We start from the raw sequence: 57,112 nt of genomic DNA on the forward strand, positions 1-57,112 counted from the left end.
TCGCCGGCATGGACAAGCTGCGAACCGAACAGCTCGCTTCCCACACCAGCAACATCTGGTGGTGGAACTAACACAAAAAGATCATCAACGATCAAGCGAAACGGCCTCCCTGGTGGAGGCCGTTTTTTATTGTGCCCGCAGGTTGACCCACTCGATGCGATTAAGATGCGACGCAATCGTGGGGAAGTAACCATCCACGATTCCCAGCTGCGCGCACTCTTCCCAAGAAGCATTCCCCGGTCGATCAACCGACTTGATCAGCGTGAAACAATCGGCGCCCCAATGAGCCGCAAAAATTGCGGCAAGCGAGTCACTTGTAAAACTCCAATCGACCGGCGTTTCGCCAAAACGCTTCTCAAGTTCACGGTTTCTTTCGTACCATGTCGGGATGACGTTCCACACCTGGATGCTAGACGGACGACTTTCTTTTTTCCAAGTCCTCAGCATCTTTTCGTGCCAATCTGACCCAACCATCGCAGTGAGGTTGACGAGCAACATGGCAGTAAGATCCGCCGAAATCTGCATCGACTGAAGTGCCAAATGATTGCTGTGAAGTGGTTTCAGGTCATGCCGTTGATCCATGGTTCGCACAGCATCGGCAAAGACGCCGCCACCAGGAATGATCACCACCGGCAGGGCAGGGGATTGCTCGGCGTGCAACTGATTAATTCGCTCGGCCAAGTCAGGCAAGTCCAACAAGCTTCCGCCCAACTTCCAAACCGCAAAGCCCATCGAATTAGTCCCAGCCCTTTTGCGCGAGGTTGGCCAGCGCATACGCTGGTGCACAACGGGCTGCGTTCGCGCCGATCAAATCGGTCAGATATTCTCGGTGCGTAACCACACCCGCCGAGTCGAGGGCTGCTTCAGCCAGGAAGTCGCCGTGGCCGCTAATGACCGTTAGTTCCACGTTCATCTTCAGTTCTTCCACCACCTGTCGAATACCGGTGGCAATCTTCTTGACCATGATCGAGTTCAGCTCGCGTGCCACCTCATTGATCTCGGTCCACGTAACCTCATCACCGTCGGCACAGATCATCCGGGCCAGGCGCGTCTTGGCGAACTCACGCGTCGCAGGGCGACCGTCGGCGGTGCCGTGGTTCTCTGGCTCTTCATCAAACAAACCTAGCGCCAACAGAATATCAATCGACGTGGCAAACCATTCGTTCGCCACCGGGCAACGTTTCCCGCGGAAGTTAACGTAGTCGGTGATACCGCACACAGGCGTCCGTTCGACACCTAGATAAACCAACTCGCCGGCCAGAAGTCGGTCTAAATCCGACTTCGACTTGCTGGCAACCTGACCGTCGACCAAGGGGATAATGTCGGTTGTCGTGGAACCGACGTCGACTACCAGTCCGCTCTTGCCCTGAAACCACTGACCGCCGAAGCAACCCAGTGCGTGCCAGTTGGCGGCTGCGACTGATATCGGATCCATGATGGCGTCTTCTAGCGAAACCATCTGGCCAGTGACCGTATATACCTTCACCGGGTAGTTGGCGAACACCTCGCGAATAGCGCCCAGAACAAAACGCACCCCTTCCGCTTTCGAGCCAAAGCAGTCGGCCAGCTCGGCAGTCATCGTCACGGCCACACGATCAAAAACGGGGGTCATCCCCAGCACGTGCTTCAGGTTGACGACCAGTTCGTGCTTCTTCTTCCAGATAGCGAACGGAAAGGAATGAGCGAAACCGTCGCCCGTCGCAATTTTGATGTTGGCTCCTCCAACGTCAACGCCCAGGACCGTCATACGCTATCTCTTTCCCTACTTAAAGGATCTCAAAATCGACCTTGCCGCAGCCTACCCGAGGCTCGAAATCGTGTCCGGCGACCACGTCCAACATGGCTTGAGCCAGGTTATTCTTCAGTAGTAGCCGTAAGCCCACATAAGAACTTGTCAGCCGCGGGTTCAGATCGACCGCGACATCATTCTTCCCGTCGGGACAGGGCCCCAAGATCATATCAAGGCCTACATAACCCAGGAAAGGGGGCAACGCCCTAATTGCTTGCGCCGCAAGACGATGCGCCCGCACGTTCAGTTCCACTGGGATAGGTAAGCACCCTCCATGATATTTTAAATCTTTGTCGAGTGCTTGGAACGCGGCAGGTAAAAGAAAGAAATCCGCTCCTCTGCCCAGTGCGGCGCAGCTTACAGCATCGCCATATACCTCTGGCTGTATGAGTTCTGTTTCGTTCCTGAGCAATTCACCATTAATCTCAAATCCTGCATTCCAGGTAAGAACTCCTTCCGAGCCAGCTCCGTCAGAGGGCTTGGTCACCACCGGAAGATCTAACAAGTGCTCCCACGTCGATCGCTGGTGGATTCGAAACGTGTCGATCGTGCGAACCGACGCCTCGCGCCAAAGTTGAAAGCACTTCCACTTGCACGAGGCTAACTCGACGAACGCAGAGTTAGGGCTCACCAGAAAAGCACCATCTTCTTCAGCCCAGCGGGTGCGTGAGAGATGCAGCCCGTCGAATTCAGGGGCAATCACCAGCGTGGCCTGAGTTGACTGCGTGGCATCTCGAAAAGCCGTTCGCTCACCCTCAGGGCCTTCGACAGTTATCTGCTGAGCGGCCGCCACCGACAACGGGGCCAGGCGACAATCACGCAGCACCGTTACCGACATACCATCGATCGCCGCGAAGTCGTCAACCACCGCGGCCAACATGGCCGTGCCTTCTTTCAGCAGCGACCCACTCGGAGCAGGCGAACCGGGAACTGAGTAGAGTCCGCCCCCGGTGATCAGTTCATACACAAAAATACTGCGAGGCGAGGAAGGTTGCGACTTTATCACCAGCAAACCCTTTCCGCATCATCGCACAACTTCAGGGTGTGCCGCTGGCACACGGAAGTCTTTTCTCAGGACAGCAGCCCATTGGGCTTCTGACGTCGCTTCGCTTAGAAAATCCCCAATTGATCACGGGCATCTTCGGTCATGCGATCAGGCGACCATGGCGGGTCCATGACGATCTTAACGTCAACGTCGCCGACCCCATCCATCTGCGAAACAAACTGCTTCGCACCACCGATCAGCTGCGGACCGGCTGGGCACGCAGGGCTGGTCATCGTCATGTCAATCAGGACCTTCTTGTCCTCCGACTCTTCGATATCCTCGAAGTTGACTTCGTAGATCAGACCGAGATCGACGATGTTCACAAAGAGTTCCGGGTCAATCACGTTCTTGAGTTGTTCGCGGACTGAGTCTTCCGATAGTGCCATCGTTGGGTTCCTTCTTAATCAACAATGCGAACGAAGATATCGTCGCCTTCAATTTTCGCTTCGTGGACCTGGGTTGGTTGGGTGGCTGGCATCAACGTGGGCGCCCCGGTTCGAATATCGAATTTGGCTCCGTGACGAGGGCACTCGATTTCGTAACCTTCCAGATCCCCTTCGCCCAAAGGGCCGTCGTCGTGGGTACAAACGTCATCCAAACAGTATACCTGACCACCGGCATGAATCACGATCACAAAACGATCGTCGACTTCAAACACTTCTTTTCCAGGATCGGGAATATCACTGAGGGCCGCAACACGGACAAAGTCGGACATTCGGTTTCTTACTTACAGGGCAGGGTGTGGTTGGTTGTTTGCTGGCAATCCGCTGGCATACTGCCGTGTTTCAATGGGGGGTGAAACCTACGAATTTGGGCACTACAGCTGGGCTCGTCCAGCAGTGGCACCCGATGGAATGTTCCCTACTTTATTGGCAGGCCACCAATCTCTTACGCTAATCGTATTCACGAACACGTCGGGCGATCGCGTGCCCGAGAGCTTCGCGAACCGATACCAGCGTGATGCGATCGAATACCTGCTGAAAGAAGCCAGTGACAATCATCCGCATTGCCTCTTTCCGGGTATAACCGCGAGCCATGGCGTAGAAAATTTGCTCTTCGTCTACCTTGCCGGTGGTGGCCCCGTGGGTGCAGCGTACGTCGTCCGCTTCGATCTCCAGACCAGGGATCGAGTCGGCACGGCTGTGTTCAGTCAGCAGCAGATTATCAATCCGCTGATACCCGTCGGTCTTCTGAGCCCCCGGTGCAACCTTGATCATCCCACGCCAAACGGTGCGAGAGTGATCTTGCAGCGCGGCTTTGTAAAGGAAGTTGCTCGTGCAGCTATGGGCACGATGGTACTGCTGCGTGTGGTAGGAAAGATGCTGCTTCCCTTCGGTGAAGAGCACTCCATTTACTTCGCAGTGGGCACCCGGCTTATCGAGGGCAACATGCTGATTGACTTTCGACAAGCGACTGCCCAACGCGCCAAGCGTCCAGAACAAGTTGGCATCTTGCCCGACGCAACCCTTTTGTTGTGCGAAGTGCCAGACCTTTTCGCCCCAGTTTTGTAGGTTCACAAAGCGCAGGTTGGCTCGATCGCCGACGATTACTTCAATCGCCCCGCAGTGGAAACCAGGTTGGTCATCGTCCAGGCTGGCCGACTCGGTCAGGACCGTTGCCTGGGCACCTTCTTCCAACACAATCAATGTGTGAGCCAGGTCAACGCCGTTGTCGCCGATCAAGTTCAAGACGTGTAGCGGCTGCTCGACTTGGACGTTTCGCGGAACGTACAGGAACGCACCACCACTGAAGTAAGCCGCATGCAGGGCGCTGAATTTGTCGAAGTTCGGGTCGAACTCGCCTTGGAAGAGGTACTTCTTCACCAGGTCGCCATGCTCGGCCAGCACGGTGCGGAAGTCGCCGAAGATAACACCTTTCGACTTCAATTCGTCGTTGATCGTGCTGACGGCCGTCTTGCCGTTTAAGGAAATCACCTGCCCGCCAATATCGACCCCTTCGGCCAACAGGCCGCTGGGCAGCGACGCCGGATCGACCGGGGTGGTGAAGCTCGGCGGGTCGAACTTCTTCAGGCTGAAGCCGCGGATGTCGGTTCGCATCCACTCTTCTTCCTTACGGGTCGGCCAGTCTTTGCCCTCGAAACTTTCGAAGGCTTCCTGGCGAAGATCGACAAGCCACTGCGGTTCGTTCAGCTGCTTGACATAGTCGTTGAATGCTTCGGCATTCCAATTTTCGACGGAGGGTACGGTTCCCACGCTCATAATATCGCTAATGTTCGGGTCAATCTGTCAAAGAAAAATGGCCAAGCACGCCAGCTCGATCGACGCTGCTTGGCCCAAATTTGGATACGCAAGGCAAGGTCGATTAACCGACCGAACCTTCCATTTGCAGCTCGATCAAGCGGTTCAGTTCGACCGCGTATTCCATCGGCAGCTCTTTCACCAGCGGCTCGATGAAACCGTTGACGATCATCGTGCTCGCTTCCGCTTCGCTTAGGCCGCGGCTCATCAGGTAGAAGAGTTGCTCTTCACCAATCCGCGAGACGCTCGCTTCGTGACCGATGGCGACATCCGGCTCCATGATTTCGATGTACGGATAGGTATCGGTCTGGCTTTCCGGATCGAGGATCAAAGCATCGCACACAACGCTGCACTTGGTGTTGGTGGCACCTTCCTCAACACGAACCAGCCCGCGATAGCTACCGCGACCGCCATCCTTCGAGATCGATTTGGAAATGATCTGACCGGAAGTATTCGGAGCACAGTGAACCAGCTTCGCGCCGGTATCTTGATGCTGATGCTTACCAGCGAACGCGATCGAAAGGATCTCGCCGCGGGCACCCGGTTCCATCAGGTAAACGGCTGGGTACTTCATCGTCAGATGACTACCCAGGTTGCCGTCGACCCATTCCATGGTGGCGTCGGCGTAGGCCATTGCCCGCTTGGTCACCAGGTTATAGATGTTGTTTGCCCAGTTCTGGATCGTGCTATAACGGCAACGCGACCCCTTCTTGGCGATCACTTCCACCACGGCCGAGTGCAGGCTTTCCGACGAATACATCGGAGCGGTGCAACCTTCGACGTAGTGAATCTTCGCCCCTTCGTCGACGATGATCAGCGTTCGCTCGAACTGCCCCATGCTCTCTTCGTTGATACGAAAGTAGGTTTGCAGGGGGAACTCGATTTCGACGCCCGGAGGAACGTAGATAAACGAACCACCAGACCAAACGGCCGAGTTGAGCGCGGCGAACTTGTTGTCGTGCGGCGGAATCACCTTGCCGAAGTATTCCTTCAGCAGTTCGGGGTGCTCACGAAGAGCCGTATCCGTATCGGTGAAGATCACCCCTTTCTGAGCGAGGTCTTCCTGCAGCGAGCCGTACACCACTTCGCTCTCGAACTGAGCTTTCACGCCGGCCAGATACTGGCGTTCGGCTTGGGGAATGCCCAGCTTCTCGAACGTTTCCTTAATCTCGGCCGGCACATCGTCCCACGTCTTGCCTTGCTTCTCGGTCGGCTTGAGGTAGTAGTAGATGTCCTGGAAGTCGAGATTGATGTCGCCGCCCCATTTAGGCATCGGCTTGGAATTGAAGATATCAAGCGAGTCCAGACGGAACTTACGCATCCAGTCTGGCTCGTCTTTGATGTCCGAGATCTGGTGAACGATCTCGGCGTTCAAACCCTTCTTGGCCTTGAAGACACCCTTGCTGGTCGTGCGGAAATCGTACTTGTTGATTTCACCGATCGGGCTTTGTACGCCGGTGTCAGTAATATCGGTGGCCATAGTCTCTCCAAACTATTGAATATCGTCGTTGGCGATTGACTTAATTGCTTCGCGTGGGTGCCTGGTCGCAGTTCAGGCCGCGAAAACGAATCGCAGTGTATCTAAACGCTTTGTAACTAAACCGTTTGTTCTTCGTCTTGCATTTCACGTTCCATAGCGGCCGCTTCCGGATACGCCTTACGAACGCGATCGTAACCACTGGAATGCAGTTCGTGCGCCAGTTCGACACCGCCACTTTCGACGATGCGTCCACCGAGCATCACATGGGCATGCGAGGGTGGATTATGTTCCAGCAACTTGTCGTGGTGCGTGATGATGAGCAGGCCCATCTCTTCGCCACCGATCTGAGCGATACTCTGGCTGGCCAGGCGAACCGCATCGGCGTCTAAACCACTGTCGGTTTCGTCCAAGATGGCAAACTTCGGCTGTAGCATGGCCAGCTGAAGGATCTCAGCCCGCTTCATTTCGCCACCAGAGAAGCCGTCGTTGACGTAACGACGAGCGAACTCGGTGTCCATTTGAAGCTGGTTCATCTTCTCTTTGATTTCGCGGCGGAATTCCCGCATGGGGATCAGGTCTTCCCCTTCTTTACGTTCTGGATTACGCACGTTGGTCGTCGCGTGACGCAGGAAGTCGGCCAGGCGAACGCCAGGGATGGCGATCGGACGCTGAAAGGCCATAAACAGCCCGAGCCGGGCTCGTTCGTCCGCTTCCAATTCGGTGACGTTGACATCATTCAGCAGAATACGACCCTCGGTCACTTCGTACTTGGGGTGTCCCATGATGGCGAAGCCAAGCGTGCTTTTGCCAGAACCGTTAGGCCCCATCAGGGCGTGCGTTTCACCGCGTTTCAGTTCCAGGTTCACGCCATTGAGGATCGGTTTCTCTTCTACCGAAACGTGCAAATTCTCAATCTTCAATACGTCGGTCATTCGTGACTTTTCGCTCTTTTCGAGTCTCAACGGAGGCGACGCCGCGTACGGCGTGCAGGGAAGTTATTTACCAGTATGTTTCTGATGTTGGGTCAGCGGGTTTTCCGATCCGGTCGCCTCGACATAACCGGAATGGTGCGGCACCGGCAACTCGTCGTCGACGCGAACGCCGTCCTTCCGATTGATGCGATGTCCGCGGATCTTATCCTGAATCCGCATTAACCCTTCCAACAATGCCTCCGGCCGTGGAGGACACCCAGGGACGTAAACGTCCACCGGAACAACCAGGTCAACTCCTTTGACCACGTGATACCCATACTTGAAGTAAGGACCACCACCCACGGTGCAAGCACCCATGGCAATGACATACTTCGGGTCAGGCATCATGTTGTAAAGCCGCCGAACTCGGCTGGCCATTTTGTACGTGACGGTGCCAGCGACAATCATTAAGTCTGCCTGGCGGGGGGAAGCCCGAAACGCTCCGGCTCCGAAGCGATCGATGTCAAAGCGACTCGCCCCGACGGCCATCATTTCGATCGCACAACAAGCCAAGCCGAACGTCATCGGCCAAATGCTCGATTGCTGTCCCCAGTTGATGGCCTGTTCGATGGTCGTCGTAATGACGTTTTCTTCGAAGCGACCTTCAATCCATGGCTTGGTCATGTCACACGCTCTCCGTATCCGAGTTGATAGGCGTAAACTCGTAGGTGCAACAACTCTCGCCATCGAGCCGACAATGGCTCAGTGTCATATCTTGTCCCAATAGTTCGGCGAACATCGCTTTCTCAAGCGCACACACGGCTCGATCTTGCTCCGCCAAATCCGGGTAAGGACAAGCCAGCACGTTCAGCACCGGCTTACCCTCGTTGTCTTCTTCATATTCCAGCGGAATCTGGCGACCAATGAACAAGGCCATCAGGTCATGAATCCGCTCGTGAGCGTCTTCACCGTGAATCTGGCTGGCGTACATCTCGACCAGTCGCTTGGCGATCCGGGAAATGAGCCCTAGCTTCACGTCGGGGTCTTCAATGGAACGAATCTCGTCCCACAGCGCCAAGGCCAAGTCGGCATAGTTGGCCCCCGTTTTTCGCTCGCCTTTGGTGGTCAAACGATACTTGTGCGTGGGTCGACCGCGTCCTGCCTTGGAGGCAATGCGTTCAACGTAACCTTGTCCCATCAAACGATTTAAGCGTTGACGCACGGCGGTTGCCGTGACTTCCATGGCTTCGGCCAGATCGGCCGTCGTCAGGGAAGGAGTCCTCCGCAACAAATCGAGCACGACCAAGTCGGTCGGGAAGACCTCGTTAGCCCAGCGCGTGTCATTTTGCGCGGAATTGTTGCTCATTCGCTTAAATCGCTTTCGGACGACTGGCAATCTGCTAGCCGTATCGCTAAGTTGTGTCAGTACCCTAATGTTAGGGATTATCGCATTTTTGACAAGTATATATTCGTTAAATCGCGATTCCCAGACAACCGTTTCCGTAAACCCTTATGAGTATAGCAGTTAAGAATTACGGTAACTACTGCCCCCTAATCGCCCCAGCCTCTCCATTTCGGAACGACTTTTAGAACAACCCTCCCTAACCCGGCAAGCCCCAGGCCGAAGCAGGAAGGTTGGCAGTTTGGGAAATTTGCATGATCGCAAGTCAACTCTCCATGTCTTGGCGCATTGCGCTACTCTCGCTCTTCGCTCTTTCGCTCTTCCCCGTAGCAACTTTTGGCCAGGAAAACCCGCCAGAAGAGCCAGCCACGGAAGCATCGACCTCGCCGGATCAAGATTCACCGGCAGAAGCGTCTCCTGTCGCATCAGACAAAACCTACCCGGCTCCGGTCAGTTTGACCGACAGCGAACCTTGGACGGCATTTCAATACTTCGATAAGCCGTTCGAGTGGATGGTCGGTAAGATGGACCAAACGTTGTTCTATCGCGTCTTCTCGACCGAGCGGCAGTACGCTCAGATGGACGACGTGATCTACTACGTTCGCGACCGCGGGACCGACGGTCCCTTCGTCATCGCCGAGAACAGCAAGGTCCGCAAGCCGGCCGATTTGCCCGATCAAATTGACGACGAAAAGCTTCAGCAGTGGGCAGAGCTTGGCAAGATCACGACCTCTCCCGAACCAGACCGCATCTATCGTCTTGGCGTTCTGAATCGCACCGACGCTGCCGGCCAAGAGAAACAGCAGCCGGTCGACTACGTTCTGTACGTCATTAACGACTCAACCAAATACGTTCGGATCAAGGAAGGGGACAAGTTCACCTTCCAGCCAGTCACCAAGCTGCGAAATTCGCTCAACGAAGATGAATCGACTTGGCTCACGCCCGAGCAAATCCAACAGCGTGCCCAGGCAGGCAAGCTGGCCCTCAGCAACAGCAACCCCAAAGAAACGCCTTACCTGTTTACCGAATATGTCGGCGGTGCGCCGATCGTGGTGCTTTGGCTCTCCGGCGGGGCCGTCTTCTTCACCATCTTCTTCGCATTCGTCAACTTCTGGGGGTTCAGCCACGCAATCAGTATCGTCCGTGGAACGTACGACAACCCCAACGAGCCCGGAGAAGTGACGCACTTTCAAGCGCTCGCGTCGGCTCTTTCTGCGACGGTGGGCCTGGGGAATATTGCCGGCGTGACCATCGCCATGTCGGCCGGCGGTCCCGGGGCGTTTTTCTGGATGCTGCTGTGCGGCTTCTTTGGCATGACGAGCAAATTTGTCGAGTGCACCCTGGGGCAAATGTACCGCGAGGTCAAACCTGACGGCACGATCCTCGGCGGTCCGATGCAGTACCTGACCTATGCGTTCAGTCAGTTTGGCCTCAAACCAATCGGACAGGTCTTGGCCATCATTTTTGCTGTGATGTGCATCATGGCCAGTTTCGGCGGTGGAAATATGTTCCAAGCCAATCAGGCCACCTCGATGGTGCTAACCGTCGTTCAAGACAAAGAACTCAACCAACTGAACCAAGTCAAACGAGACCTCAGCGCCGCAGCCGCCGAAGGGGATCTCACCCAAGTCCGCGAACTCGAAAAGCAGAAGACCGAGTTGCAAGGCAAGATCGACGCGTTCAAAGGAACGTTCAATCCAATTTTCGGTATCGTGATGGCCTTTTGTGTAGGTCTGGTGATTATCGGGGGGATCAAGCGAATCGGTGCCACGGCCAGTAAAGTTGTGCCTGCGATGTGCCTGATGTATATCTTGGCCTGCCTGTGGATCATCGGAGCCCATATCACGCTACTGCCGGAGCTGGTTGCCCAGATCTTCACCGAGGCGTTCAATCCGGAAGCCGTGCGTGGCGGTATTTTGGGCGTGATCGTCATCGGCGTTCAGCGAGCAGCTTTCAGTAACGAAGCCGGCGTCGGTAGCGCAGCGATTGCCCATAGTGCTGCGAAAACCGATGAGCCAGTCCGCGAAGGCTTTGTTGCCCTGCTGGGTCCCTTCATCGACACGATTGTCGTTTGCTCGATGACCGCCTTAGTAATTTTGATCACCGGTGCCTGGGACAACCGCGAATGGATCTTGAATCAAGGTCTCGAAGGGGTTCAGTTGACGGCAGAAGCTTTTCAGGCGGAAATCTGGTGGTTCCCTTACATCTTAATGGTGGCCGTGGTTCTGTTTGCTTTCTCGACGATCGTTTCCTGGAGCTACTACGGCGAACGCTGTTGGGAACGCCTGTTCGGGGCCCGCAGTATTTACGTCTACAAAGTGATCTTCGTATTCGCGGTGTTCATTGGATCGATCTTCGAGCTAGGTAGCGTCCTCGATTTTTCCGACTTCATGATCCTCTCGATGGCGTTCCCTAACATCTTAGGGACTATACTCTTAGCTCCTAAGGTACGCACCGCACTTGGCGAGTACTGGCAAAAATATAAGGCCGGCGAGTTCAAGAAATACAAGTAACCGGCGAATGACTTCTCAGAGCGCTTCACAGATAGATGGAGCGGCACGAGCGTCGGCGAGACAAGAGCCAAAAGGCAACCGAAGTCGGCGAATCCTCAAGATTCGTCGATGCAGGTCAACGCCGTGGTTCGACGTCGTTGTCGGCACGTGACGCACCCGTCATCGGTGATGTGCTCTAGGTGGGAAATCCGATACCTTTTCCCACGTTCCCCCCCGGAAAAAGGAAGTTATCCGATGTGTTCGCGCCAGTGCCACCAAACCAACCCGCGTCACCATACGAAGTCGCCCTCGTCGAATGTTCTCGGTGCGTGGGGCTTTGGAATTTCGCTGTTCGGTCTGTTGATGACCTTTGGGCTGCTATGCCCATTGGGCTTGCTGCTCAGCTTTCTCGGCCTGTTTGCCAAAAAGCGTGGCATCGCCATCGCCGGGACGATCATCGGCGGGATCGGAACGGCCATCGTCGCAGTGGGTGTCGGTTCGATCGCCATGGCCGCTTCAGCCGTACACCACTACCAAGTTGAAGTCCCCAAGATCGAGCAAACCCGCGCGGTCCTCGACACAGCCTGCGTCGAAGTCGAGACGTACCGCCAAGAGAACAACAAGCTGCCCGAAGGGATCGAAGGGAACAAACTGGTTCTCAAGTACGAAGACGCCTATGGCAACGCAGTTCGCTACGAACCGGAAGAGGGCAACAAGTTCGCCATTCGCAGTGCCGGTCTCGACGGCGAGTTCGACACCAGCGACGACCAACGAATGCTCAACACCGAGCGCGGCCTGAACGAGCCGATCGCCTCGCACGCGACCCACTTCCGCGGCCACCATGGACATCGCCACTGCAGTTGGTAGACAAAGCTAGTTTAGACTTGCCCAATCTCTTAGGCAATCTGAACTCTCAAGCAGCACAACTTCCTGGGCTGCGCGAACACGAAGACAGCACAATCGCTTAGGCCTGGAACCAGAGCGCCAACGCATTATGCGCAAGACCCACATCAGCGGCAGCCTAAGCCGGTGCCGGGGCTTCGATCGGGAAGTGCTGTTCGACCACTTCGTAGAACTCTTGAGGGCTGGCAACATTGGCCACATGCTTTCGGAAATGCCGTGCCCCTGGCTTCGCTTGGGCGTAACAGCAAGCGAACTTCCGCATCAGCAACGTCCCTTTGCTTTCGCCGAATCGCTGCACTACCAGTTCGTAATGCTTGAGCATGCAATCACGCTGCTCAACGAGCGTCGGGTCTGGCGGGATCGGCTTTCCGGCAATCGCCGCAGCTGCCTGGGCAAACAGCCAAGGACGCCCCAGACATGCTCTCGCGATCATCACGCCATCGACGTCGAAGTTGCGAAAAGCCCGGTAAACCTTCTCGGCCGAATCCAGATCGCCGTTGCCAATCAACGGGATCTTCTTCAGGTGCGATTTGATCTCTGAGATGCGCTCCCAGTCGGCTTCCCCTTTGAAGAACTGCGACGCTACCCGGCCGTGTACCGTAAGTGCCGCAGCACCACTCTCTTCGACAACCTGGGCGATGTCGTTCGCGTTGATCGCATCCATCGAGCAGCCCAGCCGAATCTTCGCTGTGACCGGTGTCGGCGCACAGGCCTCGACTAGCTGCGAGATAATCTGCCCCATTCGCTCTGGCACCCGCAACAAGTACGAGCCGCTGTGGGCTTTCTCGGTGACCTGTTTCACGGGGCAGCCGAAGTTGATATCGACGACGCTCACCTGGAACTCTTCGACCAGGCGGCGGCCGACCTTAGCCATCACTTCAGGCTGGTTGTCCCAAATCTGAACGGCCAGCGGACGGGCCTCGTCTTCGACACCCCACAAGCGTTCAGGGAACTCGGCTTCGTTTTCGTCCAGCCATTGAAACCCGCGAGCATTGACCATTTCGGTAGCCAGCAGCCCGGCACCACCAAAACCACGCACAATCTGCCGGAACGCATAGTTCGTAAAGCCCGCCATGGGGGCCTGAAGAATCGGCGGATCGACGACCATCTCGCCGATTTTTAGCGGCGGCAGTTTAAGGTCTTCGGTAGTCGGATCGATGCCGGTCAGATCGAATTGATGCGGAGTATCCATGGGCTTTATCGTTTCCCACACGGCCGAAATCGTCAAGTGGCAAACTGGAAAGCCGCAAAGGAGTTACATCGTTTCCTGGGAAGAATTGCCAGGAAGAGGGTGCCGCGAACAGCTTGTCCAACAGAGTGGCACCTTTCACCTTCTAACCAGTAAAGCAAAAGGCTTTAAGGGATACGACTTGGCTGGACTGTACCGCTTGCCGAAGCACTTGTGGCCTGGGGCGTAGTCGACCAGTTGGCGTTGGGCATAGTGGAAGTGGTGGGGGGGACCAACGTGGTAGCAGGGGCCGACTGAATCGGGACGACCTCGGTCACTTCGTTAACGTGCATGCCGCTGATATAAGGATTCGAGCTGCTGGCAGTGGAACTGTTTGTCGCGCCGGTGGTTGCCGTGCCTGAGACGGCAGGCGAACTGGCCGAGGTCGTTCGATTCACCTCTCCGGTGTAGCTGGCCGGCACGACGCTGCCGCTACTGGTACTGCTGTTATTACTCGGAGAAGACTCGCTCACGCTTTTCCACTGCTGCTGCCCATAGCTCGACGGAGGTTGGGTTGTCGGGGCCGTATTGGGGGGAGGCGTAAACTGGGCTGGCGGATTGGTTTGGTAGCCACCTTGAATAGTAGGCGCTTGGTTGGCGGCCGGCGCCTGATAATACGGAGCCGTCTGGCCAGGCTGCCCGTTAGGTTGCGTGCCAGGTGGGGGAAGACGCTGCGGTCCGTAGACGGCAAAAGGATTCATCTGCGACTGCTGGTTCTGGCAGCCGACGACAACGAGCAAAAGCAAGCTTACGGAAACGAGGCTTCTCATGGGAAATCCTTTTCCGGATACGGCATCTATTTTCCGGCTTTCTGCCGAAGAAACTGCCATCCTCCCGAAATCAAACCATAGCGTCAGCCCACAACATACTGGCCGACAGCGGCGGGAGATTACCAAAGACCGCTAGCCAGCAGCAAGACGAATTGCGGAAACCTGAGAGAAATCTCTCAAGTTTCCGCCGTCTAAATCCGAGCGGTGGTTGCCATTACGGATTGAATGCCGTGCTAGTCCGCACGATTAGAGTTCGTTCTGGACGATCTTAGGGGTTTGCATCGAAACCGATTTGCCCTTCGCGTCGACAATCTTCGTCACTGGTTCGGCTGCGATGGCATCGCTAGCGACGTCTTGATCGACGTAAGGATTCACCACGACCTGTGGCTCAGGAATTGGTCGATCGACCACGTACGAGCTGCTCGGCGTGTACGAGGAAATCGGATAGGGGCTCATTCCGTAGGGGACGGCCACGCTGTGCGAGTAATGCACCGGTGGGTGCAGTGCGAAGTAGGGAGGCGTTGGAATGTAGCCCAGCGAGCGATTCAACGAGTAGGGGCCCCACGACCAATTGTTGCCGTAACCGCCACCGCCGTTGTTTCCGAAACCGACCGATCCGGTACGATGGACGATGATGTTACCATCGGCCCGAGCTTCATTGGTTGAAATAAAACCTGCGGTAATGGCCGTAGCCAACAGCACCAGGAATACCTTGCGCATCTCAGAACACCTTGCGTGAGCAACCCGACGAACCCATCCTTGGTAATTTAATCCTTATCAATTCACCCTAATTACGACCCCTGACAAACGCAAATCCATTTGCCGGTTTTGAACACGTGCCGCATTCTTCCGATGATTTGACTTCATTGATCCGTCAGCAGGCCCAGCAGCTGGGCTTCTCGGCAGTAGGCATCTGTCCGGCCGTTACCCCGACTGGTCTGCATCGTTTTCACGACTGGCTCGACGCCGGCTACGCAGGCCAGATGCAATATTTGGAAGACCGCCGCGACGCTTATGCCCATCCCAAGCACGTGATGGATGGCGTGCAAAGCATTGTCATGTTGGCCCTCAATTACAAAACCGAGCCCATCCCACCGCTTGAACCAGGGCAGGGGAGGGTCTCGCGGTATGCGTTCGGCGAGCTGGACTACCACAACTGGATTCATGCTCGGCTCAAGCAGTTCAAGAAGGCGATCGCCCAGTGGGAGCCGGAAGCTAACGTACGCGGGGTCGTCGATACGGCGCCGCTGCTGGAGCGAGAATTCGCCCAACTGGCCGGCCTCGGCTGGATCGGCAAGAACACGATGCTGCTCAACAAGCAGCTCGGTAGCATGTTCTTCCTCGCCGCGATATTGATTGACCGGGAACTCGTATTCGACGATCCCCACAACGCCAGTCACTGCGGTACCTGCACGGCGTGCTTGACCGCCTGTCCGACGAGTGCTTTCCCTCGGCCTGGTGTGCTAGACGCGACGCGGTGTATCTCGTACTTGACGATCGAACTTCGCGACGAGATCCCAGCCGACCTGCGACCAGGACTGGAAGACTGGGTGTTTGGCTGCGACGTTTGCCAGGATGTTTGCCCGTGGAACAACAAGTCGCCGGTCTCCTCGCACGAGGCCTTCTTTCCGGCCAGTGATCGAGCACCGCTCAAGCTGCGCGAGCTGTTCACCATGAGCGACGACGACTTTCGCGACCACTTTCGTAAGACGCCGCTCTGGCGTACCAAAAGGCGGGGTATCCTACGCAACGCGGCGATCGTCTTGGGTAACCGGCCGCACGCCGACAATATCCCTGCTTTATCGCACGGACTGCAGGATGAAGAGTGGCTCGTGCGAGGCGCGTCGGCGTGGGCGTTGGGACAGCATTTTCCGGAAGCCGCACACTTGCTAGCAGAGCGTCAGACGGCAGAAGACCACGAGCACGTCCAGCGTGAGATCGAGCGTGCGTTCGCTAACCGGCCGAACAGTTGACCTGCTTGTTGTGGATCTCGCCGGAAAGGTAGTGCCCCGGTTGATCGACCGCGTAGAACTCGTCGCGGATCGCTTCCCAGTCGGCCATCTCGCGGATCCGCACGAACTTTGCGCGAAGTTCTTCTACTTGCGGATGGAGGAACGAATACTTCACGCCGAACTTGCGGAAGTTAGTCATCGCCCGATCTTCGCCATATAGTTCGATCACCAGACGCAGGTGCTCTTGGATGATCTCTAGCTGCTCGAAGGTGGTGGGCGGTGGCGGCAACACCTGACCGGCCGCGAGAGCCCTGGCCTGCTGAAAGATCCACGGATTACCAATCGCACCCCGCGCGACCGTCACTCCGTCGACGCCGGTCTCGTTCATCATGTCGAAACAGTCCTGAGCCGAGAACAAGTCCCCGCTGCCCAAGATGGTGCGTTGACCGACGTGCCGCTTCACTTCGGTGAGGAACTCCCAGCGGCTTGGTCCGATGTAACGCTGCTGGACCGTGCGGCCATGCACTGTGATGGCATCGACACCACTTTCAAATGCTCCGTCAAGGATCTCGAAGAACTTGTCGCGGCTCTCCTGGGTGTCGTCGATCCCACGACGCATTTTCACCGTTAACGGCATCTCGCTGGGGACGACATCGCGCGTGCGACGGACGATATCGAGCGCTACCTCCGGCTGGCTCAGATGAAACCCGCCGCGGCATCGCCCCAAAACCTTCTTCACAGGGCAGCCGAAATTGATGTCGATCACATCGAAGCCAGCTTCGACCAAGCGGGCCGCTCCGGCAGCAAACTGCTCAGGCTCGGCGCCCATCAACTGCCCCCCGACCGGGTGCTCCTCTTCCGCAATGCTCAGGAAGTGGCGATTTTTTTTCCTATCGTTCAGCTCGACCAAAAACTTGTCGAGCATCACTTCGCAAATCGTGTACGGGGCCCCCATGCGTCGCGCGATAACGCGCATCGACATATCGCTATACCCCGAAAGGGCTGCCTGTACGAGCGGAAAATCTAGTTCTAAGTTACCAAGTCGAAGGGCCATAGGGCCGATATTACCTCGAAAATCAATACAACCGGTTTTCTTTAACTCAAGAATATCAGGTAAGTGATGCACGAATAGTGCGACTTTCCGTTAGATGCGACTTTTGCATCAAGAGAAACTTTTCGTACACCGAGGAATTTTTGAACTTCAGTGAAGACCGTACTCTGGGTGGTCGATATCTGCTCATATAGAACTGTTTCTCATGTTGAATTACCCCATCCAGAAACATTCGTGAGCACACGTCGCTGGAATCTAAGATCTCCAGCGACGCTTAGGGGTCGAATGGTTACCTGCCCCAACCGTTCGACCCCGTTTTTATTTCTTGACTGATCTTCCTGCAGCAACGTGTTTAGTGCAGCACAGGGCACACATCGAACCACTGCCGGCCATGTTCGGCCATCCAGTCGTTCGACTGGTCCGGCCCCCAGAAACCGGGCTCGTACAGGTGCAGCTTAGGGGCCTGGGCAGAACGCCAGGTCTGAATGATCGGGTCGATGATTCCCCAGGCGAGTTCCACTTCATCGCTGCGAGCAAACAAGCTGGCATCGCCTTGCAGGGCATCCAGCAGCAGACGCTGGTAGGCATCGGGCATTTCGCCTTGGAATTCTTTGCAAAAACGGAAGTCCAGGGGAGTGGTCCGGGTCATCATCCCTTCGTCGGGAACCTTCGTCTGAATCTGCATTTGCAGACCTTCGGCAGGCTGAATCTGCATCACCAAGCGGCAAGAATCCATATGCGCCTTCTGATCGAAGAGCGTATGCGGAGGCTGACTGTATTGAATGACGATCTGGGTGGTGCGGCACGACATGCCTTTACCGCTGCGGAGATAGAACGGCACCCCATTCCAACGCCAGTTATCGACCCACAACCGTAACGCCGCGAACGTTTCGGTCTGGCTGTCCGCCGGCACGCCTTCCTCTTGGCGGTAGCCTTCGTACTGGCCACGAAGTGTTTCTCGGGCGATCTCATCCGACGACATCGGGCGGATGGACTGAAGCACTTTGACCTTTTCGTCCCGCACCATGTCCGCATCAAAGCGAACCGGCGACTCCATGGCGGTCACCATCAGAAGTTGCAGTAGATGGTTTTGGAACATATCTCGCAGCACGCCGGCCTGGTCGTAGTAACCACCGCGACGTCCCACGACCACCTCTTCGGCCACGGTGATCTGCACGTGGTCGATGTAGTTACGGTTCCAGAGCGGCTCGAAGATCGAATTGGCAAATCGCATGACCAACAAGTTCTGAACCGTTTCCTTCCCCAGGTAATGGTCGATGCGATAGACCTGCTTCTCAGGGAAGACACGATTAACGTCCTTGTTCAACTTCTCGGCCGTACTCAGGTCGTAACCAAAAGGTTTTTCCAAAACAATGCGTCGGGCGCCTTCTTCCTGATTGGCCAGGCCTGACTCGCCGAGCTGATCGATCGCGGCGGTGTACAGACGAGGGGCCGTCGATAGGTAATAAACGCGTTCGGCTGGACCGCCTTCGACTTCTTCCAGCAAGGCCTTAAGCCCCTGCAGATCTTCCAGCTTGGTCAGGTCGCCAGGGTGATAGTAGATGCCGGCAGCGAACTTGCTCCACGACTCTTCTTCAAACTTCTTGCCAGTGAATTCTTCCGTCGTTTTCTTCAAACCGGCACGCCAGGAGTCGTGCGAGAACTCGGTTCGCGACATGCCAACAATTCGCGTCCCCTCCGGCAGGCGTCCTTTTTTGGACAGCAGATACAGAGCCGGAATTAGTTTGCGGCTGGTCAGATCACCAGAAGCACCGAAGATGACAAATGTGTGAGACATGGCTTTTCCTGTTTCATACGCCGCGACGAATCGGGGTAAATTCCAGCGATCGCCCACAGCGCGAATTCGCGACCGTCTTCTTCCCTCTAGTCAAACTAACGGCTTAAACCATGCAGGCCAATTATGCCCCATGAAATTCCGGGGAATTACCCCCGAAAGCTGGGCTTAAAACCGCATTGCCGTAAAGCCGCCGTCGACATAAACCGTGGCACCGGTGATGAAACTACCGGCTGCTTGCGACAATAACAAGATCGATGCCCCGACAAGTTCTTCGGGTTCACCAAAACGAGCCATCGGCGTTTGACCAATGATGTTATCAACCCGTTCTTTATCAAGGATCTTGCGGTTCTGTTCGGCCGGAAAGAAGCCAGGGCAGAGCGTGTTGAAACGCACGCCTTGGGTGGCATACTCGCGGGCCAGATTTTTGGTCAGGTTATCGACGGCTGCTTTCGAGGCCGAGTAGGCGAATACCCGCGATAGCGGCAAGTGCGCTGTCACACTGCCGATGTTCAGGATTGCGCCACCTTGCTCTTGCGCGGACATCGTGGGTGCAAAAGCTTGGCAAGCGAGATGCGTACCGGTGAGGTTGGTATCTAATACCCGCTGCCAATCTTCGTCGGTGATCTCTTCGTAAGGAACGGAAGAATTAACCCCGGCGCAGTTGACGAGCATGTCGACCCGACCGAACTTCTCCAGGCATTGATCGCGTAGCTGAGCCAGCGAATCTCGCGAGAGCGTATCGGCAGCGATAAACGCGGCCTTGCCACCGGCAGAGGTGATCCGCTCGGCACGGCTTTCGCCTCGCTGGGCATTCAGGCCGCTCACCACGACGGTTGCTCCGGCCGAGGCCAGACCTTCCGCGATCGCTCCACCCAGGACTCCGGAAGCCCCGACGACGACGGCGACTTGACCATCGAGCCCGAACATTTTGGTAAGGAAATCAGTTGCCATGCTCGCTATCGATCTTTTTCTAGAACTCCCAGGCACTAAGATCGGCCCTGGGAGTTTGTGGCAGGAGAGTTAGATACTCGAATCGGTTAGCCGAGCGATTAAGACTTTGGCTCGCGACGACGCTGCAGCCATTCGGCATGGAAGGTGCCTTCCTTGTCGGTGCGCTGGAACGTGTGTGCGCCGAAGTAATCGCGTTGGGCTTGCAGCAGGTTGGCCGGCAGGCGATCGTTGCGATAGCCGTCGAAGTAAGCCAATGCTCCGGCGAACGCAGGGGTCGGAACGCCCAGGTCAATGGCCGTCTTGACCGAGGCTCGCCAACCGTCTTGCCCCTTGGTAACCGCTTCGGTGAAGTACGGATCCAACAGCAGGTTTTCGAGGTTCGCGTCTTTGTCGAACGCTTCTTTGATGCGATCGAGGAACTGAGCGCGAATGATACAGCCACCACGCCACAAGAGGGCACAATCGCCGTAGTTCAAACCCCAATCGTGTTCAGCCGAAGCGGCTTGCAACTGCACGAAACCTTGGGCGTAGCTACACAGTTTGGAAGCGTACAGGGCTTCGCGAACTTGTTCGATGAACTTCGTACGATCTTCGGAAGTCTTGCCGCTTGGCCCGGTCAGCACCTTGCTGGCTCGCACGCGGGCTTCCTTAGCCGCCGACAAACCACGAGCGTATACGGCGGTCGTGACCAGGGTGCTGGGCACGCCCAGGTCCAAGGCCAGTTGGCTCATCCACTTACCGGTACCCTTGGCTCCGGCAACGTCAAGGATCTTGTCGACCAGGTAAGCTTCGCCGTCGTCATCCTTCACACTGAAGATGTCGCGAGTGATTTCGATCAGGTAGCTCTGCAGGTCGCCGCTGTTCCATTGATCGAAGACTTCGTACAGTTCGTCGTTGGTCAGCCCCAGACCGTGCTTAAGCAGGAAGTACGCTTCGCAGATCAGCTGCATGTCGCCGTACTCGATGCCGTTGTGCACCATCTTCACGTAGTGACCTGCACCGCGAGGACCAACCCATTCGCAGCAAGGAATGTCTTCGTTAGGACCGACCTTGGCCGAGATGGCCTGGAAGATTTCCTTGATGTGCGGCCAGGCAGCTTCACTACCGCCGGGCATCAAGCTTGGGCCCTTCAGCGCCCCTTCTTCACCACCGGAAACGCCTGAGCCGACAAATAGCAGGCCCTTTTCTTCAACGTACTTGGTACGACGTTCGGTGTCGGCGTAGTGGGTGTTACCACCATCGATGATGATGTCGCCTTTATCCATCAATGGAAGCAGGTCTTCGATCACCGCATCAACCGCTGGGCCTGCTTTGATCAGCAGCATCACCTTGCGAGGCGCCTTGAGCGACGAGACCAGCTTCTTCAGGTCATGGCAACCGACAAACTGCTTGCCAGCGGCACGGCCTTCAATGAATTCATCCGTCTTCTCGGTAGTTCGATTGTAGACGGCTACCTTGTAGCCGCGGCTTTCGACGTTCAGGGCAAGGTTTTCGCCCATCACGGCGAGACCAATCAAACCAAAATCGCAGGAAGCATCGGACATGATGTTTCTTTCCTCTGAGAATTAACGGGAATCAGTTTTTTCGTAGTCCCCTCTCCCCTTGGGGGAGAGGGTTAGGGTGAGGGGGCGAACCCGGTACGCGCTTCATCAACCCTCACCCTAGCCCTCTCCCTGAGAAAGGGAGGAGGGGACCAGAGATTGGTGCGGTGCGAGGACGCTCCCAGTTATTGATCTAATCGTTGACCGGCCAGCTTGGCTTTTCAGGCAAGTAGCGGTCGAATTCGTCGAGCAACGCCTGCTGATAATCGCCAGCGAACTCGAGTTTCAGGAACTTATCGATTCCTTCGTCGTAGAATCGTTTCCAGCTGTTTTCTTCGTCGCCCGGATTAATCGGATAAAACAGGCAGTCGTTGGCAGCGGCTGCTTTGTAGTCGCCAGGAGCGTCGCCGATCATCAGCGTTTGATTCGGTTTGTACTTGGTGGCATTGGTCAGCGTTTCCTTTTTGTTGCCAGCTTCCTGGCCGCAAATTTCGGTGACGTACTGACGCAAGTCGTGCTCGGTCCATTCTTCGTTCAGAGCATCGTTTGGCGTGGCGGAAACGACCAGCATGTCGGCCTTGCCGGTCAGCTTTTCCAGGCACTTGCGAACCGAAGGGAAGGGAGCCACGCCGCGAACCATGCCAGCGACGGTCTCGTTGACGGCCTTCGACCACTTCAAACAGTGGGCCAGGTCTGCGTCGTTGCTCTCGGCGACCTTGGCTTCCAAGGCCGGGTTGCCCAGCTTGGTTTCTTCGGCGATCCACTTCTGAAGCGATTCAGGGATGGTGATCTTCGCGCCGCGTTCGATCACTTCTGGGCGTTTCTGCAGCCACTCTAGTGCTTCGACCAGGGCCGGGAAACGGTTGATACCGCGGCTTTTGGAATACAGATTGACGAACTCGGCCGCTTCGCGAGCGTACTTGCTGACCCCTTGCAGTTCGTAGTAGTTGATTATGTTAGGAATGAAGCATTCCTTGTGCTTCAGTTCCATCGTGTCGAAGACGCAACCATCGGAGTCGATGCCCACAAGAAACTCTTGCTTCGGCTGAATCTGGTAGACCATGGTCGTTCGTTCTCGCTATCCGTTTAAATGGTTGCTGTGGGGGGTCAATTCGATGCGTATCGACTACTTAGGGGCTTCCTGGCGATCGGCCTGGGGCACGTACGCTGGCAGCTTTTGATCGGCATACATGTTCTGCAAACGGGTCATACGTTGACGACCATCGATCATCGGCAGGCTGACCATTCCTTCACCCAACAGCGGTTTGGCGTACTTGATGAAGTCGTCGGTCACGTCGTAACCGTTGGCGTCGATCCATGCCTTGGGGAAGGTGCGTTCGCTGTTGGCGACTTCCGCGAGAGGTGCCTTGTCGTAGCGAACGCTGTAGACATCTCCTTCGTTTCGCAAGATGGTCGACATGTAGCCAGACTGACCGGTCGAGGCCAATACGGCCGCCATTTCGCCAGCATGGTAGGCTTCGTCCAGGTCGACCGACGAGGCGTAGGCCATCGCGTGTCGCTGATCGGTACCGCTCACGTTGCAGCGGGCGGCACCTTTGACGGCCAAGCCATTGTCGTTGAGGTAATTGGTGACGATTTGTGCCACAGTGATGTTACTGGCACTGAAGCTTGTGTGACCGAACGAATCCTTTCGAGCACCGATGTCCCCCACATCAAAACCTTCGCTGAGGACCACCAGGCAGCGGCCATCTTGCTTGAGTTGCTTGTTGACGTTCTCGTGCAGTTCTTCGAGCGAGCACGGCGATTCGGCCATGTAAATCTGTAATGGCATTTCTCGCTTGGGGTCGGCCAAACGCGCGGCGGCCGGAATGTAACCGATCTTGCGGCCCATGGCCTGCATGACCAGCACTGGGTCGGCGGGGCTGCTACCGCGATTTTCTTCGTTGGCATACTGAATCATGTGCATCCAGTACTTGGCCGTCGAAGCGTAACCAGGCGTATGGTCGATCAGCTTGAACTCGCTATCACCAACGTCGTTGTCGATGGTTTTGGGTCCGCCGATACCGATCATATCGAGGCCACGGTCTTGGGCCATCTGGGCGACTTTGTTGGCCGTATCCATCGAGTCGTTTCCGCCGATGTATACGAAGTAGCCGATGTTGTGGGCCTTGAAAACTTCCATGCAGCGATCGAAGTCTTCGTTCTGCCAGTCTTTGAGCTTGTAGCGGCAAGTCCCAATCGAACCGGCGGCCGGCGTGTAACGCAGCAGCGAGATCTCTTCAGCCGGCTGATCGGTCAGATTAATCAGTTCTTCTTTAAGAACCCCTTCGATCCCATGGTGGGCACCGTAGACCGTCCCAATGTTGTCCGTTTGCAAGGCCGCTTCCACGAGGCCGCGAAGCGTATTATTGATAACCGGACTGGGACCACCACTTTGGGCAACAATTAAGTTCTTCTTGGTGCTCATTCTTTCCACCGAAACAAGATGGGGAACCGTCTGCGCCTTCCTACTTCCAGATCAGGTCGGCAAGATAGGGTAAACCGCGAATTTTACAAGACGTAGCAGCAACCGGCAATGAGGTGCCATCACCACACATTACGCGTTTTCACGGCCACTATTTGTCATTTCAGGCCCCGAGCTGCGCCAATAGAGAACGGAAACCAACAGTATTAGAACCGTTAATGGAACGCAGCCAAACAGGGCCACGCTACCCACCATGGTTGTCAGTGGCGAATGAACCGCCGCCAGCACTAGATATACGGTGTGGATAACGTACCAAGCAAGCAGCAGCCCGCCTTCCCAACGATCGATACGATACCTGGTGAAGAAGATCGGCAGACACATCACGCTGGCCGCGATCATCACCGGCATCTCTTGCCAGATGGCAGATGAGGCAACGGGAACTCCGCCGGGAACGATCACAGCCGACATCCCCAGCACGCACATCAAATTAAATAGGTTACTGCCCACCACGTTGCCGACGGCAATATCACGCTCGCCTTTGAGGGAAGCTGTGATCGAAGCCACCACTTCAGGCAGAGAGGTCCCAACCGCGACAATCGTCAAACCGATTAATAGTTCGCTCATCCCCATCTGCCGAGCAACCATTACTGCTCCATCCACAAGCCACTGCGAACCAAACGCCAGCGCGATCAGGCCGAGCACAATCCACAACAACTGCAGCGCCGCACCCCAATTCGACTTGGGTGGCTTGTCGAACTCCTGGGCAAACTCTTGAACGACGGTCTGCGATTCGCGCCGGCTTTGCCAGACCGACCAACCCACATAGGCGATCAACCCAGCGACCAGGACGAGGCCTTCCAATCTCCCCAATGTGCCGTTAATCGCCAGACCCCACGTCACCACGGAAACCAACACCATCAAGGGAAGTTCCAGGCGTATCAGTTGGCTGTTTACGATCAGCGGAGAGACCAGCGCCGAGATGCCGAGGATGAAGAGCGTATTGAAGACATTGCTCCCCACCACATTCCCAATCGCGATGTCGGCCTGGCCCGCCATGCCAGCTTTAAGCGAAACGGCTAGTTCCGGGGCACTGGTCCCAAACGCAACGACCGTCAGGCCAATAACCAGCGGAGAAACGCCCAAGAGGGCCGCCAACGCAGACGCCCCGCGGACTAAGAGTTCCCCTCCTAAAACCAAAGCCACAAGACCAACGACGATTAAACCGGCGGCCACGAACATACGGCTCTTTCAATAAAAGAAAGGTAGTGAGCCGTCATTATGAGAAGCGAACCTAGCCGTCGAACAGGGGACGTTCGACGGCTTGCGGGATTTCGCAACCGCACAGGTTAACCAACATTAGTCGACCGGAGAGTCGTACTGTTCCATCAAGGCACTAAAGTACATCACAAACTTGCCACTCCGCTTGTCGCGTTTATCGATCATCTGCATCGCGGCTTTCAGCAAATCGCGACGACTTACCTGACCGATCAGCTTGGTCCCTTCCAGGACCGGCAATCGTCGATAAGGGGTCGATAAAAAGATCTGGGCACAACTTAGCCAATCGGTATCGGCGGTGATCAGCCGGGCGATATCGGTGTTCATAAAGGCCCCGACCCGGTTCGAAGGGAGCTGCGAATAGGCGGCATCGAGCAGGAAACGCATCGAAGTCTTTTCGGAAAAGATCCCCAAAAAGTTTCCATCGCTGTCGACCACCGGGGCTCCGGAAATTCGGTAATGCAACAGTTTTCGGATGGCGGCCAAAGCATCCTCATCCGGGCTGAGGGAAATCAGCTTGGTAGCCATGAAGTCACGCGCCGTAAGCGTCGGTGCGGTTGGCGCAGTCGTCGAAGTAGGGATCGACATGCAATTATCCTCCTGCAGAAGTGGAATAAGAACCACGCAGAGTTGTCGGACGAGGTCTTTATTTTAACGGACAGAAAAGCTACTTTTCCATCCTTTTTTGTGACATCCGGCAAAAACTAGCGATTGAATAAGTTGCAACTACCATGCCTTTTATGGAAATATCTCGCGGAAAATCGTTCAGATTGACGAATACCAATACACGCGATAACCTTAAATTAGGGATACTTCTGGAGGATAACTCCCATCGTGGCCTTAAACACGGAAAGAACTTCGATGATTCGCCCCGGCGATGTGGTCGTGTACACCAAGACCAAACACACAACGAGCCCTGGTCCTAGGGCTCACGACATCGAGCCGGAATCTCGCGGAGAGTACTACACCTACGCAGTAGACAAGTATTGGATTGTCGAAAGCGTCGAGCCCGATGGCATTATGTGCCGCACGCGACGCGGTAAAAGCCATCGAATCTCTTTGGACGACCCTCGATTGAGACCGGCCAAGTTTTGGGAAAAGCTATTTCTAAGAAGCCGATTCCCGACGCCAGCCTAACTTGCCAGCCCAAGCCAGCACATCAAGCAGAACGCCGCGATCATTCGCGGCGTTCTCTTTTTGGGGTCATGGTAATTGGGAAGCCATTATTTGTCGCCCAACTGATCCTGCATCTTCTTATACTCGGTCGCCATCCGACCAGGGCTACCCATGATGTTGTAGCCGGCGTCGACATGCATAATCTCGCCGGTAATGCCGCCGGCCAAGCTCGACAGCAGAAAAGCCCCGGCGTTCGAGACTTCTTCCATCGTGATATTGCGGTTCAACGGCGAAACGGCTGCGTACAGGTCCAACATCTCTTTCGCACCCACCGCGCTGCTGGCCAGGGTCTTTAGCGGGCCGGCACTGATTGCGTTCACGCGGACGTTGTATTCGCCCATGTCGAACGAAAGATATTTCACAATGCTATCCAAAGCGGCCTTGCAGACGCCCATCATGTTGTAGCCAGGCACGGCTTTTTCGCCGCCAAAGTAGGTCATCGCACAAACGGATGCCCCTTCATTCAAGATCGGCCGGGCCGCATTGGTCAGGGCGATCAGACTATAAGCGCTGATATCCATGGCCATTTTGAAGCCTTCGCGGCTGCACTCAACGGTCGGCACACGCAGGTCGTCGAGCGATGCAAACGCCACCGAATGCAGCAGGAAGTCGATCTTACCCAGCTCGCTTTCGGCAGTCTTGATCACCTCGGCGATGTTTTCGTCGGACTGGACGTCCAAAGGAACCAGGAACTTGGCCTGCTCGAAGTTGTCGGTCAGTTGCGAAACACGGCGACGATTCTTCTTGCGTGCGTCGTCTTCTCGATCTGGCAGGTGAGTGAAACCGCACTCGCCCCCTTCTTCCATAATTTTCTGGGCGATCCCCCAGGCAATCGAATTTCCGTTCGCTACGCCAACGATCAGGCCTTTTTTACCGGTGAATAGTCCCATCGTCTTCTACCCTGGGGAAACATGTCTTCGCGGAATTGATGAATGTCACGCAACCGATTCTCTAGAAATCGCGCAGCGTTTAGGATAACGACATTCGGCCTACCGCAAAAGGCGACCCAATCGCCATAGGGCCTACAAGGCATATGTCTCAGGAAGGATTTAGCCACCGAGCACACAGAGAGCACAGAGGAAAGAGCTTTTTAACCACGGATTTCACGGATAACGCACTTTGCTCAATCGCAATGAAAACCCCACGCCCGCAAAATTCGCAGTTCGTCTTTCCTCCGGTCTTCTCGATGTCCTCGGTGGCTAATCCCCTCTTTGATCGTATCGATTGGGTCAATCGGTCGTTTTGTTCCCCTGATTGCAAACTTGTTACCTGATATGAAAGGCGCTTGCTCATGTCGCTGGAAGGAAAAGTCGTTCTGGTTGTTGGTGGTGGTACTGGGATCGGCAAAGCCATTGCCTTGTCGCTGGCCGCCGACGGAGCGAAGGTCGTTGTCGCAGGCCGCCGATTTGAAGTCCTGGAACAAGTCGCTGCCGAGAGCAATGCCGAAATCCACTGCCACAGCGTCGATGTCGCGGACCGCACCAGCGTGAAGGGCCTGTTCGACTTCGTTTCCAAAACGCTCGGGCAACTCGATATTTTGGTCAATGCCGCCGGCATCAACATCAAAACCCGCAGCATGGCCGAAATGACCCCAGAGCAGTGGGACCAAGTCATGCAAATCAACGCGACCGGCGGCTACAACCTGCTGTATCAGGCGTTGCCCCCCATGCGCGAGCGAAAGGATGGGCTGATTATCAACATCTCGTCGATCTCCGGCAAACGAGCTTACGCCCTGGGCGGCATCGCCTACAGTGCGTCGAAGTTCGCCATGACGGCCCTGGGCACCGCGGTCGGAAACGAAGTCGCCGCCGAGGGGGTTCGCATTACCAACATCTATCCTGGCGAAGTTGAAACGCCTATCCTCGACCAACGCCCCAGCGCCCCGACGGCCGAGCACCGTGCCCGGATGCTGCAGCCGGAAGATTTTAGCGAGGTGGTGCTGTCGATCTGTCACCTGCCACCGAGGGCGCACGTGGCCGAGTTGATTATCAAGCCGACCCAGCAGGAATACACCTAAGATTGCGGCACTCAAGTTGCGGGCAGTGAAGGGCGTTACGAACCGATTCACTGCTCGCTACGGAAAGGTATCTACCATGTCGTTCGACTCCGAGTATCACGAACAGGCCCCAACCCGGGAAGAGATCGATCAAACCACTGGCAAGGTCGTTCTCGAGTTCGGCGCTAACTGGTGCGGCCACTGCCAGGGGCTTGCCCCAACAGTCGAGTCGCTGCTGTCCAGTGCTGACGATGTGCAACACATTCGCGTCGCCGACGGCAAAGGAAAACGCCTGGGTCGCAGCTTCGGAGTGAAGTTGTGGCCGACGCTCGTTTTACTTTCCGATGGGGAAGTGATCGAGCAACTGGTACGGCCATCGCCGGCGCAGTTAAAAAACAATTTCCAGTCGTTCGCCACTCCGTAATCTACCGCGTGGCATCGCTCACAACCCCAAATACGATCATCCCGACGCACGATAGGTTCAGCAGCGTGGCGATGCCCCCTAGGACAATCCCGATCCACGCATGCACCGAACCCTTGACCGCCGGGTTCTGGGCTCTTCGGCGGAGGCCCATGATGCCCAGAACGAAGGCCGGGATCGAGGCGAAAATACCGATCACGGGAAACAGGCCAAGGATCGCCAGGTAGTAGGCCGCTAAAGCTGCCGGATTCTTATAAGGAATCAGTCCGCCGGTGCCGTCTCCGGAGGTATCCAACGGCTCGACGCCGGTGGCCGCTTCCAGCCCGGTATGGGGCGAATTGTATGGATTCGAGTCAGTCATGGCTGGGCCCTTGTCATTGACGAGCTTATGGTAGAAGACCTGCTTCGCTCTGGCAGCCGTAATTTTGCCTCATCCGCGCGATCATTGCGAGATCTGTATGGGCGAAATTACCAGGCATCTGTGCCCGTTGACGAAAGCGGGGCGCTTTCCGACAATTCAATATTCTTTCCGGGGCTTGGGTAGGCTCTGGGGTCACACTAGGTCTCAACCACGACGTTGCCATGAACTTAATCAAGCAAAACGATCCCGCAGTTTGGGCAGCCATCGAGGCCGAACAGGTCCGTCAGGCCGATGGTCTGGAAATGATCGCCTCGGAAAACTACACCAGCGCTGCCATTCAACAGGCCGTCGGTAGCGTACTGACCAACAAGTACGCCGAAGGCTACCCCGGGCGTCGCTACTACGGCGGCTGCGAACATGTCGACGTGGTCGAGCAGTTAGCCATCGACCGAGCCAAACAGCTCTTTGGCGCCGAGCACGCCAACGTCCAGCCGCACGCCGGCAGCCAGGCCAACTTTGCCGTCTACCTGACCGCCGTTGAGCCGGGCGACACGATCCTCGGCTTGGACCTGGCCCATGGTGGCCACCTGACCCACGGCATGAAGCTGAACGTCAGCGGCATTCTGTACAATTTCATCAATTACGGCGTCGACCCTGAAACACATCGTTTGGACTTCGACGCGATCGCCAAGCTGGCCAAAGAGCACAAGCCGAAGTTGATCGTCGCGGGTGCTTCCGCTTACCCACGAGAGATCCCGCACGAAAAGTTCGCCGAGATCGCCAACGATGTCGGAGCAAAGCTGTTTGTCGACATGGCTCACTATGCCGGTCTGGTCGCCGGCGGCATCCACAATAGCCCGGTGCCGTATGCCGACTTTGTGACAACGACCTGTCACAAGACGCTACGTGGCCCGCGTTCTGGTCTGATCCTGTGCAAGGAAGAGCACCAGAAGATGATCAACCGCAACGTCTTCCCCGGCACCCAAGGTGGCCCGTTGATGCACGTCATCGCCGGTAAAGCGTTGTGCTTCCAGGAAGCGTTGCAGCCCGAGTTCAAGCAGTACGCCCAACAAGTGGTCGACAACGCCAAGACCCTGGCCGACGCGCTGATGGCCGGTGGCCTGAAGCTCGTCTCCGGCGGCACCGAGAACCACCTCATGTTGGTCGACGTCACGGCCGTCGGCACGACCGGTACGGCAGCCGAAAACGCCTTGGGTGCCAGTGGCATCACGGTCAATAAAAACATGATCCCATTCGACCAACGTAAGCCGATGGACCCTAGCGGCGTGCGAATTGGAACGCCGGCACTAACCACCCGCGGCATGAAAACCGACGAAATGAAGACCATCGGCGGCTGGATCCTGGAAGCATTGAAAGCCCCCGAAGATGCCGCGATTCATGGTCGCATCCGCAGCGAAGTCGTCACCATGTGCGAACAGTTCCCCGTGCCAGGCCAGGCGGTTGAACTGCATTAAACACCACCGTGGGAATAGCGGATCAACGCGTGTTAAACGGTGCGTAGCCTCTGAATGGGGCTACGCTTTTTTTGTAGAGCCTCGCACTCACGCAACTATTTCCCCAACGTTGGAGCGTGAACATTGACAACAATTCATGCCGAGTTTGAACGGCTCTCTCGTGTCTTTGACCGTATCGGCTTTCCTCTCAAAACGGCTCCACCAGCGAGCAACACGCAAATCGACACTCTGACTGAAGTTACCGGCATCACCGTATGTGATGATCTCAAAGATCTTTGGCAACTATCTAACGGATCACGAAAATACTTTTGGCTGGCCGATGGTGAAGATGAGGAGTTTACACCTCATGCCTTTCTATCGATCAAGGAGGTTATATCGCAGTGGAAACTTTTCGCACCCTATGATCAGGCGTTATATTCCCAATGGCATGATAACGAATCTTGGGGCGAGCGTGATCCACGCATCCAACGTTACTTCTTACGACATCGTAAGTGGTTGGCCTTCACCAATTCGTATGGCAGCAACCAACAGCTATATTTCGATGCTGATCCAACTCAACAGGGCACCTATGGCCAGATGATCATGTTCGTCCACGACCCCGACGGCGTTTACTGGTCCGGCAAAAGCTTCCTCTCCTTCTTCAAACGGTCAAACGATTTACTGGAAGCACTTTCTGACGCCCCAGAGCTACTCGTTGAACGATTAGAGCTTGAAGATTCGGTGAATTCACTCGGCCCAGGACTACGAGCCCCTGATACTTGTCATGAAGTTGAATTCGATTTCAATGGGATTCGTGTCACCTGGATGGAATCGGTGAAGGGCAGGGCGAGCACTTCAGAATCATTGCCAAAGCACCCTAATCCACTGGAAAATAGTTACCGTGTAATTGACCTACCTTTCATACTTAAAATTCATCACGGCAATTTGCTGTTCGAAGATGATGGTCTCGAATTCGACTTTGGTTCCATAAAAGGACGAGATCACATCCGTGTTGCCGGATACAACAAGATTTTCGTGAACGGCGAATTACGAAAACCACACACCGACACGTAAGTATCGTTACCCGCCCGCCAAACGTGGCATCCAGTGATATGTTGATTCGCTCTTATCGAGGGATACCTTGCGGTCACTTGCTCCCGAAGATCAGCCCGCCAACCCCATAACCGATCGCACTGCCAACTCCGCCTCCGATGGCGCCCCCAATGGCCCCGCCTGGGACGATCCCCGTTTCGCGGTTTAACACTAACATGACGATAACGCCAATGACTCCTCCGGCGATCCCGCAGACTTGAACGGCCCCATTGGACTTTGCCTCGGCTTGATCTTTTACCGGCTTGCCGTGCTGATCGTAGAGGCCGGAATGAACTTCCGTCTTGTTCTCGAAGATATGAAGTTGAATAGCCGTGGCTCTGGTCGTTCGACTGACGACCGATTGGCGGAGTGTGTATTCACGACTGCCGAAATAAATATTTTGGGGCTCATCATCGGTTAACTTGCCTTCAAAGACGACCTCCCCGTTCACCGAAATACGGTCTTTGCCCGAGACAAACCCTTTGTCGATTTTGATTTTGTCGCCAGCTGCTTCGATCACAGTTGCCATTTATCTTCCTCTTGAATTTCGATGTCGGCCGATACAAACAGTCCCTATGGGTAGACCCAGACCCACAGCATAGGCAGCCAGGCAAGCTATTTCCACAACTTATGGAAATCTTTATAGCAAGCCGCTCGGCCTTCGAATGGTGATAGGCGCATGCCCACCCCGTGCAGACCGCATTCAGTGCGATCCGTCTGCTTCGCGTCACTGCTCGCTACCTACTTGCCTGCTGGGGCGTCACGGAGGCCCACGCTGGTGCGTGCTGTCCGACTCAGGTGCCATGCTCACGTCTGTGTAGGCGTGGCTTCGCTTCGAGCGATTCAGAGCGCGGCCCAGTATTATTACCGGTCGCTTCTTCGCATTTACGTGTCTGCGTGAAAAAGCTAGATGGCCCCTGAAGCAAGAGTGATCCGAGGACGATAAATGCAAGTTAGAGGATAAACGCTTCAGTAAGATAGTGCGCGGGCTTTTCTAGAGGGATGGGCATCTGCGTTGCCGAACGCAGGCAGCTAAGCCAATCCCAGGTGGGCTTTGGCCGAGCTTCAGTTGGCACGAAACATGCTTCTGACTAGTTGCAAGCTTTCAATTCGGGGATGCTTCGCCGGTAACTTATTTTTTGCAACTTAAAGCCTTGGAAACTCACCATGAAACGAACGACGCGTCACCACTCCACTCTCGTTTTTGGATCCGTAACCTTAATGATCCTGCTGACTGGGCTTGCCCACAGCCAAGAGCGTGAGGAAAGCCAAGTTGAGATTCTTAAGGGAGCCGGTCAACCGATTGAAGACGTTGACGTCGACGCACAGCAGGTCGCGGAGTTAATTGTCCGGCAGACCAACGAGTTTCGCGAAGCCCAGGGTAGGGGACCGGTAAAGACCAATTCGAAACTAGCCGCCACGGCCCAGACATTTGCGGATTACATGGCAAGAACAGACAGGTACGGGCATCGAGCCGACGGCAATCGCCCCGCCGACCGGGCTTCCGAACACGACTACCAATACTGCATCGTGGCCGAAAACATCGCATATCGATACAACTCGGCCGGAACCGAGACCGAAGCTTTGGCCGACAAATTCGTGCAGGGATGGAAAGATTCGCCCGGCCATCGCGAAAACATGCTCGATCGGGACGTTCGTGAGACCGGCGTGGCCGTCGCGGTGAGTAAGGAGACTAGCCACTGGTATGCCGTACAGATGTTCGGTCGGCCCAAGTCCGACGCAATCGAATTTCAGATTGCCAACCATGCAGACAAGGAAGTTGGCTATTCAATGGGCGAAAAAAGCTTTCAACTGCCGCCACGTTATACCCGCACCCACATGAGTTGCCGTTTAGCCCCAGTGAAGTTCGACTTTCCGGGCAAAAGCGGCGAGGCCGACGCACAGGTACAGCCGAAAACGGGAGATCATTTCTCGATTGAAGAAGACGAGAATGAGCTTCGTGTGAAGAAAGAGAAGGAGTGACCGCAGGTCGAATGCGAAGTGTAACGTCACCACGATCGAATCAAAGTATTTCGTTCAACAGTATGTAAAGTACAAGCTCCCCCTCGAAAGAATCATTCACCATCCTATTTCATGGCATACTCTGGCTTGCAGGACCACTGAGCCGCTGCCAGCCCTCTCCCCGAGCGGGGAGAGGGAACAGGGTATGATGCTAACTACTTGCCCATGAGTTGCTGCTTGAGGAACTCGTAGGTTAGCGCCGTCATGAAGGCGCGTTGCTTGTTATCGGCGGCGCCGGCGTGGCCCCCTTCGATGTTCTCGTAGTAGAGAACCGGGTGTCCCATCTTCTTCATCCGGGCAACCATCTTCCGGGCATGGCCAGGGTGAACGCGGTCGTCGCGGGTACTGGTGGTGAAGAGAGTATTGGGGTACTTCACGTCTTCTTCTACCAGGTGATACGGCGAGAAGGTCTTCATGAATTCCCACTGCTCTGGCTCGTCGGGGTTGCCGTACTCGCCCATCCAACTGGCACCGGCCAACAGCAAGTGGAATCGCTTCATATCCAACAACGGTACCTGACTGACCACAGCGCCCCACAGGTCGGGGCGAAGCACCAGCATGTTGCCTGTAAGCAGACCGCCGTTACTGCCACCCATCACGCCGAGATGCTGGGGACTGGTCACCTTGCGGGCAATCAGATCTTCAGCCACGGCAATGAAATCTTCGTACGCTTTGTGGCGGTTCTCTTTCAGTGCCGCTTGATGCCACTTCGGTCCGAACTCGCCGCCGCCGCGGATGTTGGCCACGACAAAGACGCCTCCTTCGGTGAGCCAGGCGGTACCGGTGGTGGCCGAGTAGTTGGGCACCATCGGAACTTCAAACCCGCCGTAGCCGTAGAGCAGCGTGGCGTTCTCGCCGTCGAGCTTTAGGTCTTTGTGCGAAACCTGGAAGTAAGGGATCTTGGTGCCGTCCTGCGAGGTCGCTTCAAACTGCTCGACCACGATGCCGGTAGCATCGTAGAACGCCGGCAGCGACTTGAGCTTCTCTAGGGCCGGATCGCCGGCGGTGCCCAGGTACAGCGTTGTTGGCAGCGTGTAATCGGTAACCGTAAGGAAGAACTCGTCCGACACTTCTTCGTCGACCGCACCGACCGAGATCGTACCGAACTCTGGCACGCCGGGCATGGGCTCGCTTTTCCACTTGCCATCTTCGCCAGGCGTCCACAGGTAGATCTTGTTGCGGACGTTGTCCAGTTCGTTGACGATCAAGTGATTCTTGGTCGGACTGTAACCGGCCAACGACTTGCGATCGGTAGGCTCGAACAGCACGGTGAACTCGCGTTTGCCGTTCATGTAGTCGTCGTAGTTACCCACCAGGAGGGCGCCTGGTTCGTAGCTCTGGCCGCCGACTTCCCATGTGCTGCGAGGCTGAATGAAGATCCACTCGCGGTGGACGTTCACTTCGGCGTCGTCAGGCTTCTCGATCTCGACCAGATCGCCGTCGACCACTTGCCACAGCTTGCTGGTATAGAAGGTGATCGCGCGGCTGACGAACTCGCGCTCGAAGCCAGGCGTTTTGTCGTAGACGCCGGTGATGCTGACGTCGGTCTTTTCGCCTTCGAAGATTGTCTTGGCTTGTTCTAGTTCCGTGCCACGTTTCCACTCTTTAACGATACGTGGGTAGCCAGAATCGGTGAGAGAGCCTTCGCCGAAGTTGGTGCCGACGAGCAAGGTGTCTTTGTCCTTCCACGAGACGCGACTCTTGGCTTCCGGCAGATAGAAACCGTCTTGGACGAACTCACGCGTTTCCATATCGAATTCGCGTTTGATATCTGCATCGGCCCCGCCGCGCGAGAGCTTGACCATGGCGTGGCGGTAGTCTGGCCTCAGCATCGAAACGCCGTGCCAGACCCAGTTTTCGCCTTCCTCTTTACCCAGTGCATCGACATCGATGATGACGTCCCACTCGGGATTATCCTTCTTGTACTCTTCGGGCGTGGTGCGTCGCCACAGGCCTCGCGGGTGCTCGCCATCTTGCCAGAAATTGTAGTAGTAAGGGCCACGCTTGACGACGAAGGGAATTCGCTCGTTCGAGTTGAGGATCTTTAAGATCTTTTCTTCCAACTGCTGAAAGCCTTGCGACTCGGTCAGTTGGGCGGTGCTTTCTTTGTTTTGCTCTTTGACCCAGTCGAGGGCCTTTTCGCCGGTGACGTCTTCCAGCCAAAGATTAGGGTCATCGGACGGGGTTTCCGTGGCCGTTTGCGCCATGACGAGATTTCCTCCGTGAGGCAAAATAAATGAGATCAAACCAACCAGAAGCAAGGGGATCGCACGCATCAACTGACTCCATGTTCCGTGGGATTTCCTGGGTGTCGAGTGTAGGTTTCCATCGTACGCGTGCGGCTACCCCTGTGACAACCTGGGAGAATTGGCCGAAATTTGACCAATTCGCGGATCTCCGCCGTTGTTGGGGGTGTCTCAATGAAGGGGACGTTTTCTAAAATGCATGGGAAGTCGCAGAAATCGACCAAGAGGCAGGGCCTCCAATTCAAATAGGTTAGCCCAGAGATTCATCCGTTCATCGACATTTGAAATCGTAAGAGAGCACTTTTGGCACGCGTTGTATTAGCCATGTCTGGGGGCGTCGATAGTAGTGTCGCCGCCCATTTATTGAAGCGTGACGGTCACGACGTCATTGGGGTGTTCATGCGCCACGGCGAAGAGAGCCCGGTGGCTGAGTGCAGCTTGGATGCCCCTGGGGGTGGAACGGCGCTGCAAATTCTCAATCAGCGTGCCGATCACAAGCAAGGCTGCTGCAGTGCTTCCGACGCAGCCGACGCGCGGCGGGTCGCCGATCGGATGGACATTCCGTTCTACGCACTGAATCTGCAACAAGAGTTCGGTCAGATCATGGAGTACTTCGCCGACGAGTACATCCGCGGCCGGACCCCCAACCCTTGCGTGATGTGCAACAACTGGATCAAGTTCGGCAAGTTATTCGAATACGCCGATAGCGTCGGGGCCGAGTACGTCGCTACCGGGCACTACGCGAAGTTGGTTCCCACGGACGAATCCGACGGCATTCCGCGAATGGTTCGTGGCGTCGATCCGGGCAAAGACCAAACGTATGTGCTGTTCGGCATTCAACGAGACTACCTCAAGCGGATGCTGCTGCCGGTGGGTGATTTCTACAAAGATGAAATCCGCGCGATGGCCGGCGAGACAGGTCTGCGTGTGGCCGATAAGAAGGACAGCCAGGAAATCTGCTTTGTGACCAGTGGCAAGCACGATCAGTTTGTGAAACAGCGGCGACCGGCCGCCCAGACGGCAGGCGATTTCGTCCTAACCGATGGCAGCGTCGTCGGACAGCACGACGGGATCGAGCGGTTCACTATCGGCCAGCGGAAGGGGCTAGGCATTGCCCTGGGCGAGCCTCATTACGTGGTGAAGATTGACCCGGTCGAAAACAGCGTGGTTCTCGGAAAGCTCGAAGAGCTAGGCTGTGCGGATTTAACCGCCAACCAGTGCAACTGGCTGGTCCAGCCCAAGTCGGACGAGTTTCGCTGCGAAGCGATGATCCGCTACAACAGCGCGGCGCTGCCGGCCACGGTTAAGATGCTGCCGGCAGGACGCATCGCGGTGACCTTCGACCAGCCGCGCAACGGCGTCGCCCCCGGCCAAGCCGTTGTATGCTACGACGGCGACACCGTACTAGGCGGCGGCTGGATCGAATAACGGTGAGTACGCACGAGATCTGAGGGAAAGCCTAACACTAGGTGAATCTTAAAACTGAGGGCCCCAACACGGGGAATGCATCCTGAATGCATGGTTAGCCCAGAGATAAAGCTCTGGGCCAAACGCAGGCAGCGCGGAGTTGTCTCCCTTCTTTCCCTGGCTGCATGCACCGGCGTGCCATCAGTGCATCCAGCAAGACAGGAAAGCTGGTACGAGCTTAACGAGGGTGCGAGGAAACGAGCGAGGGAAATCTCGATTTTGCCGATGATTCAACCCCTTTCTGGCCGACTCTAGAAGACGTACGCGTGCTGGGTTGCCGATCCGGCGTGAGCGCAGCCTGTCGAGACGTTGCGTCGACAACCATATTCTGGAGTAGAACCTCAATGACCAAGCTGATTCCCTTCACGTTCGTTTTGGCTATCGTCGCCCTGACCTCACAGGTCAACGCTCAAGAGTTGAAGGTGGTCGATGGAAACGAAGAAAAGAAACCACTGAGCGTGGAAGATGTTCCTTCGCTAGGCAATGCGACCCCCGAAATGTGGTTTTACCTGCAAGAGATGCGTCGCTATGAAGATCCGTCCGCTGCTCGCCGCCGCCGTGCGGAACTGACCGCATCGGCTCGCCGAGCTCGCATGATCTCGCAACAGTGGTACGGCATTAACAACCTGCGTCCTTCGGCTAACGCCGTTCCGATGATGTACCGCTATTCGGCTCACCAGTCGAACGTCTCGTGGGACGCGACGCAGCACACCTACTACAATACAACGACCACACCAACCGTCGGCGGTCCTCGCCAGTTCTAAGACGGCGAAGTCAGTAACTGATAAGATAACGGGACCAGTGAAAATGCTGGTCCCGTTTTCGTTTCGAATCGTGGGTTGCTCTTAGAAGCCCAGGCCTGGGCCAGTGAGAACACCGGTCCCCACGGTGCCGTCGGTGATGTTGAACATCTCGGGAAAACGATCTCGCCAGGCGTCATTACCGGCAGGGCAGTATTGCCGACCGTTCCCTTCGATAGCGGCGATCGTCGGCAAGCGAGCCGCGATGCTGGCCGAATGCAGAAAGGACGCCCCGGGGCACGTCAGATCCTGCACGCACAGAAACAAGTTATACTTCTGGGCTGCGGCCCCCATCAGCAACGCCTCGGAGTGCCCCTTACACGCTTTGAGCGCCACACCGCTGTAGCCTTGCTCGCGTGAAAGAAAGAGCGTGTCGAGACCGATCAGCGACTCGTCGATCACCACCGGCTTAATCTTGGCGGCTGCGTGCATCTTGTTTTCAGGATGCTTGCTAAGATCGCGATGGGTCGGCTGTTCGATGTACTGAACTCGATCCATCGCCGCAGGGCTGACCTCTTGCAGTTTGGCTAGGAAGTCCAGCACGTACTGCACGCTGGCACACTTCTCGTTGAAATCGAGCGAATAAAACCACGACGTGATGCCGCGTTTGGTTTGGGCAGCGGTCGAAACTTTGTCGATCTTGGCAACCCGGGCCACATCCCAGTCGAGGTCGTCTCCGTTGAGTTTGATTTTCAGATGCGTCAGCCCATCGGCCGCAATCCACTGGGGCAGCGTCTCTGGCAGGCCATCACCAACCGGCTGCTCGAGTTCGTCGTGGTCCAGCGGATCGAGCGCCCCCACCAGGTGATACAGCGGCATGGTAGGCTGCGGCTGACGCGTGGTGTACTGATCGAGGTACTCGCCGGCGAAGTCTTCGTTCAAGAAGCCAGAGAGATCTTCCTCGATGAACTCTTTTCCGAGCGTGTTGTAACTGTTTAGCCCAAGCGCTTTGCCATAGGCATCGTGCAGGGCCGCGTCGACAGGACTTCCGGCGACCAACAAGGCCAACTCGGGGATCGACTCTGGCAGGGAAAGCTCGGCTACCAACTGCTTGCCGATACCGATGAGCGGTTGATGTAGCGAGCGGGAATGCTGCAGCGGATGAGCGGCCTCATTGAGCTTGCTGGCTTCGGCCGAAAACCGATGGGCGACTTCCACCATGGTTTGCAGCGTTTGGCTACTGTCGACCTGCTGAGATGGCCAACCCCAGATATTGCCCAACGGCATCGAGCCATAACCGTGGCCAATCTTACCACTGTTGGTTTCGACGGTGATCTCGACGTTGAACATAGTCACGTCGGTAGCGATGCGTCCCCCAAACTTCATGGGGGTACGATATTGAATGGTGTTCGTCGATGGCTTAACTTCGCGAACGACGACGTCGGTGGGCTTACTCATGGTGGCTCGTCCTGGCAGAAGGAAGAAGAAGCCACTCATCGTAAGCGCTGACAGGTGACGTGAAAACGGGCCACGTCACCTGAAACGTTCCGCAGAAGGTATCTCGTGATACCCACCGCGACCAAAAAAACTAACGCGGTGCTAAACCAGCCCTTTACGGACCGCCCAGACTGCGGCCTGCGTACGATCCGACACACCTACTTTGCGCAAGATATGCTGGACGTGTTCTTTGACCGTTTCGTAGCTGATGTGCAGCGCCTGAGCGATTTCTTTGTTGGTCAACCCTAAGGCCAACTGACGAAGCACTTCGCTTTCTCGCTGGGTCAGCGGGACTTCCACGTCCGCATTGAGACGTGGCGTTGCCAAAGCACCGGTCACGCGGCGCAGTTCGTCGCGGGTCCAGGCATTTTCGCCTCGGTTGGCGGTGCGAATGGCGTCCAGCAGACGATCTCGCGAATCCCCTTTAAGGACGTAACCACATGCCCCCAAAGCAACGGCACGTGCGACATAGGTGGGGTTATCGTAGGTCGATAAAACCAGGATCGGCAGATTAGGATGATCGAGCTTAAGACGCCCCAACGTCGTTAAACCATCTCCCTCAGGCATACGAATGTCGAGAAGCACAACGTCAGGTTTAACTTCGTCGACCAACTTGATCGCGCCGTCTCCTGTTGCTGCTTCGGCGACAATTTCAATGTCACTGTCTGCTACCAATGTTTTCAGTCCGCAACGAACCACTTCGTGGTCATCCGCAACGAGAACTCGAATTGCCATCGATTACTCCACAATCAATATCTAAGTAAGCCGCATCTTGGATTCTGTTGAAGAATCGACCAACAGCACAAGTCATAGGTAAGACTGCCCATCCTACGCTTATTGTGCCCGAACTACTTCCTGGCCGAAAGCAACTCGAGATACGGTTCTATCTGGGTTTGGCCTGCCATCTGGGGTGGGTTGCTGCGTGTTTGACGAAAAAAATCTTGCGCTTGCCTCGAATACCCCACAAGTGACGTAAGACGGCAACCACACCACCCACTAGAGACAGATTAACCTAACCCATAAAAATTGCTAGGGCTACGTCATAAACAGAAGGAGTAAATGCTCTGCCGAAGTTAAAAAACCAAGAACATTCCATTACTTACGGCAAACCGCTTGCGGAATTGCCGCACGCAACTCACCCGTTAATTGGCGGCATTTATTTGAACCTCATTGAGTTATCTACCGGTTCCTGCGTAAATACCGCAAAAGGGTGTCAATAAAAAAACCGGGATTAACTTCTGGCTGAAAATCAAATTCCTTTGATGGGTGTAATACAGAATACATTTCAGAGCAAAAAGTATTCTCAGAGAAAATCTCAAACCCTTGTAGGAAACAAGAGGCTGCGTCTGGAAAAATAGGCAGTTGACGCAAAAGAAAAAAAGAGGCGCCGGCCGGATTCGAACCGGCGATGGCGGATTTGCAATCCGCTGCCTTAGCCACTTGGCCACGGCGCCTTAAAAATCGCGATTGCGCGATCAATAGCGATTGGTTTGATTATTCCAAATTCGCTGACTTTGACAATGGTATCGGAAGCCTGAGGGCTCCCTCTTCAATGAATTTCTTGATATCTGGCAAGCTTTCACCAGTTAGTAAGAACCAAACCATTGGCAAATAACTGCCGCGAGCGTCCTTCTAAGTTCGATCTGATATTTCATTCATGGATATCCATCCATTTTTAAAGTCAGATCGAAGAAGGAATCTTCGCATGCGGTATCTATTCGCTTGGGTCAGCAGTTTCACTAGGAATGACCATGTCGTCAACCAAGCGGTTCGTCAGTTGACCGAAATTGCCCGAGAAAGAGTCAATTCGTCTGCTGGCAACCGGCCGCTGGCACAGGCCGATGGCTATCAGCGTGCACGTTTGCGGCAAATGGTTCGCGAATATCTGGATGCGCTCGAGAAGGAGGATTTAGACGTTTCAACGGCAAGACGCCAGCCACTAGTTGAGAAAATCCTGGAGCGACTTGTCGAGCAGGACCTCATTCAAACAGAGCCGGAGGTAGCAGCTCTCAGGTTGCCCCGAAAAGCGGCATAATCGTTAGTCTTCACGCAGATCGCATCTTTTTTCATCGACCAAGCTAAACGTGCCAATCGAATGGCCGAGCGGTTGCCGATCTCGCAAAGGTCCCAAGCGATGGGGCTATTCACCATTTTCATGCGATTTGTGACATGCGAGGCGGCCGATGAATCCTACCCAAAATTCGCTTCCCGACCTGCGAAAGCTCAACCAACGTCTGGCATTCAATGGGGTCCGCGTTCAAGCGTTCCTCGACGGCCTGACACCGCGTATGGACCAGCTTTTGCTGGCTATTAGCGAAGGAAACATGTCGGAGGTTGGTCGCACGAGCCACTTCATTTATCGCTGCTGCGATGTATATGGCTACGACGAATTGGCACTGAAAGCAGGAGAAGTCTGTGAATCAGCAGCCGCTTGTGAATCCGTAGAAGTTGTCGGACGTAAAGTCGTGCGACTGATGGGTGCGTTTGGCCGCACTTCCGAAGAAGCTCAGGCAACGATGGCGACTTAAAGTCGCTATCGTTTATTTGTAGAGCGACGTGGTTAGCTCTGTTCGAGCTTCTTCAGTCGCTCTTCTTTCTCCTTGGCCTCTCGGCGTTCTCGCTTGCGTTCTTCCTCGGTTTCGCGGTTAGATCCAAGACCGACCACGATAATCCCCACGACAACGCTGAGAACAACCGAGATGTAGTTCAGCACCCAGTTCTTACCGGCTTCTTCTTCACCCTCTGCCTGGGCAAACACGGGATTGGAAATCACGTGGAGCGACAGCAGTGTAAGAAGCACCAGCATTAGGCGAAGCTTTGGCATGGAGAAATCCTGCAAGCGAATTTGGCAATTAACGAGAACTGTAGTTTAACCAGAACTGACAAGGCCGCAAAACCAGTCTTCAGAACATTTTGCCCACCGGCGTAAATGCGATAACGTGCTATCCGATCATTGTTGACTGGGTGCGGCGGCATATTCGCGTGCGGGAAGCGACTCGAAATCATCCTCTGGCAGGCCATCCGACGGCTCTTCGTCTTCCTCATCACGCCGCCAGGGGGACACCAAGCCTTCGTACGTTTCGACCGTCAGGCTAAACAGGCTGGGCACCAGGATCAGCGTTAAGAACGTCGACACCAGCAAGCCGCCAAGCACCACACTGCCCAGTCCGCGATAGAGTTCGCTACCGGACCCAGGAAACAGGACCAGCGGCATTAGCCCCAAAACGGTGGTCATGGTGGTCATGAAAATAGGACGAACACGCGAGCGCACGCTTTCCAGAACCGCCTCGCGGAGGTCCATGCCATCTTCCCGCATATAATTGAGCGCCTGGTGCACGATCAGAATGGGGTTATTCACCACCGTCCCAATCAGAATGACGAAACCGAGCATCGTCAGCACATCGAGCGACTGCAGATAAAACACATTCAATAGGGCCAACGCCATCACGCCGCCGACCGCCCCCAGGGGGACCGACAAAATAATGACAAAGGGATAAATCCACGATTCAAACAGTGCTGCCATCAACAGATAGGTGATTAAGAGCGCCAAGAGGATATTGATCCAAAGTGCATTCCACGTATCGGTCAGTTTGTCAGCCGTTCCCGAAAGCCCCACGCGATAACCATTGGGAACTTTCCCGTCGGCGATCATCGGGTCGACCAACTGTGTGGAGATCAACTGCATGGCGTTCTCCAGCGGCATTGCCTCGGGGGGTGAGACTTCGATGGTGATCGAGCGGAGACGTTCTCGGTGGTTGATCTGTTCGGGACCGCTGCTGATGTTCACATTGGCCAGGGCGGCCAGGGGAACAAGCTCGCCGCCGGGGGTCGCAATCGGCAAGCCACCAATCTTTTGCGTGCTATCGGCGAAGTTCGTTTCGCCCATGATAGTGAGGTCGATCTTCTTACCGTCCAGGAAGTAATCGCCGGCGTAGGCACCGTCGATCAGTGCATTGGCTGTAAAGCCTAAGTCGGCACTGCTGACCCCCATTTCTGCGGCCTGGACCAGCTTTGGCTCGATATGCAGTTCCGGGCTGGAAAGGTCCAAGCTCGGCACGGGGCGAACCTGGGCATCGGGAATGAGCCCCTTGCCAGCGAATGGCCCGGCTCCTTTGACCCGCATTAGCATCTCAGTCCCCAGATCGACCAGTTTAGGCAGTTCCGGCCCGGTGATTTCAATTTCGATGGTACGGCCGGCAGTCAGCCCACGTTCAAAGAGACTCGACTGCTTGGCCACCGCGAAAGTCCCAGGGAGTTTCGCCCCCACACTGGAAACTAAGGGTACCAGTTCGCCGCAGCGCTGGTCGTCGTAGGTTCGTAGCCCCATGAAAACCTGCCGACCGCGAGCGACAAAGAAGAAGTCGCTGATCGCCGGGTATTCGGCATTTTGAACCTCTGGATCGTTCGGATCGATATCCCAGTAAGGACGCAGTTCTTCTTCGACCGTTTCGCCCAGGGCCATCAGTTGATCGATGTTGTAACCCGGAGGGGGAAGTAAAATTCCGAAGACCAGATTCCGGTTGCCGGTAGGAAGATACTCGACCTTCGGCCACAGTGCCCAACTGATACCGACCGTCCCAACGAGAATCAAAGAGATCACCGCCACACGACGCGTCACGCTCCCCATCAACCAGCGATTGACGCTGACAATAGCCTCGATCGTTGAGTTGCCGGCATTGCCGATACCTGCTTCGATGCCCGAGGTCGCGGTCGCGGATTTATGCGGCAATTTGCCGTTTCCATTCCCATTTCCTGACGCACTGTGTTTCCGTTTCGGGGTACTGTGGAAGAGTCGCGAGGCAGCTGTCGGAATCACCGACATCGATACGACCAACGAAAGCGCGACGGCCGCACTGATTGCCAAGGCAATGTCTCGAAACAACTGCCCCGCTTCTTCCTGAACAAACACGATCGGTAAAAACACAGCCACTGTCGTCGCCGTCGAAGCGAACACCGCCCCCCACACCTCTTGCGTACCTTTGGCGGCCGCTTTCATGGGAGGATCGCCCATTTGATAGTGACGATAGATATTCTCGAGCACCACCACGGCGTTATCGACTAGCATCCCCACAGCAAACGCCAAGCCGGCTAGGCTAATCACATTCAACGATCGCCCCAGGGCCCCCAGGATTAAGAATGTGCCGATGATACTGGTAGGAATCGCCAAAGCGACCACCAGAGCGCCACGTGCGAACCAGAAGCCTGCCGTGATGAGCAAAATTAAGCACGGAACAAACAACCAACTGCTGACGGTGGCCGAACCAATCGCCAGGGCCATCGCCGGTGGAATGAGTAGCAAAGTGCGAGCGCCCAGATGCAAAAACAGCATCAGCACGCAAATTGTCAACGCACCACCAATGAAGATATTCTGTTGAACCAGATCTACCGACGAGTAGATGTAGTCGGTTTCGTCGTAAACTTGCACCAATTGCAAGCCGCGCGACTTGAGCAGGCCTTCGTCTAGTTCTTCGCGCACTTGCCGTAAGCCAACCATCACATCCAGCACGTTAGCGTTCGTTTCGCGCACGCAGTTGATACCAATGGCCGACTCGCCAAAACGCCGCATGATGCCGGTAGGCTTCTTATAGCCATGATGCACTTCGCCAATATCACGCACGTAAACCGGAACGCCGTCGCGTACGGCTAACAATTGATTCTCGACTTGCTCGGTGGTACGGAATTGCCCCAACGTGCGCACGACCCACCGTCGTTTGCCTTCCCAGAAGTCGCCGGCCGAGGTGTCTTCGTTCTGGCCAGATAATACGCGGCGAACATCCGAGACTGTCAAACTACGAGCCGCCAATCGTTCGGGATGCACGACCACCTGGATCTCGTCTTCCAGACCGCCGATCACGTTCGACTGCGATACGCCTTTGACGCGTTCAAAGCGGGCCTCGATTTCGTCTTCAGCGAATCGCTTGAGGGTCTGAACGTCGAGCGATTCCGGCGGCATCAACTCTTGGAATTCTGGATGCTTGTCCGCCGCGCGGCGGAGCTTTAACATTTGAACACCTATGTTGGGTGCGAACTCGACTTCGTCGACTGCCTCTTTGAGCTGGGGATAGCTTTTGCGCAGTTCGGCATATTGCTCGGGGGAAGGACGTCGAGCACTGAGCACAAACCAGGCGATCGGGCGATCGGAAGAGTTGGCCGTACTGATCACCGGTTGATCGGCATCTTCGGGATAGTCAGGCACCTGAGCGAGGCGGCTATTCACCTTGAGCAGGGCCTCGTCCATGTTGGTTCCCACCAGAAACTCAAGCGTGATCTTGGCCGACGAGTCGCTGCTCTCCGAAGTCATCTTGCTGATGCCTTCGACGCTCTTGAGCTGCTCTTCCTGCTCGACGACGATCTCTTGTTCGATTTCCTGAGGGCTCGCTCCCGGCCAGCTGGTTTCAATCGAGATGGTGGGGGTCTCGACCTCAGGCGTCAAAGCCATCGGCATTCGAAAGAGAGCAACCGTTCCGAAGAGGGCTACCAAAAGCACCCCTACAGAGACTTTCACCGGATTGTTAAGGAAAAATTGAATCATCGAATTAGCTTTGCTTGCGGTGGGGAGGGACTGTATTGATCTTCAAGCGAAGAGAGGAGGGGCACGGCGATTAGCGACCGGCAGAACTTGTCGGGGTAGTCGCTGGCAATACGGTGACCGGTTGGTCCGGTCGAAGACGTTCGTTGCCGTGCGTTACCACGTTCATGCCAGGCTGCAATTCGCCCATGACTTCAATATCCGTTCCATCATGAATGCCGAGTGTCACCGGCACCATTTTGGCTACTTGTCCCTTCTCGGCCGGAGCAATCACGTACACAACCTTGGAACCTCGGTTGAGGACGACGGCGTCTTTAGGAATCAGCATGGCCAGCTTGGTTTCACTCGTCTGCAGCATGACATTGCCCATCATGCCGGCCTTCAGCACCGGTTGGTCTTGCTCGAACTGATTGGGAACACGCACCTTAACGGGGAAAGTACGAGCCCTGACGTCTGCCTGGGGAATGATGGCAACGACCTTACCGGGGAACTTACGCCCGGGATAAGCGAAGACTTCGACTTGCACTTCTCGGCCCAGCCGAACGTAGGGGATGTCCTGTTCCGGCACATTGGCTATGACATCCACTTCGTCCAGTTTGGCGACTTCGGCAATCGCACCACCGCTGGTCGCCCATGCTCCGATCTCGGTCGACTTCTTCACCAAGTAGCCATCGAACTGCGAACGGATGGTGTACTTTTTGATCCGATCGTTAAGCTCTTGCACGATCGCTGCTTGCACGGCGACGCGTGCTTCGGCTTGCTTGAGTTGCTCTGGGCGAGGACCTTCTTCGGCCAGTTCGAAGGCTTTGAGGGCGTCCATGTATTCTTGCTCGGCAGCATCGGCGGCAGAAACCGCTTCATCAAACGTTTCCTTCGAGGTTACGCCCCGTTTTTCGTACAGTTCGACCGCTCGATCACGTCGCAGTTTCATATACTGTTTACGAGCCTCGGCGGCTCGCATGCGGGCTTGTATTTGCTCGACTTCCAAGGGTCGAGTGCCGTTTTGCACTTCTTCCAGTTCTGCCTTGCGGACATCTAACTCGGCATCCGCCGCATCGCGTATTAGTGAGATCGTATTAATCAGCAGTTGCGCGACCGGTTTCTCCGCTTCGACGAAATCGCCTTCCTCGTAATTGAACTCGACCACGCGTCCGTCAACCGCGCTGCCCAGAACTGCGTGCTTCGAGGGGTGCACCGTGCCGACGAATGTTTTATACGAAGCAATCTCACGCTGCTGGACCGGCACAGCACGGACCGGGGACTGGCCCCAAGCGGGAGCATGCAAGAGAGTAAGAATCAATCCGCAAATAAGGGCGGTCGAGGAGCTGATCTTTTTCATGATGAATTGGCCGAGGTTTCTTCTTGGTGGGCAGGCTGGACGCTTTCGCCCAGATTGAGGAGGACTTGGCTTAACAGGCCGTGCAGCTTTTCTATTTCATCCGAGGACATGCCGCGCGTGGCTTCCTGGCGCACCTTGTTCAGTACCGGGACAATCTTCTCCCAAACGGGCTCCGCCGCAGGTCCCACATCGAGAAACTTCTTGCGGCGGTCTTTGTTACAGCTAGTTCGCACAATCCATTGCATCGACTCCATCCGAGTCATAATACCGGCAAGGGTAGGGGGCTCGATCGTCATCCGCCGAGCGAGATCGCTCTGAGTGAGCGGCCCTTCACACTTCAGCCAGGCAATGACCTGAAACTGTCGGAAAGTGATCCCGAAGGGTCGCAGCTCAGCATCGACACGCTGCTGGTAATGGTGAGCCGAGAGGGTTACCCAATAACCGGTGCTGGCATGGAAGTCGTACGTCATAAGATAAGGCAATCGCGGTACTTAGTTAGGCTACCTAAACAATTATGGTGATCTACCTGTCCCCTGGTCAAGGGAAATCTGCTATCGCGCAGCACGATTCCTACAATCGTTAAACTCTTGAAGGCCAATTGACGATGACAACCGTGACGCGGTGACTTGCGCCGTGCGCCGTGAATCACGATGTCACGCTAAGTAGGGGGCGAACATGACGCTCATCCAAGGCCATCCATTGAAGTCCCAAGTTTGCTTAACGCGACTTTCCGCGCACTTAATTGCTGCTGCATTGTTGGTGGGTGGAATGCACTCTGCCTCGGGCCAAGATGCCGCTGGGCAGCGCTGGTCGACCAACAACCCGCCGACACCGGCGTCGGTTCACGCGTCTGAAAAGCCGCAAGACAAGGATCTTCGTCGCTTACCCCCCATCGACCAGGAGGGAGCGAGCACACCGAAACCATCTTTCATTACGCCGAGCGAAAAAACGGCTGCCACACCAGAAATTGCGGCCAAACCGCAATCGGTGGCCATGCCTGCAAAAAAAGCCGATCCGGTCAATTGGTCGAGCCCCAAGGTTGTGATTGGCCCCGAAGGGTCTTCCCGAACGGTCAGCCACGAAGAACTCGTCGCAGCTCCGCAGCCGCAAATCAAAAAATCTCGCTATTCGAGTGCTCTGCAGCCGAAACCAGCGGTGAGTGCTTCCACCGGCCAATCGCGTTTCACGCAAGCAGCCCCAGAGAAACCTAAACCGGAAGCCAAGCCGCCTGCCAGCAAATCGTCGGCCCCTGTCTTTGCCCGAGTCTTTGACGAAGAATTCGAGACGCCGGGAATCACGCAGCCGGAAGTCGCCACCACCAACGACGATAGTCTGTCCCCTATCTTCGCTTGCCGATTGCTCGGCTTGCGAGCGACCAAGTCAGAAGCCAATACGCTTCGATAATGTCGCCCGGTTGAAAGGAAGCGTGAATTCTTCAATCATGAGTCTCGCAGCCGAGGGCCGTTCTCCCTCAGCGTAACCCATGACGAGAAGAGGACTTCACCCTGTGACCGATCCGCCGCAATCCCTACAACAGCGCATCGACGTCATCTCCGACGACGTCGAAACCCCGGTCGTTCAATTGCGTGACATGGTCTCGCACTTCGTCGCCGAGCGGGACTGGCATCAGTTCCACGCCCCGAAAAACATCAGCATGGCCCTGGCCGTCGAAGCGGCCGAACTGATGGAACACTTCCAGTGGATCACCGTGGAAGCATCCCGGGCCGATATCCCTGCGGAAAAGCGAGCCGCCATCGGAGAAGAAATCGCCGACGTGATGTGCTATGCGATGGCCTTATGCAACGAAATGGGCTTTGACGTGGCGACACTGATGCGCGAAAAGATGAAGAAAAATGTGGCGAAGTACCCGGCGGATGAGTTTCGCGGGCGGTACGGGAAAGAGGATTCGCCGTCGGAGTAAGCTTGCCGTGTTTCGCTTAAGACACGACGACGATGACAATCAATAAAATGAATAGCAGGTTGACCATCATTCCTGCGATGGCATGTGGACGAATGCTAGAAATTCTCCACCCCATCACAACAGCGTAAATCGAATACGCGATGCCACATACCACGCAGGCAAGCATAGCGATCACTAAGCCGATGTCCATGACTCGGTTTGTCGCTACGTAGAGCGACTAAGAGACTCCCAATAAGCTGAAGGCGACTCCGGGTAAAATCCAAACCAACCGAGCCCTCCACAGCACTACGCTAAAACGTTTTCGCGATAGGCTCGGCCCGCCGGTTTCAGAGGGCGATTGAAACAGAATACCCTCTTTTTAATTCATCGAATGATCTAAACCGCGTAGGGAGAAGTCGCCAGGTAAACCAGCAGATACAACACGCCACCGACAATCGTCATTAACACGAAGTTTGCGGCGAGCCCTCCTACGACATGCGGCAACAGGGTGCGGAAGCTCTGTGACCAGAACATCCCGTAGATGGTGAACAAGATCCCGCCGATTAGGCACAAGAAGACGCCCATCAGCAATAAAAAATTGAGCGAGGTCGAGACGACGAAGATCGCCGTCAGCAGCATCGCCCCGAAAAGCCCGAGGCCGATCAGCGGCAGTAGCCACCCCAGCCGAACAAGATGCACGACACTTTCCAGCGGCACGCTCGGATCGCTTGCCGCGGTGGGGGACTCGAACGGGTTGTCTTGATCGATTCGTTCCATGGGCAATTTCTACCAGATCAAGGGGACACTTCCCATGCGAGAATAGGCGTCCCGGGTAGTCGTATACGCTCATTCCGGCCAAAATAAGGGCGAAGCATAACCACTTGGCCCCTGAAATTAGATTCACGGAAACTCTGGCATGGATACCTTCGACGCCATCTACGGCCGCCGGTCGATCAAGCATTATCACCCTGAACACGAACTGACCGATGACGAGATCACCAAGCTGATGGAAGCGGCGATCCAGTCGCCAACTTCGTTCAATATCCAGCATTGGCGTTTCGTGCTTGTTCGCGATAAGGAAACACGCCAACAGCTTAAAGCGGCTGCCTACAACCAGGCCCAGGTCTCGGATGCGTCCCTGCTGATCGTGCTAACTGCCGATATGCATGCCTATAAGAAGGAGCCGGAACGTTACTGGAAGGATTCGCCGCCGGAAGTGGGTCAGAAGTTGGTGGGCATGCTGGTCGGCTTGTACGACAACAAGCCGCAATTGCAGCGGGACGAAGCGATGCGATCGATGGGCATTGCCGCTCAGACCATCATGTTGGCCGCCAAGAGCATGGGCTACGACACCGGGGCTTTGGTCGGCTACGACCCGAACAAGGTCGCCGAGATCATCAACTTGCCCGAAGACCACGTGCTGGGCATGATGATCGTCGTCGGCCAGGCCACGCAGAAGGCCTGGGGCAAACCGGGGCAGTTATCACAAGACGATGTAATCGTGCACGATAAATTCCCGAAAGAAGTTTAAGCATTCACCGGATAGCTTAGAAAGTAACGGTGCGATCTAAAATGAATTTCGGGGCCACCCCGAGTTGGTGGAAGCTCCGATCTACGAAGCACCTTTTTTCGGTCTTGGAATTTTGCCGCCGGCTCGGGTGCGGCGGCCGCGTTTACCACCTTTGCCCCCACTTCCACCTTCGACATCGCTCTTCTTTTTACCGACCGAATCTTCCATCTTCGAAATTCGATCGCGAATGGACGCGGCTCGCTCGAACTCGAGGTTCTCGGCTGCTTCCAGCATTTCAGTCTGCAGTTCGTTGATGAATTCCTGCGTGATAATCTCGGAGTCATCATTGCGGCCGACGGCTTCGTTCGCTTTACGATGTGCGTCCGCTTCTGACTCGATACCGCGGCGGATATTCTTCTTGATCGTCTCTGGCGTGATATTGTGCTCTTTGTTGTAGGCCTGTTGAATTTCACGACGTCGGGCCGTCTCGTCGATTGCACTTTGCATGGCCGCAGTCATTTTGTCCGCGTACATGATCACCTTGGCATTCACGTTACGAGCCGATCGCCCGACGGTTTGAATCAACGAGGTTTCGCTGCGCAGAAAGCCTTCCTTGTCGGCATCGAGAATGGCCACCAACGAAACTTCCGGCAGGTCGAGACCTTCCCTCAACAGGTTCACCCCGACCAAACAGTCGAACTTGCCTTCACGAAGATCACGCAGCAGTTCAACTCGCTCGAACGCGTCGAGTTCGCTATGCAACCACTTACACGGAACCCCTTTTTCGTTGAAGTAGTGCGAAAGATCTTCGGCGAGTCGCTTGGTCAATGTGGTCACTAGCGTTCGCTCGCCGGCGACAATGCGGGCCCGGATCTCTTCCAACAAGTGCGGTACCTGACCACGAGCCGGGCAGACTTCAATCACCGGATCGAGCAATCCGGTCGGGCGAATGATTTGCTCGACCACTTCGCCGGTTGTCTTTTCCAACTCGTACTTGGATGGGGTCGCTGAGACGAAAACCGTTTGGTTCAGGATGCTTTCCCATTCCTCGAACTTCATCGGCCGGTTATCCATCGCGCTGGGCAGGCGAAAACCGTGCTCGACCAAATTCATCTTGCGGCTGCGATCGCCATGATACATGGCCGAGATCTGCGACACCGTCACGTGCGATTCGTCGACAAACAACAGGAAGTCATCCGGAAAGAAGTCGTATAGCGTGCTCGGCGGAGCCCCCCTGGGACGCCCCGACAATGGCTGGCTATAGTTTTCGATCCCCGGGCAGAAGCCCACTTCCTGCATCATCTCCAGGTCGAACCGAGTTCGCGCGTTAAGCCGCTGGGCTTCGAGCAACTTGCCGGCCTGCTTCAGCTCTTCCAGGCGGCCGTTGAGTTCTGCGCGGATATTCGCCACGGCCTTTTCGATACGTTCTTCTGGCATCACAAAGTGCTTTGCCGGATAGATGAACAGTTGATCTTGCTGGCTGATGATTTCGCCAGTGGTGGGGTTAATGATCGCCAACTGCTCGACTTCGTCTCCCCACAATTCAATGCGGTAGGCGAACTCTTCGTACGAAGGCCAGATCTCCAGGCAATCGCCTCGAACACGGAACTTCGATCGTTCGAAGCCGACGTCGTTCCGTTCGTAAAGGATGTCGACCAGGCGGGAAAGGATGTCATCGCGATCGACCATCTGCCCCTTACGAATGCTGACCATCATCTTCTTGTAGTCGTCGGGCGAACCCAAGCCGTAGATGCTGGACACGCTCGCCACGATGATGACGTCGCGGCGACTGACCAGAGCACTGGTCGAAGCGAGACGCAGACGATCGATCTCATCGTTGATCGAAGCATCTTTCTCGATGTAGATATCGCGCTGCGGAATGTACGCTTCCGGCTGGTAATAGTCGTAGTAGCTGACGAAGTAATGAACCGCGTTGTTGGGAAAGAAGTCTTTGAATTCCGAGTAGAGCTGGGCGGCCAGGGTTTTGTTGTGTGAGATCACCAGCGCTGGACGCTGCATGTTTTGGATGACGTTCGCCATGGTGAACGTCTTGCCGGAGCCCGTCACCCCGAGCAGACATTGGTGCTTCTTGCCAGCCAGGATACCCTCGGTCAGGGACTTAATCGCGGCAGGCTGATCTCCGGCGGGCTTAAACTCGGATGCTAGCTGGAATTCCACTCCGTCTCCCTTTCCTCTTCTCGACTGGCCTCGGCAACCGCCGGCAGATTGCTAGGCAAACATGCTGGCGGAAATGCGCTACCCCGAATCGATCTATTCTAACGACTCTGCTGCAGACTTGGGGGGACTACTCCCCCATGCTTCCTAAAGATGCCAGCAACTCGCCCATTTCTCCGGCGGCATGGGCATCGCCTTGCTGGCGAGCAATCTCGATCCCTTCGCGGAGAACCGTTCGCGAATCCTCTATCTCACCCATCTCCGCTAACATCTGGCCACACATAAACCATGCCGCCACATAGGGGGGAGCACCGCGCATCAGCTTCTCGAACTCGGCTCGGGCTTGGTCGTGGCTGCCTTCTTTACGCAATTCCATGGCCAGACCATAGAGCAGGAAGGTGTCGCTGGGGTCGTTTTCTAACAAGCTGAGGATCTGTTGTTTGCGTGAATTCGTCACGAAGTTGTTGCTCTCATTAGGATTACGTCGAACAGGAACATTCCGAACAGGATACCTAAACCATCCATTCTCCGAAATCCGAACAATTCTTTAAACCACTAATATTGGAATGACCGATACCCAGATAGGAATCCAAATATTGTTTCGATGGGTGACAGGAAATTCAATGATGCATCGTAGCGCAATTCTGGGAACCGCGGGACTCATCCTGCTCGCCGCCCTCGGCCACATGGTCATTTCGGGACTGATGCCTCAACAGGAAGTTTCGGCCGAGACGAAGAAATCGGTTGTTCACGAGTTTTCGACTCCTGCGCCCAGCCGCTTTACTGCGCCGGAAAGCTCTGTGCCGTTGCAGCCCATGCCGGCTCGGATTAGTTCTCAGCCCATGTCGTCGATCGATACCGGTATGCGACTGACTTCAGGTGAAGAGTCGACACAGCCGTCCAGCCGTCGTCGAGTAACCACCTCGCAATTGGAAGCGCCGACCGAAGTCGAACCGGCCCCGGCCGCGAATGCACCGGCGGGTCTGCCGTCTTCGCTCGACGAAGCGCTGAGCCGTTTCCGTGACAATCCGGTTTCGATTGGCAGCGAGCCCGAGCAAACCAAATCAGCCCCTGAGCTGGAAGCACCGGCAGACAAACAGCCACCAGCATCGCCGATGCCCAAGCCTGCGGCCCCAACCCAGGCGAACCCCTATCGCTTCCAACCTAGCTCAGCCGCGAACGAAGCCCCAGCGGCCAATGGAGCCGCATCGATCGGCGCGACGCCTTCGGCAGTGAAGGAAGACCCCAAGCCTGAATTAAAGCCCGAGCCAAAACCTGAACCTAAACCGCAATCGACTTCACCGCAACCCACGGCCATTCCTCGGCAGACGCTTTCTACCGTCGAGACGCCTGCTCCGAAGCCTCAACCGGCGCCCACTTCCACAGCGTTGTTCACTGTCAACAGCCCGGTCGTAGTCGTCGATGCAGCAGGGCCCAAATCGCTGGTCATCGGCAAGCCGTCGACCTATCGCATTCATGCTCGCAACATGGGCGATGCCAGTGCTCGCCAAGTAACAATACAAATGATTCTACCCCAGGGCATTCAACTGCAAGACCTGCGTGGATCGCTTGGTTCCCCGCGTCAGGTGACGTCGCAAAGCGGCATGATGGCTGTTCAATGGGACATTCCCGTTCTGCCAGCTCATAGCGAAGGATCGCTCGACCTGGGATTGGTCGCTACGCAAACGCGTCCGTTTGAGCTGGGCATGGAAGTCGCCTACGCTCCGTTAAGTGCGAAATCGTCGATCTCAGTGCTTGAGCCGAAGCTCGACATGGTGATCGATGGCCCGCAGGACATTTTGTTTGGCGACTCGCAGATCTTCAAAGTCATTGCTAAGAATACCGGGACCGGCCCAGCCGAGAACGTTTCGATTACGATCATGCCGATCAAGAAGGGGCAAAACCCGACGGTCATCGATTCGATCGGAACGATTGCCCCCGGCGATCAGAAAGTCATCGAATTGGAGCTGACCGCCAAGCAGGCTGGTACGCTTGCCTTGCGAGCGGAAACGTCTGCTGACAACGGATTAAGTGCCGCTGCTGCCCACGACGTTTTGGTGCGTCGCGCCGAACTGGCCGTCAATGCCCAAGGGCCTGGGATCAAGTACGCCGCGACGACGGCCTCTTACACGGTTGTCGTTGTGAACTCCGGAAACGCTCCGGCGAGCAGCATCCTAGTCGAAGCTCAGCTTCCGACGGGGTCAAAGTTCGTATCGGCTTCGCACGGTGGTACGCTCGACGAAGCATCTGGCCGCGTGACCTGGAACTTGCCGAAGTTGGAAGCCGGCACCCAACAGCCACTGCAGGTTGTTAGCACGTTAATGGTCGAAGGAAACAACATCTTGCAGGTCAGTGCCAACGCCGATCAGGGGCTCTCCAGCCGCCACGAAATGATCACTCGCGTGGAATCGGTCGCCGACTTGAAACTGCTGGTAAACGATCCGACCGGTCCAATTCCGGTGGGTCAGGAAGTCGAATATGAGTTCAGCTTGAACAACCGCGGCACGAAGGAAGCCCGAGGCGTGAAGGTCACCGTCAGCTTCGGCAGCGGTATTGAGCCTGTTTCCGTCGAAGGTGGCAAAGGGACGATCCAGGGCGATGTGGTTCAACTAAACACGATTCCGGCCGTCAACGCTGGGCAAGAGATCGTTGTCAAAGTGAAAGCCCGCGGACGTAGCGAAGGGAATCACACCTACCGGGCCGAAGTTCGCTGCGACGATCCAACGACCCGCCTGGCAATTGAAGAGTCGACTCACTTCTATGGGGCGGCCATTCAAACAGCTTCGCCTCAGATGCCAGCGACACGGTTCCAACAGCAGCCACCTGCCCAGGCACCCACTGGCAATGCTCCGGCACCGCTGAGCCCAACCCCATTCAGCCGCTATCAGTAAGCGGCACTAAGGGGCATGACGGCTGATTAGGGGGCGAAGATCGTATCGAAAGATCGCCTCCTTTTCGGGAACCGACATCAGCAACGCATCTTGCCACAGTGCCAGCCCGAAGACGCTGTTGCTGCGACACGAGATCACTTCCAGCAGCTTGCCGCTGTCCGTATCGATCACCGCGACTTCCCCTCGGTCCCACAGGCTGACATACAGCCAGTTTCGGCGATCGATCGCGATATGGCCAAGTCGACCAAGCTCTTCCGGGTTTTGAACGTCTAGCAGTAGATTTAGAAAGTACGCGGCAATCTTTTCAGATGCGCCGTCTTGTGGATCGGTTCCATAGATCGATATTTGCCCCCGACCAGACTCGGCAAGGTACAGCGTCTTTCCGTTGGAGCTCAAACAAATTCCGGTCGGTTGGTCGAGCTCATCGGCCAGTAGCACGGGACGATTCGTCACGACATCGAATCGGTATAGAGCCCCGTTGGGTCCCTCGCTCGAGGCCCGTTCCGGCTCTGAGAAATAGATATTTCCACCAGGGCCAATGTCGATGGCGAACAGCGAGTCGAAACGACGACCTTGGATTCGGTCGGCGAGTGTGGTCACCATCTTCGTTTCAGGCGTATAACGCAGCACACGGCCACGCTCGGAGTCGAGCACGAGAATACGCTGATCGTCATCCAGCGCGATACCGACCAGAGTCGAGGCTTTGTCTTGGTCTGCGGCGGCCTTCGGAGCATCGAAGAGCAGGGCGGCTCCCTCTTCTTCACTGATCTTGCCGACCGCCCCCAGGTGCCGATAGTTGGTTGCCAGGACGTTTCCTTGATCGTCGAAGCATAGCGCCGTATGGCCGGCCAGGCCAGTTGCGAAAAGCTGGCACGACCTTGCCGCTGGAGTTTTCGGTTCATCCGAATGGGCAACTGCTGCCCAGGCCAGACAGCTCGTGACGGCCAGGAGGCGAATCAATCGAGATGTAGTAATGGAACACATATCAGGAGGAGGCTTGAGGAGGAATTCGTATGACGATCCTT

Annotated in this window: 53 protein-coding genes and 1 tRNA gene (1 of these 54 running past the window's edge); 18 read left to right on the forward strand and 36 right to left on the reverse strand. The window is 55.7% G+C overall.

What is annotated here, in order from left to right; translation table 11 throughout:
* Positions 1 to 71: the 3' portion of a DUF1598 domain-containing protein gene (locus HOV93_RS09825; protein ID WP_207396325.1), read on the forward strand. 1,288 nt of this gene lie to the left of the window's left edge; only the last 71 of its 1,359 coding nucleotides appear in the window; its start codon lies off the left edge, out of view; it ends in the stop codon at positions 69 to 71.
* Between the two features lie 55 nt (positions 72 to 126).
* Here the strand turns inward: HOV93_RS09825 and HOV93_RS09830 are convergent, their stop codons facing one another.
* From HOV93_RS09830 to HOV93_RS09875, 10 genes are all read right to left on the reverse strand, one after another.
* Positions 127 to 732 (reverse strand): amino acid kinase family protein, encoded by a 606-nt coding sequence (locus HOV93_RS09830; protein WP_207396326.1) that lies wholly within the window; start codon positions 730 to 732, stop codon positions 127 to 129.
* Between the two features lie 4 nt (positions 733 to 736).
* Complete coding sequence (locus HOV93_RS09835) at positions 737 to 1,747, reverse strand: hydantoinase/oxoprolinase family protein (RefSeq protein WP_207396327.1); 1,011 nt, start codon at positions 1,745 to 1,747, stop codon at positions 737 to 739.
* 19 nt (positions 1,748 to 1,766) lie between these two features.
* The gene (locus HOV93_RS09840; protein WP_207396328.1) at positions 1,767 to 2,795 is read right to left on the reverse strand and encodes an ATP-grasp domain-containing protein; all 1,029 of its coding nucleotides are present in this window, start codon (positions 2,793 to 2,795) and stop codon (positions 1,767 to 1,769) included.
* A gap of 104 nt (positions 2,796 to 2,899) precedes the next feature.
* Positions 2,900 to 3,220, reverse strand: a complete 321-nt coding sequence (locus HOV93_RS09845) for a metal-sulfur cluster assembly factor (protein WP_207396329.1) — start codon at positions 3,218 to 3,220, stop codon at positions 2,900 to 2,902.
* A gap of 14 nt (positions 3,221 to 3,234) precedes the next feature.
* A complete protein-coding gene (locus tag HOV93_RS09850; RefSeq protein WP_207396330.1) occupies positions 3,235 to 3,549 on the reverse strand; it encodes a non-heme iron oxygenase ferredoxin subunit in 315 nt (104 codons plus the stop codon).
* A gap of 178 nt (positions 3,550 to 3,727) precedes the next feature.
* Positions 3,728 to 5,053, reverse strand: coding sequence for a Fe-S cluster assembly protein SufD (gene sufD, locus HOV93_RS09855; RefSeq protein ID WP_207396331.1), 1,326 nt, complete (start codon positions 5,051 to 5,053; stop codon positions 3,728 to 3,730).
* A 103-nt stretch (positions 5,054 to 5,156) separates the two neighbouring features.
* Entirely contained in the window at positions 5,157 to 6,572 is a 1,416-nt protein-coding gene (gene sufB, locus HOV93_RS09860) for a Fe-S cluster assembly protein SufB (RefSeq protein WP_207396332.1), read from the reverse strand.
* Positions 6,573 to 6,688: 116 nt separating this feature from the next.
* A complete protein-coding gene (gene sufC / locus HOV93_RS09865) occupies positions 6,689 to 7,504 on the reverse strand; it encodes a Fe-S cluster assembly ATPase SufC (RefSeq protein WP_207396333.1) in 816 nt (271 codons plus the stop codon).
* A 63-nt stretch (positions 7,505 to 7,567) separates the two neighbouring features.
* Positions 7,568 to 8,167, reverse strand: coding sequence for an NADH-quinone oxidoreductase subunit B (locus HOV93_RS09870; protein ID WP_207396334.1), 600 nt, complete (start codon positions 8,165 to 8,167; stop codon positions 7,568 to 7,570).
* Position 8,168: 1 nt separating this feature from the next.
* Complete coding sequence (locus HOV93_RS09875) at positions 8,169 to 8,849, reverse strand: helix-turn-helix transcriptional regulator (protein WP_207396335.1); 681 nt, start codon at positions 8,847 to 8,849, stop codon at positions 8,169 to 8,171.
* A gap of 311 nt (positions 8,850 to 9,160) precedes the next feature.
* On the opposite strand from HOV93_RS09875, the gene HOV93_RS09880 reads away from it, so the two are divergent.
* Together HOV93_RS09880 and HOV93_RS09885 are read left to right on the forward strand one after the other, a co-directional pair.
* Positions 9,161 to 11,398 carry an alanine/glycine:cation symporter family protein gene (locus HOV93_RS09880; protein ID WP_207396336.1) on the forward strand — a complete coding sequence of 746 codons (2,238 nt, stop codon included), beginning with the start codon at positions 9,161 to 9,163 and terminating at the stop codon, positions 11,396 to 11,398.
* 234 nt (positions 11,399 to 11,632) lie between these two features.
* A complete protein-coding gene (locus HOV93_RS09885; RefSeq protein WP_207396337.1) occupies positions 11,633 to 12,244 on the forward strand; it encodes a hypothetical protein in 612 nt (203 codons plus the stop codon).
* Between the two features lie 154 nt (positions 12,245 to 12,398).
* On the opposite strand, the gene dusB is transcribed toward HOV93_RS09885, so the two are convergent.
* From dusB to HOV93_RS09900, 3 genes are all read right to left on the reverse strand, one after another.
* Positions 12,399 to 13,472 carry a tRNA dihydrouridine synthase DusB gene (gene dusB / locus HOV93_RS09890; RefSeq protein WP_207396338.1) on the reverse strand — a complete coding sequence of 358 codons (1,074 nt, stop codon included), beginning with the start codon at positions 13,470 to 13,472 and terminating at the stop codon, positions 12,399 to 12,401.
* 164 nt (positions 13,473 to 13,636) lie between these two features.
* Positions 13,637 to 14,278: a hypothetical protein gene (locus HOV93_RS09895; RefSeq protein ID WP_207396339.1), complete on the reverse strand. Its 642-nt coding sequence runs from the start codon at positions 14,276 to 14,278 to the stop codon at positions 13,637 to 13,639.
* A gap of 246 nt (positions 14,279 to 14,524) precedes the next feature.
* Positions 14,525 to 14,998 (reverse strand): hypothetical protein, encoded by a 474-nt coding sequence (locus HOV93_RS09900; protein ID WP_207396340.1) that lies wholly within the window; start codon positions 14,996 to 14,998, stop codon positions 14,525 to 14,527.
* 116 nt (positions 14,999 to 15,114) lie between these two features.
* On the opposite strand from HOV93_RS09900, the gene queG reads away from it, so the two are divergent.
* Complete coding sequence (gene queG, locus HOV93_RS09905; RefSeq protein ID WP_207396341.1) at positions 15,115 to 16,251, forward strand: tRNA epoxyqueuosine(34) reductase QueG; 1,137 nt, start codon at positions 15,115 to 15,117, stop codon at positions 16,249 to 16,251.
* Here the strand turns inward: queG and HOV93_RS09910 are convergent.
* From HOV93_RS09910 to HOV93_RS09945, 8 genes are all read right to left on the reverse strand, one after another.
* Positions 16,232 to 17,284 (reverse strand): tRNA dihydrouridine synthase, encoded by a 1,053-nt coding sequence (locus HOV93_RS09910; RefSeq protein WP_207396342.1) that lies wholly within the window; start codon positions 17,282 to 17,284, stop codon positions 16,232 to 16,234. The two genes, queG and HOV93_RS09910, sit on opposite strands and share 20 nt — an antisense overlap.
* Positions 17,285 to 17,633: 349 nt before the next feature.
* Positions 17,634 to 19,079, reverse strand: coding sequence for a glucose-6-phosphate dehydrogenase (gene zwf / locus HOV93_RS09915; RefSeq protein WP_207396343.1), 1,446 nt, complete (start codon positions 19,077 to 19,079; stop codon positions 17,634 to 17,636).
* Positions 19,080 to 19,244: 165 nt separating this feature from the next.
* Entirely contained in the window at positions 19,245 to 20,030 is a 786-nt protein-coding gene (locus tag HOV93_RS09920) for an SDR family NAD(P)-dependent oxidoreductase (protein ID WP_207396344.1), read from the reverse strand.
* A 98-nt stretch (positions 20,031 to 20,128) separates the two neighbouring features.
* The gene (gene gnd, locus HOV93_RS09925; protein ID WP_207396345.1) at positions 20,129 to 21,574 is read right to left on the reverse strand and encodes a decarboxylating NADP(+)-dependent phosphogluconate dehydrogenase; all 1,446 of its coding nucleotides are present in this window, start codon (positions 21,572 to 21,574) and stop codon (positions 20,129 to 20,131) included.
* 190 nt (positions 21,575 to 21,764) lie between these two features.
* Positions 21,765 to 22,634, reverse strand: coding sequence for an HAD family hydrolase (locus HOV93_RS09930; RefSeq protein WP_207396346.1), 870 nt, complete (start codon positions 22,632 to 22,634; stop codon positions 21,765 to 21,767).
* A 63-nt stretch (positions 22,635 to 22,697) separates the two neighbouring features.
* Positions 22,698 to 23,999, reverse strand: a complete 1,302-nt coding sequence (locus tag HOV93_RS09935) for a diphosphate--fructose-6-phosphate 1-phosphotransferase (RefSeq protein WP_207396347.1) — start codon at positions 23,997 to 23,999, stop codon at positions 22,698 to 22,700.
* Positions 24,000 to 24,128: 129 nt separating this feature from the next.
* Entirely contained in the window at positions 24,129 to 25,235 is a 1,107-nt protein-coding gene (locus HOV93_RS09940; protein WP_207396348.1) for a calcium/sodium antiporter, read from the reverse strand.
* A gap of 117 nt (positions 25,236 to 25,352) precedes the next feature.
* The gene (locus tag HOV93_RS09945) at positions 25,353 to 25,859 is read right to left on the reverse strand and encodes a CBS domain-containing protein (RefSeq protein WP_207396349.1); all 507 of its coding nucleotides are present in this window, start codon (positions 25,857 to 25,859) and stop codon (positions 25,353 to 25,355) included.
* 273 nt (positions 25,860 to 26,132) lie between these two features.
* Between HOV93_RS09945 and HOV93_RS09950 the strand changes: the two genes are divergently transcribed.
* Entirely contained in the window at positions 26,133 to 26,408 is a 276-nt protein-coding gene (locus HOV93_RS09950; RefSeq protein WP_207396350.1) for a hypothetical protein, read from the forward strand.
* An 86-nt stretch (positions 26,409 to 26,494) separates the two neighbouring features.
* Here the strand turns inward: HOV93_RS09950 and HOV93_RS09955 are convergent, their stop codons facing one another.
* Positions 26,495 to 27,337, reverse strand: a complete 843-nt coding sequence (locus HOV93_RS09955; protein ID WP_207396351.1) for an enoyl-ACP reductase FabI — start codon at positions 27,335 to 27,337, stop codon at positions 26,495 to 26,497.
* Positions 27,338 to 27,738: 401 nt separating this feature from the next.
* Here HOV93_RS09955 and HOV93_RS09960 point away from each other — a divergent pair, with 401 nt between their 5' ends.
* Together HOV93_RS09960 and HOV93_RS09965 are read left to right on the forward strand one after the other, a co-directional pair.
* On the forward strand, positions 27,739 to 28,464 hold the full coding sequence (locus HOV93_RS09960) for an SDR family oxidoreductase (protein ID WP_207396352.1): 726 nt from the start codon (positions 27,739 to 27,741) through the stop codon (positions 28,462 to 28,464).
* A gap of 76 nt (positions 28,465 to 28,540) precedes the next feature.
* Positions 28,541 to 28,867 (forward strand): thioredoxin family protein, encoded by a 327-nt coding sequence (locus HOV93_RS09965; RefSeq protein WP_207396353.1) that lies wholly within the window; start codon positions 28,541 to 28,543, stop codon positions 28,865 to 28,867.
* A gap of 1 nt (position 28,868) precedes the next feature.
* Here HOV93_RS09965 and HOV93_RS09970 read toward each other — a convergent pair whose 3' ends face one another.
* On the reverse strand, positions 28,869 to 29,225 hold the full coding sequence (locus HOV93_RS09970; RefSeq protein ID WP_207396354.1) for a DUF4190 domain-containing protein: 357 nt from the start codon (positions 29,223 to 29,225) through the stop codon (positions 28,869 to 28,871).
* Positions 29,226 to 29,446: 221 nt separating this feature from the next.
* On the opposite strand from HOV93_RS09970, the gene HOV93_RS09975 reads away from it, so the two are divergent.
* A complete protein-coding gene (locus HOV93_RS09975) occupies positions 29,447 to 30,700 on the forward strand; it encodes a serine hydroxymethyltransferase (RefSeq protein WP_207396355.1) in 1,254 nt (417 codons plus the stop codon).
* A gap of 123 nt (positions 30,701 to 30,823) precedes the next feature.
* Positions 30,824 to 31,753 (forward strand): SMI1/KNR4 family protein, encoded by a 930-nt coding sequence (locus HOV93_RS09980; protein ID WP_207396356.1) that lies wholly within the window; start codon positions 30,824 to 30,826, stop codon positions 31,751 to 31,753.
* 73 nt (positions 31,754 to 31,826) lie between these two features.
* Here HOV93_RS09980 and HOV93_RS09985 read toward each other — a convergent pair whose 3' ends face one another.
* Complete coding sequence (locus HOV93_RS09985) at positions 31,827 to 32,300, reverse strand: hypothetical protein (protein WP_207396357.1); 474 nt, start codon at positions 32,298 to 32,300, stop codon at positions 31,827 to 31,829.
* A 638-nt stretch (positions 32,301 to 32,938) separates the two neighbouring features.
* On the opposite strand from HOV93_RS09985, the gene HOV93_RS09990 reads away from it, so the two are divergent.
* On the forward strand, positions 32,939 to 33,754 hold the full coding sequence (locus HOV93_RS09990; protein WP_207396358.1) for a CAP domain-containing protein: 816 nt from the start codon (positions 32,939 to 32,941) through the stop codon (positions 33,752 to 33,754).
* Positions 33,755 to 33,948: 194 nt separating this feature from the next.
* Here HOV93_RS09990 and HOV93_RS09995 read toward each other — a convergent pair whose 3' ends face one another.
* Complete coding sequence (locus HOV93_RS09995; protein WP_207396359.1) at positions 33,949 to 36,000, reverse strand: prolyl oligopeptidase family serine peptidase; 2,052 nt, start codon at positions 35,998 to 36,000, stop codon at positions 33,949 to 33,951.
* A 342-nt stretch (positions 36,001 to 36,342) separates the two neighbouring features.
* On the opposite strand from HOV93_RS09995, the gene mnmA reads away from it, so the two are divergent.
* The gene (gene mnmA, locus HOV93_RS10000; RefSeq protein WP_207396360.1) at positions 36,343 to 37,467 is read left to right on the forward strand and encodes a tRNA 2-thiouridine(34) synthase MnmA; all 1,125 of its coding nucleotides are present in this window, start codon (positions 36,343 to 36,345) and stop codon (positions 37,465 to 37,467) included.
* Between the two features lie 383 nt (positions 37,468 to 37,850).
* Complete coding sequence (locus tag HOV93_RS10005; protein ID WP_207396361.1) at positions 37,851 to 38,270, forward strand: hypothetical protein; 420 nt, start codon at positions 37,851 to 37,853, stop codon at positions 38,268 to 38,270.
* Between the two features lie 81 nt (positions 38,271 to 38,351).
* On the opposite strand, the gene HOV93_RS10010 is transcribed toward HOV93_RS10005, so the two are convergent.
* From HOV93_RS10010 to HOV93_RS10020, 3 genes are all read right to left on the reverse strand, one after another.
* Positions 38,352 to 39,704: a mandelate racemase/muconate lactonizing enzyme family protein gene (locus HOV93_RS10010; RefSeq protein ID WP_207396362.1), complete on the reverse strand. Its 1,353-nt coding sequence runs from the start codon at positions 39,702 to 39,704 to the stop codon at positions 38,352 to 38,354.
* Positions 39,705 to 39,845: 141 nt separating this feature from the next.
* Positions 39,846 to 40,478, reverse strand: a complete 633-nt coding sequence (locus tag HOV93_RS10015; RefSeq protein ID WP_207396363.1) for a response regulator — start codon at positions 40,476 to 40,478, stop codon at positions 39,846 to 39,848.
* 647 nt (positions 40,479 to 41,125) lie between these two features.
* Positions 41,126 to 41,197, reverse strand: a tRNA-Cys gene (locus HOV93_RS10020).
* A 251-nt stretch (positions 41,198 to 41,448) separates the two neighbouring features.
* Between HOV93_RS10020 and HOV93_RS10025 the strand changes: the two genes are divergently transcribed.
* Both HOV93_RS10025 and HOV93_RS10030 read left to right on the forward strand, forming a co-directional pair.
* A complete protein-coding gene (locus HOV93_RS10025) occupies positions 41,449 to 41,778 on the forward strand; it encodes a hypothetical protein (protein WP_207396364.1) in 330 nt (109 codons plus the stop codon).
* Between the two features lie 148 nt (positions 41,779 to 41,926).
* Positions 41,927 to 42,271 carry a hypothetical protein gene (locus HOV93_RS10030; RefSeq protein ID WP_207396365.1) on the forward strand — a complete coding sequence of 115 codons (345 nt, stop codon included), beginning with the start codon at positions 41,927 to 41,929 and terminating at the stop codon, positions 42,269 to 42,271.
* Positions 42,272 to 42,303: 32 nt separating this feature from the next.
* Here the strand turns inward: HOV93_RS10030 and HOV93_RS10035 are convergent, their stop codons facing one another.
* From HOV93_RS10035 to HOV93_RS10050, 4 genes are all read right to left on the reverse strand, one after another.
* Positions 42,304 to 42,567: a hypothetical protein gene (locus HOV93_RS10035; protein ID WP_207396366.1), complete on the reverse strand. Its 264-nt coding sequence runs from the start codon at positions 42,565 to 42,567 to the stop codon at positions 42,304 to 42,306.
* Positions 42,568 to 42,693: 126 nt separating this feature from the next.
* On the reverse strand, positions 42,694 to 46,275 hold the full coding sequence (locus HOV93_RS10040) for an efflux RND transporter permease subunit (protein ID WP_207396367.1): 3,582 nt from the start codon (positions 46,273 to 46,275) through the stop codon (positions 42,694 to 42,696).
* Positions 46,276 to 46,345: 70 nt separating this feature from the next.
* Positions 46,346 to 47,611, reverse strand: a complete 1,266-nt coding sequence (locus tag HOV93_RS10045) for an efflux RND transporter periplasmic adaptor subunit (protein ID WP_207396368.1) — start codon at positions 47,609 to 47,611, stop codon at positions 46,346 to 46,348.
* Positions 47,608 to 48,081: a MarR family winged helix-turn-helix transcriptional regulator gene (locus tag HOV93_RS10050; protein WP_207396369.1), complete on the reverse strand. Its 474-nt coding sequence runs from the start codon at positions 48,079 to 48,081 to the stop codon at positions 47,608 to 47,610. Before HOV93_RS10050 ends, HOV93_RS10045 begins: the two co-directional genes overlap by 4 nt.
* Before the next feature lie 205 nt (positions 48,082 to 48,286).
* Here HOV93_RS10050 and HOV93_RS10055 point away from each other — a divergent pair, with 205 nt between their 5' ends.
* Both HOV93_RS10055 and HOV93_RS10060 read left to right on the forward strand, forming a co-directional pair.
* Entirely contained in the window at positions 48,287 to 49,015 is a 729-nt protein-coding gene (locus HOV93_RS10055) for a hypothetical protein (RefSeq protein WP_207396370.1), read from the forward strand.
* A 103-nt stretch (positions 49,016 to 49,118) separates the two neighbouring features.
* Positions 49,119 to 49,532 (forward strand): nucleotide pyrophosphohydrolase, encoded by a 414-nt coding sequence (locus HOV93_RS10060; protein WP_315853383.1) that lies wholly within the window; start codon positions 49,119 to 49,121, stop codon positions 49,530 to 49,532.
* Positions 49,533 to 49,907: 375 nt separating this feature from the next.
* Here the strand turns inward: HOV93_RS10060 and HOV93_RS10065 are convergent, their stop codons facing one another.
* A complete protein-coding gene (locus HOV93_RS10065) occupies positions 49,908 to 50,288 on the reverse strand; it encodes a hypothetical protein (RefSeq protein ID WP_207396372.1) in 381 nt (126 codons plus the stop codon).
* Between the two features lie 139 nt (positions 50,289 to 50,427).
* On the opposite strand from HOV93_RS10065, the gene HOV93_RS10070 reads away from it, so the two are divergent.
* On the forward strand, positions 50,428 to 51,042 hold the full coding sequence (locus HOV93_RS10070; protein WP_207396373.1) for a nitroreductase family protein: 615 nt from the start codon (positions 50,428 to 50,430) through the stop codon (positions 51,040 to 51,042).
* 81 nt (positions 51,043 to 51,123) lie between these two features.
* Here the strand turns inward: HOV93_RS10070 and uvrB are convergent, their stop codons facing one another.
* Complete coding sequence (uvrB, locus tag HOV93_RS10075) at positions 51,124 to 53,199, reverse strand: excinuclease ABC subunit UvrB (protein ID WP_207396374.1); 2,076 nt, start codon at positions 53,197 to 53,199, stop codon at positions 51,124 to 51,126.
* Positions 53,200 to 53,326: 127 nt separating this feature from the next.
* Positions 53,327 to 53,653, reverse strand: coding sequence for a tetratricopeptide repeat protein (locus HOV93_RS10080; protein ID WP_207396375.1), 327 nt, complete (start codon positions 53,651 to 53,653; stop codon positions 53,327 to 53,329).
* Positions 53,654 to 53,819: 166 nt separating this feature from the next.
* Here HOV93_RS10080 and HOV93_RS10085 point away from each other — a divergent pair, with 166 nt between their 5' ends.
* Positions 53,820 to 56,087 (forward strand): DUF11 domain-containing protein, encoded by a 2,268-nt coding sequence (locus HOV93_RS10085; RefSeq protein ID WP_207396376.1) that lies wholly within the window; start codon positions 53,820 to 53,822, stop codon positions 56,085 to 56,087.
* Positions 56,088 to 56,093: 6 nt separating this feature from the next.
* Here the strand turns inward: HOV93_RS10085 and HOV93_RS10090 are convergent, their stop codons facing one another.
* The gene (locus HOV93_RS10090) at positions 56,094 to 57,071 is read right to left on the reverse strand and encodes an SMP-30/gluconolactonase/LRE family protein (protein WP_207396377.1); all 978 of its coding nucleotides are present in this window, start codon (positions 57,069 to 57,071) and stop codon (positions 56,094 to 56,096) included.
* Positions 57,072 to 57,112 lie beyond the last annotated feature (41 nt).

Source organism: Bremerella alba (assembly GCF_013618625.1).
Lineage (GTDB): Bacteria > Planctomycetota > Planctomycetia > Pirellulales > Pirellulaceae > Bremerella > Bremerella alba.

Coding starts and splice junctions, on each gene's coding strand:
- HOV93_RS10055 (WP_207396370.1), top strand. CDS start 48,287: ATGACGCTCATCCAAGGCCATCCATTGAAGTCCCAAGTTTGCTTAACG.
- zwf (WP_207396343.1), bottom strand. CDS start 19,079: ATGTCTCACACATTTGTCATCTTCGGTGCTTCTGGTGATCTGACCAGC.
- sufC (WP_207396333.1), bottom strand. CDS start 7,504: ATGACCGACGTATTGAAGATTGAGAATTTGCACGTTTCGGTAGAAGAG.
- HOV93_RS09990 (WP_207396358.1), top strand. CDS start 32,939: ATGAAACGAACGACGCGTCACCACTCCACTCTCGTTTTTGGATCCGTA.
- HOV93_RS10005 (WP_207396361.1), top strand. CDS start 37,851: ATGACCAAGCTGATTCCCTTCACGTTCGTTTTGGCTATCGTCGCCCTG.
- dusB (WP_207396338.1), bottom strand. CDS start 13,472: ATGGATACTCCGCATCAATTCGATCTGACCGGCATCGATCCGACTACC.
- HOV93_RS10025 (WP_207396364.1), top strand. CDS start 41,449: ATGCGGTATCTATTCGCTTGGGTCAGCAGTTTCACTAGGAATGACCAT.
- sufD (WP_207396331.1), bottom strand. CDS start 5,053: ATGAGCGTGGGAACCGTACCCTCCGTCGAAAATTGGAATGCCGAAGCA.
- HOV93_RS09910 (WP_207396342.1), bottom strand. CDS start 17,284: ATGGCCCTTCGACTTGGTAACTTAGAACTAGATTTTCCGCTCGTACAG.
- HOV93_RS09930 (WP_207396346.1), bottom strand. CDS start 22,634: ATGGTCTACCAGATTCAGCCGAAGCAAGAGTTTCTTGTGGGCATCGAC.
- HOV93_RS09900 (WP_207396340.1), bottom strand. CDS start 14,998: ATGCGCAAGGTATTCCTGGTGCTGTTGGCTACGGCCATTACCGCAGGT.
- HOV93_RS10050 (WP_207396369.1), bottom strand. CDS start 48,081: ATGACGTACGACTTCCATGCCAGCACCGGTTATTGGGTAACCCTCTCG.
- HOV93_RS09940 (WP_207396348.1), bottom strand. CDS start 25,235: ATGTTCGTGGCCGCCGGTTTAATCGTCGTTGGTCTTGTGGCTTTGGTT.
- HOV93_RS10070 (WP_207396373.1), top strand. CDS start 50,428: ATGGATACCTTCGACGCCATCTACGGCCGCCGGTCGATCAAGCATTAT.
- HOV93_RS09845 (WP_207396329.1), bottom strand. CDS start 3,220: ATGGCACTATCGGAAGACTCAGTCCGCGAACAACTCAAGAACGTGATT.
- HOV93_RS09965 (WP_207396353.1), top strand. CDS start 28,541: ATGTCGTTCGACTCCGAGTATCACGAACAGGCCCCAACCCGGGAAGAG.
- gnd (WP_207396345.1), bottom strand. CDS start 21,574: ATGTCCGATGCTTCCTGCGATTTTGGTTTGATTGGTCTCGCCGTGATG.
- HOV93_RS10040 (WP_207396367.1), bottom strand. CDS start 46,275: ATGATTCAATTTTTCCTTAACAATCCGGTGAAAGTCTCTGTAGGGGTG.
- HOV93_RS09875 (WP_207396335.1), bottom strand. CDS start 8,849: ATGAGCAACAATTCCGCGCAAAATGACACGCGCTGGGCTAACGAGGTC.
- HOV93_RS10035 (WP_207396366.1), bottom strand. CDS start 42,567: ATGCCAAAGCTTCGCCTAATGCTGGTGCTTCTTACACTGCTGTCGCTC.
- HOV93_RS09870 (WP_207396334.1), bottom strand. CDS start 8,167: ATGACCAAGCCATGGATTGAAGGTCGCTTCGAAGAAAACGTCATTACG.
- HOV93_RS10090 (WP_207396377.1), bottom strand. CDS start 57,071: ATGTGTTCCATTACTACATCTCGATTGATTCGCCTCCTGGCCGTCACG.
- HOV93_RS10045 (WP_207396368.1), bottom strand. CDS start 47,611: ATGAAAAAGATCAGCTCCTCGACCGCCCTTATTTGCGGATTGATTCTT.
- HOV93_RS09830 (WP_207396326.1), bottom strand. CDS start 732: ATGGGCTTTGCGGTTTGGAAGTTGGGCGGAAGCTTGTTGGACTTGCCT.
- HOV93_RS09955 (WP_207396351.1), bottom strand. CDS start 27,337: ATGGGACTATTCACCGGTAAAAAAGGCCTGATCGTTGGCGTAGCGAAC.
- sufB (WP_207396332.1), bottom strand. CDS start 6,572: ATGGCCACCGATATTACTGACACCGGCGTACAAAGCCCGATCGGTGAA.
- HOV93_RS09950 (WP_207396350.1), top strand. CDS start 26,133: ATGATTCGCCCCGGCGATGTGGTCGTGTACACCAAGACCAAACACACA.
- HOV93_RS09945 (WP_207396349.1), bottom strand. CDS start 25,859: ATGTCGATCCCTACTTCGACGACTGCGCCAACCGCACCGACGCTTACG.
- HOV93_RS09960 (WP_207396352.1), top strand. CDS start 27,739: ATGTCGCTGGAAGGAAAAGTCGTTCTGGTTGTTGGTGGTGGTACTGGG.
- HOV93_RS09985 (WP_207396357.1), bottom strand. CDS start 32,300: ATGGCAACTGTGATCGAAGCAGCTGGCGACAAAATCAAAATCGACAAA.
- HOV93_RS10030 (WP_207396365.1), top strand. CDS start 41,927: ATGAATCCTACCCAAAATTCGCTTCCCGACCTGCGAAAGCTCAACCAA.
- HOV93_RS09995 (WP_207396359.1), bottom strand. CDS start 36,000: ATGGCGCAAACGGCCACGGAAACCCCGTCCGATGACCCTAATCTTTGG.
- HOV93_RS09835 (WP_207396327.1), bottom strand. CDS start 1,747: ATGACGGTCCTGGGCGTTGACGTTGGAGGAGCCAACATCAAAATTGCG.
- HOV93_RS10085 (WP_207396376.1), top strand. CDS start 53,820: ATGATGCATCGTAGCGCAATTCTGGGAACCGCGGGACTCATCCTGCTC.
- HOV93_RS09975 (WP_207396355.1), top strand. CDS start 29,447: ATGAACTTAATCAAGCAAAACGATCCCGCAGTTTGGGCAGCCATCGAG.
- HOV93_RS09970 (WP_207396354.1), bottom strand. CDS start 29,225: ATGACTGACTCGAATCCATACAATTCGCCCCATACCGGGCTGGAAGCG.
- HOV93_RS09880 (WP_207396336.1), top strand. CDS start 9,161: ATGTCTTGGCGCATTGCGCTACTCTCGCTCTTCGCTCTTTCGCTCTTC.
- HOV93_RS09885 (WP_207396337.1), top strand. CDS start 11,633: ATGTGTTCGCGCCAGTGCCACCAAACCAACCCGCGTCACCATACGAAG.
- HOV93_RS09895 (WP_207396339.1), bottom strand. CDS start 14,278: ATGAGAAGCCTCGTTTCCGTAAGCTTGCTTTTGCTCGTTGTCGTCGGC.
- HOV93_RS09850 (WP_207396330.1), bottom strand. CDS start 3,549: ATGTCCGACTTTGTCCGTGTTGCGGCCCTCAGTGATATTCCCGATCCT.
- HOV93_RS09920 (WP_207396344.1), bottom strand. CDS start 20,030: ATGGCAACTGATTTCCTTACCAAAATGTTCGGGCTCGATGGTCAAGTC.
- HOV93_RS09935 (WP_207396347.1), bottom strand. CDS start 23,999: ATGAGCACCAAGAAGAACTTAATTGTTGCCCAAAGTGGTGGTCCCAGT.
- HOV93_RS10015 (WP_207396363.1), bottom strand. CDS start 40,478: ATGGCAATTCGAGTTCTCGTTGCGGATGACCACGAAGTGGTTCGTTGC.
- HOV93_RS10010 (WP_207396362.1), bottom strand. CDS start 39,704: ATGAGTAAGCCCACCGACGTCGTCGTTCGCGAAGTTAAGCCATCGACG.
- HOV93_RS10065 (WP_207396372.1), bottom strand. CDS start 50,288: ATGGAACGAATCGATCAAGACAACCCGTTCGAGTCCCCCACCGCGGCA.